Below are 57,671 nucleotides of genomic sequence, written 5' to 3' on the forward strand. Positions count from 1 at the left end.
ACCAGGATGGTAACGGTATTCATGCCCGGGGCGGTGGGGATCGGCCACCACGATGCGCAGATCTTCCTGATAAAACGAGAAGTCATTATTACCGCCATCCCACAAAATCACGTCCACTTCGGCTTCAGCCTGGTGCAGGATTTTTTCATAATCCACACCAGCGTAGACGATGACCCCATTGTCCAGGTGGGGCTCATACTCTTCGCGTTCCTCAATCGTGCATTCGTAGCGATCCAAATCCTCATAACTGGCAAAACGCTGAGCCTCTTGGCGCACCAGATCCCCATAAGGCATAGGGTGACGAATGGCCGCTACTCGGAAACCCATGCTGCGCAGGATTTTTGCCACCCGGCGGCTGGTTTGGCTCTTCCCGGAGCCGGTTCGAACTGCACACACTGCCACCACCGGCTTGGTGGATTTCAATTGGGTGCTTCTAGGGCCCATTAAGCGGAAATCCGCACCGGCAGCCATAACCAAAGAGGCCTTATGCATCACATATTCGTGAGACACATCGCTGTAAGCAAATACGACCTGATCTACCGTCAGGGTCTTGATCAGGTGCTCCAAATCGCTTTCGGGGTAAATTGGGATACCCTCAGGATACAAAGGACCGGCTAACTGGGGTGGGTAACGCCGCCCCTCGATGTTGGGTATCTGGGTTGCCGTAAACGCCACCACTTGATAGTCCGGGTTATTGCGGAAGAAAACATTGAAGTTGTGAAAATCGCGACCTGCGGCACCCATGATGATCGTTCGAATGGCCATAGGTTATTACATCCTCCTGGGTGTTGGAATTGGAAACCGGATTACATCGCCTCAGGGGCGCTAATCCCAAGCAAAGCCAGACCCACTTCCAGTGCCTGGCGTGCAGCCGCTACCAAACGGAGCCGGAATGAACGAACCTCCGGTTCGGCTTGTAAGACCGGACATTGGGTGTAAAAATCATTGAATACGCGCGCCAATTCATATATAAGATTAGAGATAAGCAACGGACGAAATTCTGCCGCCGCGCGTTGGATCTCACCCGGTAAACGCGAAATCAAATCCACTAACTCAATTTCTGGGGTGGTTAATTCATGAGACGGAAGGGTAGAGGGTGGTACCTCAAAGTTCACCTTGCGCAGGATGCTACCGGCTCGAACATAGGCATATTGAATGTAAGGCGCTGCCTGTCCATTGATATCCAGTGCGCTCTCCCAGTCAAACGTCACGATTTTGGTATTATCCCGTGAAAGCATAGAATACTTAATCGCGCCCAAGGCCACTGCATGGGCGATCGCCTGTTGTTTCTCGGCGGGTAACTCCGGATTCTTTACCTGCACGATTTCTAAGGCTCGCCGTGTTGCCTCACGAACGAGGTCTTCCAATAGCACCACCGTCCCCTCACGTGAAGACATCGTTACATTGCCGGGCAGGTTGACAATTTCATAGGCCAAATGGTAACACCTGCTTGCCCATTCATATCCCATCAACTCTAGCGTTTTAAAAATCTGTTGCAGGTAAAGGGTCTGGCGCACATCCACAACATAAATAGAGCGCACCAAATCATATTCCTGGAATTTTAAAATGGCCAAGGCCAGATCTTTGGTGGCGTAAAGCGATGTCCCATCCGAACGCAAAACAACCAGGGTGCGATATTTGTCTTGGGTGCCCAAGAGTTCATCCAGAGGAACAACCACCGGACCCTCAGGCCGTTCATCGCGCGCAATACCCCGCCGGATTAACTCTTCCACCAATTTAATACCGGGTTCTTCGACTTCGCTTTCAAAATAGACACGATCAAAATGAACTCCCAACAAGGCATAGATCTGGTCGAACCCCTCCAATGACCACTGACGTGTCTTTTGCCACAGGGCTAAGATTTCGGGATCACGTTGATGCCAGCGCGCAAAAAGGGCACGTACTTGCGGTTCTACTGAAGGATCTTCTTCATAGCGCCGATCCGCCTCAGCATAAAGATCTCCCATCCAACGCGTCTTATCTTCACCGGGTTCCTCACCAGCATGATAGGTCATATAATTCCATAACCACTTGATGACATGAAGGCCAATATCCCCGATGTAATTAGCCCGTATAACCTCATAGCCCGCGAATTCCAAGATATTTGAGATCGCCGTACCGAGAATAACATTCCTGAGGTGACCCACATGAAAAGCCTTGTGAGTGTTGGGCTGTGAAAATTCCACCATCACCTTTTCGCCTCGTGAAGCCGTCCGCCCGAACGTTCGCCCCTGCTCCAGAACAGTATCTACCACTCTTTGGGCATAGCGGTCGGGTGAAAAGTGAAGATTCAGGTAACCATTAACTGCCTCGATTTGAGAAAAACCTTCTATTTCACCCAGAAAAGCAGCGATTGCCGCAGCGAGTTCCTGTGCCCGTTGATTGACCTTGACCGCTTTTCCCTGACGGGCTTCCTGAGCCGCTAACTGAAAAAAAGAGGTCGAAATGCCCCAATGGCCGGCAAAGGGGATCCACTTCCATTGAATTTGGGGTTCAGGCAACCCATTTTGCGCGCAATACTGACGAATTTTTTCTTCAACTAAGTATTGTTCACGTTCAAACATGTGGCTGATGCCTCGGTATTCAGGATTATACAAATACACTTTTGTCTTGTCGAAAGGCAAGCCGATTATATCATAGGCCTTTATCGCCGATTCTTAGATAAGTCGGTAGGAACATAAATAAGCGGGAGACCAATGCTCCCGCTCACCTCGAGGCGAATAGAAGATAAAAAGAGAATGCTTTAATTAGACCGCTTTGTTAAGCAAAGCGGCAAAGCGTTTCATCAAGCGGCTTTTCCGGCGCGCAGCATTGTTTTTATGAATAATCCCTTTCTCAGCCGCTTTATCCAGCGCTTTTTGAGCGCGAAGCACAGCCGCACGGGCTTCATCGAGATTACCGCTTTCAATTGCTGCGTTAGCCTTTCGAATAAACGTGCGCGCTGATCCACGATAAACCCGGTTGCGCAGGCGTCGCTTTTCATTCTGCCGATTGCGTTTGATTTGAGACTTGATGTTAGCCAAAGCCCATCCTCCATCAGTTTAACTTTCGGAAGCCGATTTTACCAGAAGAACCTCAATTCGTCTAGGAAAATCTCGAACTCAAGTGTGGTAAACCGCGCCCTTATAAAAAATCAGCCCCGGAAACTTGTCCGGGGCTGATCGGTGTACATACTTATTTATCCAATAGTGCGGCAACGCCGGGCAGTACCAAACCCTCCAACATTTCCAGAGATGCACCACCGCCAGTTGAGATATGGGTGATCTTATCGGCCAAACCCGACTGGTTGATAGCCTGCACCGACTCGCCACCGCCGATGATGCTCACCGCGCCACTTTCTGCCACAGCGCGTGCGATACCGAATGTGCCCTGAGCAAACTTCGGAAACTCAAAAACACCCATCGGGCCGTTCCACACCACCGTGCCCGCTCCGGCAATCACTTTGCTATACGCCTCCACGGTTTGCGGCCCAATATCCAATACCCGCCAGCCTTCCGGCACCGGCCCAACTGGCATCACCTTCGACTCTGCTTCGGCGTCAAAGCGATCTGCGATCACTACATCTACCGGCAGATACAGGCGCTCACCGCCCTCTGCCAGCAAGGACTTGGCAGTTTCGAGTGCCTCATCCTCAACCAACGAATCACCCATCGGGATACCCTTGGCTTTGAAGAAAGTATTCGCCATCCCACCGCCGATCAAAATGGCATCCGCTTTCTTCAAGAGATTGCGGATAACACCGATTTTGTCGCTGATCTTGGCGCCACCCAGGATCGCCACAAAGGGGCGCTTGGGATTTTCAATCGCCTCACCCAGGTATTTGATTTCTTTCTCCATCAGGAAGCCCGCCACCGCCGGCAGGTAATGTGCAATTCCTTCGGTGGAAGCGTGAGCGCGATGAGCGGAGCCAAAGGCATCGTTCACATAAATGTCCGCCAACGCAGCCAGGGCTTTCGCCATCTCAGGATCATTCTTTTCTTCCTCGGGATGGAAACGGGTGTTCTCTAACAAGAGGACTTCCCCTGGTTTGAGTGCTTTAGCGGCTTCCTCAGCCACCGGCCCAATACAATCTTCTGCAAATTTCACCGGCTTCCCCAGCAGGTTGGCCAGATAATCCGCCACCGGTTTAAGGGAATATTTAGGATCCGGGCCTCCTTTTGGACGACCCAAATGGGAAGCAAGTATGACCGCCGCGCCTTGATCTAATAGATACTGAATGGTCGGCAACGCTGCACGAATGCGCGTATCATCCCCAACCACACCGTCTTTAATAGGAACGTTGAAATCTACACGCACGAACACGCGTTTGCCCTTAACATCAACATCTCGAATTGTCTTCTTGTTGAACATGATTCCCTCCCACATTTAGAAGATGGTCATGCGCAACCCCGAGGTGTTTCTAAGGTCGCGCATGACCTGAGTTTCAAGAGCGGCATTCGACTATAACGATTTTGCCATTAACGCGGCCAGGTCAGCGGTGCGGCAGGAGTAACCCCACTCGTTATCGTACCAGGCCACCACTTTGACCAGATTGCCACCCATGACCATGTTCGAGGGCAAGTCAATAATGGAAGAGCGGGAGTCGCCTTTGAAGTCCATCGAAACCAGCGGCTCATTATAGCCACCATTGGTGACACCCAGGATGCCCTTGAGCGGACCATTCGCCGCATCAATGAAGACCTGATTGAGTTCTTCCTTGGTGGTGGGTTTTTCCACCGTTGCAACAAAGTCCACGATTGAAACCGTGGGGGTGGGCACGCGCAGGGCATAACCGTCAAATTTGCCCTTCAAATCGGGGATGACCAACGCCACTGCCTTAGCCGCGCCGGTGGTCGTGGGGATAATGTTAAGGCCAGCCGAGCGGGAGCGGCGCATTTCTTTCTTGTGCCCCTGATCCAAGATCACCTGATCGTTCGTATATGAGTGAATGGTCACCATCACCGCATTAAGGATCTTGAAGTGATCATGGACCACCTTTGCCGCCGGCGCCAAGCAGTTGGTGGTGCAGGAGGCATTGGAGACCACATGATGTTTTGCGGGGTCATACATATTTTCGTTGACGCCGAGGACAATTGTAATATCCTCGTTCTTTGCCGGTGCGCTAATGATGACCTTCTTCGCACCGCCCTTATCAATGTGAACGCGAGCACCAGGCTTGCCCTTCGCCGGATCGCCCAAAGCATCGGTGAAGACACCCGTGGACTCGATCACAATGTCTACACCCAGATCCTTCCATGGCAGGTTGCCCGGATCTTTCTCGGCAAACACCTTGATGCGCCGCCCGTCAATGACAATATCCCCATCTACCACCTCCACGCTACCCGGGTAAATTCCGTAGGTGGAGTCAAACTTGAATAGATGCGCATTCTGCTTCGCATCGAACAGATCATTGACCGCTACGACTTCCAGGTCATTGGGGTAACGCTCAAGGATGGCCTTGAGAACCAAACGGCCAATACGGCCAAAACCATTGATACCAACTTTGACTGCCATTGTGCACCTCCACAAGATTTAGGATTGTTAGAATGGTTGGTTCAATTCCTCCCCTTTTCCGCATAGGTGCTGAGCACACCTTCACGGGGAAGGGTATCTTCACGTCCAGATAGCGGCCCGGTGCGCTCGTAGTAGAGATCCATCACCACTTGAGCCAACCGTGCCGCATCATGTCGCCAGGGTTGCTCATCATCCACCAAATCCGCACAGTAGATAGCATGACGTTCTTCCAACTCTGGCGAGGGCAAAACCGCCCGCACCCCCTCGGGCAGATTCTTGGGGGGGCGGTTATTACACACGATCAAATCAAAAATCGGTTCTCCGAGATGACGCTCGATGGCTCTTACGTGATCCGCACAGGTAAACGTATCCGTCTCTCCACGCTGGGTTGCTACGTTACAAATATAAAACTTCAACGCCCGACTGGATTTCAAGGCCGCAGCAATATCAGGTACCAGTAAGTTAGGCAATATGCTGGTAAAGAGAGAACCCGGCCCGATCAAAATCAGGTCGGCATTAAGAATGGCTTGCACCGCGGGGGGATAACCTAAGGGTGCGTTGGGTTCCAGCCACACCCGTTCGACCTGTCCACCCACTTTCGGGATATTACTCTCGCCCTTGACACGGAGGGTGCGCCCATTTTCCGGCGTTTTTACCTCCGCCACCAAACGGACGTCATGCAAGGTTGAGGGGAGAACCCGTCCCCGTACTGCTAAAACTCGTCCTGACTCGGCGATGGCTTCCTCAAACGAACCGGTGATATCGGCTAAGGCGGTGATCAAAAGGTTACCTAGGTTGTGTCCATTTAACCCCGCCCCAGCCGGAAAGCGGTAGCGGAACAACTGTGTAACTAGTTCCTCGTCATCCGATAGAGCCGCCAAACAGTTACGAATATCTCCGGGCGGCAGTACGCCCATATGACGCCGCAACTCACCCGATGAGCCGCCATCATCGGCCACCGTCACAATGGCGGTGATATTGTGGGTATAAGCTTTCAAACCACGTAACAACGTGGAGAGCCCCGTTCCTCCGCCAATGGCCACAATACGCGGCCCGCGTTCCCGGCGACGGTAATCCGTCACTGTTTCCACAATAGGTTTGCCGGGGCGTAAAAATGGCCGTAAAAGTGAACGGCTAAGCCCCCAGCCTCCCCAGAGGATAAGCCCTACCCCAATACTGGCGAAAATGGCAATGCGCAGAGGGCGGTCAATAAAACGGAGGGCAAGAATAGAAAGCCATGGTAGCCAGGGAGTATCGGGTGCCCCGCGGTAAATGTCGAGCAGAGAAAGCGTGACCCCCGTACCTAAAAACGTGGTTCCAATAAGTAGAACCAACAACCAACGCTTAACGCCAATCCCTGGCGTAAGCCATCGCAGTGCCAGCCTCATACGCCGTTGCCAGGAATGCCAGGGACGAGACGTTAACTTGCCCATACCATCTTATTTATAACCGTCTTTTGTTTGGGCGTCAACGAAAACTTTCTGGTATGAACAGCTGAATTTATTATACCACTATTTGTGATAATTATCACAATACCCCGATTCAAACCGCTAATTTTCCCATGCTATAATGAGGGAAGTAAATGCAATTAACATCCTTTAACTGCTACAGAGACCTGTTAACGTCTTCCCGCTGATTTACGTGTATTGCATGGAGGGAAAGGGCGATTCAATCAGCTGATAAAAAAGATTTCAATCGTCCTTTTACAAAACACCACCTTTATGCATGGTCATCTCTTCACATATTCCCAGGAGGAATTCTCTATGGCATCTACCTCTTTACCCGGCCCCAAAGCCCACCACTATATTGCTCGGGATCATGCTGTCATCTCCCCTTCCTACCCCCGCAGTCACCCCTTTGTTATGGATCATGGCCGTGGCGTAGAAGTTTGGGACGTAGATGGCAATCGCTTTCTTGATTTTGCCGCCGGAATTGCAGTGGTTTCCACCGGGCACAGCCACCCTCAAGTCGTTAAAGCCATCCAGGAACAAGCCGGGAAATTCATCCATATTTCTTCTGATTTTTACCACCCCAAATGGATAGAACTTGCCGAGTACATTAACCGCATCGTCCCCTTTGACGAAGATGCTGTTTGTTTTATGACCAATTCCGGCACGGGTGCCGTTGAAACCGCAATCAAACTGGCCCGTTACTACACCGGGCGCACTGAATTCATTGGTTTTCTCGGTGGATTTCATGGGCGCACTATGGGCTCATTGGCTTTCACGGCCAGTAAATCATCCTATCACCGTGGGTTTTTGCCCCTCATGCCCGGGGTTACCCACATCCCTTACCCCAATCCCTACCGTCCGGTATTACAATCCCCGCCTGGTGAACCCTACGGTCAAACCGTTGTGCGCTATCTCGAGCAAGAGGTATTCGCTAAACTCATCCCCCCGGACGCCGTCGCGGGCATCATCGTTGAACCGGTGCTCGGTGAAGGCGGTTACGTCGTCCCCGCACCCGGATTCTTCCCGGCTCTCAGAGATCTCTGTGATCGGTACGGTATCCTTCTAATTGTTGATGAAGTGCAAAGTGGTGTTGGGCGCACGGGTAAATGGTGGGGAATCCAGCATTTTGGCGTTGAGCCGGATATGATTTGCATCGCCAAAGGCATCGCCTCGGGTATGCCCTTGGGTGTATTGGCGGCACGCAAACATTTGGTAACGTGGCCAAAGGGCAGTCATGGTAACACCTATGGGGGCAATCCAATATCTTGTGCTGCGGCACTGGCGACTCTCCAGTTGATTGAAAACGGCTATATGCAAAATGCGGCTACCGTCGGTTCATATGCCCTTCAACGTTTGCGTGAGATCATGGAACGCCATCCTTCAATTGGCGATGTCCGTGGGCTAGGCCTCATGATCGGCGTCGAATTTGTGCAAGACCGAAGCACCAAGGAACCCGCGGAGAAGCTTCGCGATCGTATTGTAGAACTTTGCTTCGAAAAGGGCCTAATCGTTCTCGGATGTAGCACCAGTGTCATCCGCATCTCACCACCGCTGTGTATCACCTATGACGAAATAGACGAAGGATTAGAAATTTTTGAGGCCGCCATCGAACAGGCTGAAGATGAACTTTATCTTCACCCGGTTTCCCACCCCGGAGGCGCTCATCCATGAGCTTCATGCTCCCCGATTTTCGTATCCGTCAGCGAGATTACTTACTTGAGATCACACGCGCCCTCACCCAGGAATTGGACTTAGATGCGTTGTTAGGGCGCATCTTGCGCATCTCAATCGAGATGTTAGCCGGGCAGGCTGGCTTGATCGCCTTACGTGAGGAAGATGGCACTTGGAAAGTTGCGGTTGCCCAAGGTATCCCTCAGGCTTTCGTCAAATTTTTAGCCCCCTATCTAAACGAAATCACCGATTCGCCCGATCCTGACTACTTCGAACTGCTCGAAATTGATCGCCGCTTACGCGAACTCGCCCTTACAACCAGTCTAGGATTACTACATGGGGTTGTCTTGCCACTCATTGCTCGCAATCGCGTTTTGGGGGTCATTTTTATCTTTCGTTCTTACCCAGCCGCCTTTTCCAGCAACGATCGGGGCTTGCTGATGGCATTCGCCGATCAAGCCGCCATTGCCGTTTCAAATGCGCAACTTTATACCCAATTAGCCCGGAGCAAACAACGACTGGATGGCCTCCTCGATGCTGTAGCGGATGGTGTGCTGATCCTCAACCCCGATCTGAAGATCGAGCGCTGTAATCCGGCTTTTGCTCGCCTTGTAGGCCTACCCCGCGAGAAAATCCAAGGTAAAACCCATGAGGCGATCGTGCATTGGAGCACCCCCCCGAAAGAGATGACGCTAGAGCAGGCCGTGGCGGGCGGGTGGCCTTTGGCCCCCAATTCCTATCTCTACGTTGAGGGCGACCTCAAATGCCAGGGGCCGCGCAATACTGTACCGGTTGGGATTACCTATGCCCCGTTACTGAGTGAAGGCAAATTGCTCAACATCATTGCCATTGTGCGCGATATTACTCGCTTCCGGGAAGCTGATGAACTAAAAAGCACCTTCATTTCCATTATCAGTCACGAGCTCAAAACCCCCCTGGCTCTGATCAAGGGCTACGTCAGCACCCTCCGCCGCGAAGATGCGCAATGGGATCCCGAAATTGTTCAAGAGAGCCTGGCCGTTATCGAGGAAGAAGCCGATCGCCTGGGGGCACTGATTGAAAATCTTTTGGATGCCTCGCGCTTGCAGGCGGGTGGTCTTACCCTCAAGCGCGCCGATGTTTGGCTTCCCGAATTGGCCTCACGGGTGGCACAACGCATGTCCACGCAGACCAATCGCCATACCATTATCGTGGATTTTCCCCCTGACTTTCCGGTCATATTGGCCGATGAAGACCGTTTGCAGCAGGTTCTCACCAATCTCATTTCCAACGCAATAAAGTACGCCCCCCAGGGAGAAATTCGCATCTCGGGCCAGGTGCGCCCGGATACGGTGATCGTCTGCGTGAGTGACCAGGGGCCGGGCATCGCTCCCTCGGATCGTCCGCACATTTTTGATCGCTTCTATCGTTCGCCTGAAGTGATGCGCCACACCAAAGGCGCCGGGTTGGGTCTTTACCTGAGCCGTGCCATCATTGAAGCCCACGGGGGTAAAATTTGGGTGGATTCCGGTGCGGAACAAGGCGCCCGTTTTTGCTTCTCACTTCCCCGTCAGCCCCAATAAGAAGGAAAATAATTTAAATTTTTTCCCCTTCGCTCTTTCAAAATGGTATAATGCACTCGTTAATTCAGCCCAGAAAGTGTGACTTACTTATGCCCAAAGTACAAACCTCTTGCCCCCGTTGTAAATCCCCGGTTATCGCCGATTTAGAGCAACTACTGGATGTCTCGGTTGACCCCTCGGTCAAACAGCGCTTGCTCAACGGACAGATCAACGTCATTCACTGCCCCACCTGTGGGTTTGAGGGCATGGTTAGTGCCCCTCTGGTCTATCATGACCCCGATAAAGAACTCTTACTCACCTATTTCCCGCCAGACTTAGGACTCTCGGTTAATGATCAAGAACGACTTATCGGCCCTCTAATCAACCAGATCACGAATCGCCTGCCCCTTGAAAAGCGCAAAGCCTATCTGCTCCGTCCTCAAACAATGCTTACCTTTCAAACCTTGATTGAACGGATTCTTGAGGCCGATGGGTACACTCGAGAGGTGTTGGAAAACCAACAAAAACGCTTTGAATTAATCAGACGCTTGCTGGGTATTGTAGATCCTGAAGAACGTAAATCGGTCATGCAACAGGAAGAAGGCCTCATTGATGCCGACTTTTTCCTTATGCTGTCCCAAATCACTGAGGCCATGCTTGCCCAGGGTGACGAGCGAACCGCGCGTGTTCTGGCGGCCCTTCAGCAGGAAGCTCTCAATAACACAAAAGCAGGACAGGAGATTAAAAACCAGACTCAGGAGGTTCAGGATCTCTTGCAAAAACTGCAGCAGGCCAGCCGCCAAGGACTAACGCGTGAAAAACTTTTAGATCTGATGCTCGAAGCCAAGAGCGAAGCTGCACTCACGGCCCTGGTGGGGCTGGTGCGTAACGGTCTGGATTATGAATTCTTCCAGGTCCTTTCAGAGCGGATTGAGGCGTCTCAAGACAGCGCCGAGAAAGCCCGACTTGAAAACTTACGGGCTAAACTTCTGGAGTATGCACGCCAGGTGGATGAACAGATTCAACGCCATTATAAGCAAAGCCGTCAATTAGTGCAGCAAATTGCCACAGCCTCAAATATCGAACAAGCCGTTGAAGAGAATTTAGAAACGATTGACGAGTTTTTCTTCAAAGCCCTCGACGAAGAATTAGAACAGGCCCGCAAAAACGCAGACCTGGATCGCATTTCTCGCTTGCAACGTATTCGCGCTCACCTAGAAAAACTGAGCGCTCCCCCACCTGAAGTTGCCTTCCTCGAAGAACTACTTAGCCTCTCTTCTTATGAGGAACGCCAAAAGAAAATGCAAGAAAAATCGGACCTGGTCACAGCGGATTTTCTACAACTCGTGGGCGGCCTCATCGCCCAATCTGAGAAACAAAATCAGCCACCGGAATTCCTGAGCGCACTGCGGGAGATCAATCGCATTGCGCTGCGCATGACCATGATGGCTAACCTGAACCAGTAATTCGTCTCAGAAACAGAGCCCGATTAAGCGGCGAAACCATTCGCGTAACGGCGCGCCAAGTTCAGCATCCGCGTGTAGAACCCGCGACCCTGCTCCAACTCTTGGGGAGTGCCTTGTTCCACAATTTGTCCTTGGCGCAAGACCACAATCTCATCCAGCCAGTCTAACCCATACGGAAGATGGGTAATCCAGATCAGCGTTCGTCTTTCAGCCCAAGCTATGAGACGCCCAGTAATTCGCGTGGCTTGGGTCCAATCCAGATGGACGGTTGGCTCATCCAGAATAATCACTGGGGCCTCACTAAGGAACACCCGCGCCAACGCCAAACGCTGACGTTCTCCACCGCTCAATTGCAGACCCAGGTTTCCCACCCATGTATTCAATCTTTCGGGTAAACGACGCGCCCAATCCGCCAATTCCACCTGCTCCAGCGCCCACCATAACTGAGACTCATCCGCCTGCGGCGCCCCGAGCGACAAATTACCACGTAAAGTTTCACTGAAAATGTATGGCCGCTGTTCAAGCACCATGAACGTCTGGTGCAGGGTTTCTTCATCCCAGTTGGCCAGCGGCACCCCCCCAAGGTATATTTCGCCCTGCTCTACTGCCCAAAAACGAAGCAATAAATGGATTAAGGTGGATTTTCCTGCTCCGCTTGGCCCCAACAATCCGATATGATATCCAAATGGTATGGAGAGGTTTATCCGATCCAGGACAAGGGGCATATCCGGTGCATACCGGAAAGAAAGGTCACGCACCAGGATATCCGGCCGCCTCACAACAGATTTATCCTTAACTTCTCCCCCCACCGCGACTCGTGAAGCCATCCCCTCCAATTCCAATAACCGCCGAGCAGAATGCAAAGCCAACGGTAAATTCTGTGCTCCTTGCAAAATGGCGCTTACGGCTTCACTGCTTGCGAGGATAACTGCCACCAATACAACCAGCAATACCCCGCTAAACTCTCCTCGGGCTACGGGATCAATCCCAAACCAAAGGACTAACCACACGGTCATCCCTATCCACGCCAGGCTTAATCCATCGCCCAACCCACGGTAATGAGCACGACGTAGTTGAAGATGATGATACGTTGACTCAAGACGCTCAACTTGGGCAAGGATAAAATCTTCTTGTCCATAGAGCAGGTAATCCTCCATGCCCTGGATAAATTCCACTATCCGAGTATTGAGAGCAGCACCCGTTTCAACTTGTCGCAGCGTGGGCTTATTCTGAAAAGCATAAACCAGCAACGGCGTTAACCCTCCCGCCCCAACCAATCCTACTGCTACCCACGGCCAAAAAGCCGGTGATAATAAACCACTGAACCAGACCATCCCTATCGTAGTGACCATCATGACCAGGGAGGGAGAAATAAAACGAACGTAAAAATTCTCCAAATTTTCCAAATCCGTGATCGAACGATGAAGGACATCACCGCTAGGGAGAAGGGTTTGCCGCGCTGGTAGTAAAGGCACCAGGGTGCGATAAAGCCATCGTTGTAATTGCCCCAGCAGCCGCAAGTTGACCCCATGAGATACCCAGCGTTCCAGGTAGCGAATAATGCTGCGTGCCAGACCAAAGAATCGTACCCCCACAATGGCAATATGCAATTCCGCGATAGAAGGATGCAGAGCCGCCTGAGCAATCAGATACGCCGCTGTGCCCAGCAGGCCAATACTGGTCGCAATGGCTGCAACCCCAAGAACGATGGAGACCCCAGCCTGGACAACAAAGGGCTTCAAAAAACGCACTAACCTTCCTATGATTATCATGGTTCTCCCCCCATAGTCCAACGGGTCATATCTGGGGTAAGCCGACCAAGCAGATCCGACGGCTTACCCTGAACCCGAATACGTCCATGATCCAACACCAACACCCAATCAGCATTTTGAATCGTGCTCAAGCGGTGCGCAATAATGAGACAGGTGCGTCCCTCCCACAACGCACGAAGATGCCGCTCTAAATAAACCTCCAGATCCGGATCGAGATGAGCCGTAGGCTCATCCATAACCAAAATGGGGGCATCTTTTAGGAAGGCGCGAGCCAGGGCAACCCGCTGGGCCTCACCGCCACTGATTGCCCTTCCCCATTCACCAATCTCTCGTTCCCACTCTTGAGGATACCGTGCACCTATCTCTTCCAGGCCAGCCTGGCGAATAGCCTCCCGAAAAGCATTTTCTGAAGCCATTGGACGCGACATACGAACATTCCAGGCCAGGCTGGCATTGAAAAGATAGGGCATTTGAGGTACCCAGGCTATCCAGCGCCGCCATTCGACAAATGGAATCTGCGCCAGCGGCACGTCATCCACCCAGATTTGTCCTTGTGTTGGCTGTAGAAAGCCCAGCAGTAGATACGCCAGGGTGGTTTTACCCGCACCACTTGGACCGATCAGGGCTACCTTTTGACCATGGTGAATTTCAAACCCAACCTCTTGCAGAGTCAATTCTGGCCGCCCCGGATAAACAAAACTCACGCTTTCAAAACGAATACGTTGAGGTGGTGTCTTCAGCGTAACGGATGGCGTTTGAGACTTAACCTCTAAAACGAGGCGAGAGAAAGTTGATTTTTCTGCAGCCTCGTCCAGCAGAGAGAAAATGGATTGCGCCGCGTCTATTCCCGACATGGCAGCATGGAAACGCTGGCCCAGCATCCGCAGGGGCAAATAGAACTCAGGGGCGATTAAGAGGATAAAGAAAGCCTGGAGAAAATCCAAACGCCCGTAAAGAAGTCGCAGTCCAATTTCTACCGCCACCAAAGCCGTGCTAATCGTGCTGATCAATTCCATCGCCAAGGCAGAAAGAAACGTAACCCGCAAGACCGACAGGGTTGTGGCGTAATAAGCGTCACTCACCCGCCCTAAGCGCACTTCACGGTCCCGGGTGCGTCCCATGGCTTTCAGGCTGACCAGTCCCTGTATCGTGTCCAAAATATAGTCATTCAGACGTTGGAGCGCTCGCCATTGACGACGGGTTACCCGTTCCGCCATGCGGCCAATCAGGATCATAAACAAAGGAACTAAGGGCGCAGTAAATAAAAAGATGATTCCGGTTAACCAGTCCAACGGAAACACCACGGCTAATATCAACACAGGCACCCCAGCAGCCAACACAATCTGGGGGAGATAGTAGGCAAAGAAAGGCTCTAATGATTCAATCCCCTGCATCAGCGTCGCTGTCAAGTCACCTGCGGGTTGAGTCTTCAGATAAGCGGGTCCGGCATGTAGAATGGCGCGCAGTAACTCACCACGCAATTGGGCTTTTATGCGGACGGCTAACCGTTGGGCTGCCACTTCGTTTACCCATGTTGCTACAGCCCGGGTGGCAATCACCCCTAACAATATACCCAGCCAAGGATAAAGGTCTGCGCGAAAGTGGTGATGGATAAAAGCAGCATCCAAAATGTAAGCCAGCGTATAAGCCTGAAAAACAATTAAGCCCCCTAGGGTCATCCCCGTGGCAAGCACCAGGAAGAAATCCCCTCTTTGTGAATGAACCCAATCAAGCAAGCGCCGGACTTCATGCCTCATATTGGTATGATTATAAAACCATGTCTATTACGCACCCCTGAAACCCGTTGCGTGTTAATTCTCAAAAGATAACCATCCTGAACTTACACAAATGAGGTGAGAGGTATGAATCGTCCCCTAGCGCTAACGCTAACTGCTCGTATTGGGCTTCGTTCAAGTGGATTGCCTAATATCTTATTGGTGGCTGCCGGAAGCCTTCTCGTGGCAGGGCTTGCACAGATCCGCATCCCTTTACCTTTCACCCCAGTTCCTATCACCGGTCAAACTCTGGGGGTATTTTTAGTTGGCGCAACCATGGGTAGTTCACGAGCGGCGCTCAGCCTCGGACTTTATTTGCTTGCAGGGAGTCTAGGGTTACCCTTTTTTGCGGGTGGGGCCAGCGGCTGGAATCATGTGTTTGGCCCAACCGGTGGCTACCTTTTGGGCTTTATTCTCGCCGCCTATGTGGTTGGTCACTTAGCCGAAAGAGGTTGGGATCGTTCGATCCTACGGGTAGCCGCCATGTTTGCGATTGGGGAAGCGATCATTCTGGGGTTGGGAGCGTTGGTGTTATCCCGCTTTATCGGCCTCGAAAAGGCTTGGCTTGGGGGTATCCTTCCTTTCCTCCCCGGGGATGCGTTTAAGGCACTTATTGCCGCTTTGCTCTTACCCACTGCGCACAAGATAATTGATCCTCAAACCTGAATCAAAAGCACGGGAGGCCTAGTGACCTCCCGTGCTCTCGGTTTTTGCTTATTGTTTCATCGCTGTTTTTAGACCTTCGATGGCTTGTACCGGCGTAGGATCCACCCCATACGCCATCGCCAGGTAATAAGCCAGGTAATCGCCAAAATGCAACAGCGTCCATTGATGCGCCATGCGCCCCTCACCTTTGCCATGAACAAAATCCACATTGATGCCGGCAGTGAGAAAGGCCTGCAAGGTTAATTCACTGCGCAAGCGGTTACGGGGGTGATCGGAGGACGTGCGCAGAAAGAGCACCATCATTTTTTCGAGAAGCGCTTCGGGATTCTCAACCCCAGCCAGGGTGTTGTGATCTGCCTCCGGTAACACATCGAACTGCGCCCACGCTTTTGCCAGTTCATTGATTTGTCCTTTCCAACGCCGCGCCACCGGTGCTGCCACGTCCGATCCTATAACCACCACCCAGCGTCCCATCAGTTGGCCGGCCAGTCGCTTGGCGGGATTTTGAACGACCGGTATCTCTTTACCCAACCAGCGCTGTTGCTCCCGCATAGCCTGAAGCGCCCGTTCAATCTCATTTTGGGGATCTGGAATCAGTCCTACACGATAGAATAAAGCCAGCAGAAAACCAAACGAGAAGCCAACGGCAGCCCGGGGTTGCCCGGCATGCTCAAATTGCCACACATCCCAACCGGCCCCTTGTCCGAGCGTGGCCAGTTCTCCACCGGTGGTGATGACCACAACCTGACAACCGCGTTCGCCAGCCTGCTTCACCGCCGCCAGTGTTTCTTCGGTGTTGCCTGAGTGTGACGAGCCCACAACCAGCGTTTCGGGACCATTTGCCCAAGCCGGCAATTGATACTCACGGCAGGCTAATACAGGTACCCTCAGAAAAGGTTCACTAAACGCAATAAAGAGATCGGCGCCGATAGCGGAGCCCCCCATTCCAGCGATAACCGCTTGACGAATCGGGGACTTGATATTTAGTGGAAACTGCATTCCCTGCTTCCATGCATGCGCCAGTTGATCTGGAAGACGGTCAATTTCATCATACATATTAGAGCGGTCGAGTTGGTTGAATGTCGTTAGGTCGTCTAAGTTCATATCAGGACTCCGTGAAAAAAAGAGAATATGGTTAAGGAATCATTTAGGGTGTTCGCCAACGAATGTAATGAATATCTACCAGTCCCTGCTCCTCATCTACACGAACAACCTCAAAGAATGCCACCGCACCGTCCGTGGAACGCACACAGAGAGAGGGAAAGAACGATTCTCCTTGCAATGGTATTGGCGCCGTCTCTCGCGTTAACTCCAAACAACGGCCAATCGTTGGTGTCTCGGCAAAAGGCAAAACACCCCACTGAGCTTCATACTGAGGACTCAGAACCATTCCCCCCGCTGAGCGTTCCACCCAAAAATCTACCTCAGAAAGATCCTGATGAAGCGTGAGATCGGAAAGATGGATCCCTTGTGATACTGTAAGCGTTATCTGTCCTTCCTGCGCAATAGGGGTAGGTGAAAGCGTAGGCGCGGGTAGAAGGGTCGCAGTATCAAGCGCCGGCACCTGAATCCGCACCCAGAACGGAGCGCTGCCGGAAGGCCCTAAACCGAATAGTTTTCCGGAGGGAGATCGCAGCATCCAATAACTGGTGTATCGCCCTTGCCAGGGTGGTGCCATCATTTCGATACTGATATCCACCGTTTCTCCAGGTAAAACGCGCGTTGGAAGAGGATAGGCTGTAAAAGGTGCAAGGTTATCCCCCGAGATCCATATCACACTATACGTACCATCCCACACACATGCTCCGCGATTGACCAAACGCCAGGTCTTAATAAAACGCTGGCCGGGCTCAATCGGTGTATCGTCCGGGATCGTGACATCCAGGGGATTGCCCGCTGCCGCCAATTCGCAAGGCAAAGGGGATAAAGACGGTCGGACAGTTTCTTCCAAAGGAAGAAAAATTACCGTGGCTGAGGGTAATATAGCAAGCGGTTGAACACTTTCGCCAGGTGCAATCGGTGTAGCATTTGTTGGTGAGAAGAGGAGAAAAGGAGATGGAACTGCTTCTCCTCCCCATACGCTTGATACTTGACAACCGACGGAGAACAACGTTACGCTTGGTGCAACTAAAAGTGCTACGGCGAAAACTTTCATCCAGCGCATATGCTTTGATTTTACCCTACCCTGATTCTTAATTTAGCCCCTTTGGGTTGCTTCTTCTGGTAGCCATAGAGAAGTTCAAGGTTAAAATTATCAGTGATAAGGAAAGCAAATTCCAGATCATGGGGCACTTTATGTCATTTGCAAAAGTCGGTGTGTATGTAGATGTATCCAATATTTATCTCAACGGGGGTCAACGCATGCAGTATGATGTCCTGCGTGAATTCGCCTGCCGCGATGAAGCGGAATTAGTGCGTTTGAATGCCTATGTCAGTTATGATCACGAACGCGCCGAACGCGATGAATCGTATCGCAAAGGCACCCAAAACTTTCATTCAGCCTTGCGCGACTTAGGTTATAAAGTCATTGTCAAAGAAATCAGTTGGTTTGTGGATGAAAACGGCGTGCGTTATGGTAAAGCCAATGCAGATCTCGAGTTAGCAGTTGATGCTTTGCTCCAGTCGGTAAATCTTGACCGCGTGCTCCTGGTCTCCGGTGATGGAGATTTCGTGCAGGTCGTGCGCGCACTGCAGGATAAAGGCTGTCGGGTCGAAGTCGTGGCATTGGATAATGTCTCCAGTAAATTACGCCACGAGGCCGACTTCTTTATTTCGGGTTACCTTATACCCAACTTGATCCCAGTTACTTCACCTCGCAATGACTTGCCCCCTTGGGGGGAAATCGGCTCTCGTGTCCGTGGTTGGTGTTACTGGCACAGCGATCAGGGTTATGGATTCATGCGCTACCTCAAAACCATCGCACCCAACCTTTGGCTGACCGACACTCGCAATCCCAATTCACCTTATGGCTCGGTCTTTTTCCACGATTCGAATTTACCCGAAGGGGTGCGCCCCGGGCAACTCCCTACCCGCAATTACATTTTTGAATTTGAACTGGCTCGCTCGGAGCGCACCGATAGTTTACAAGCCCTGAATATAGAATTGATCAGCCGCCTTTAATGATCAGCCGACTCTTCAATCAGAATAGCCCGCGCCGGACCACCTTCTACGCCCTGAAACTTGATCGGAAGGCAGATCAGATGATAAAGGCCTGATCTCACCTGAGATAAATCCAATCCCTCAATAATTACGACGCCCGCTTGCAGTAATACTTCGTGGGTAGGGCGAGAACGTTTATAGGGTGCTACCGAAAGATAGTCAATCCCCACCAAACGCACCCCCTGCTCAACTAAATATTCTGCCCCATCCTGCGTAATACCCACAAAGTCCGGCCGAAACGTTTTCTCACCCTCGGCCCAATAGCGCGAATTGCGGGTCTTAAACAAAACACGCTGCACACCAGGTGCTAAGGGGAAGTGCTGGAACACATCGGCGGTGATCTCCGCGAAATGCTCGGGGACTTCAATCACCTGTGCCGGTCCTATAAGGACTTCCAGCGCAAGGCTTTCCAGGCGGGCACCATTCGGGAGAAAATGATAGGGTGCATCCAAGTGAGTGCCAGTATGCAACCCCATCTCGACCTTGGAAACGTTGGCATTGGCGCCCTCCTCGATTTTACTGACACGTTCAATACGGACACTGGGATCGCTGGGCCAGGTCGGTAGATCGGGCCCAATGGTTAATGAGATATCGTGAATCTTGCGCATGGTCTCCTCCGATCATGAAAATTACCAACCCGAAACAGAAAACATCTGACTCAAGAACGCTGCCCGTTCCTCTGGGGTCATCAAGCGAGGACGCGCGTAGTCCTCCAGCATGGTCGTGATCAATACCGTACTGATATGGTGACCATTATAAAACACGTGTTGATCAATAAACCCTTTGCGTGTGCCTTCAATTAAGCGATCATTGACATATACATGCATCTGGTCAAAGAAGAGGTTTCCTAACCCATAATGGATAAAACTTCCGTTGTAGAATTCCATCGCCATTGGGTGATGAGCTTGACTCCCACTGACGATCACGGCACCCGCGTCCGCCAATCTTCGGAAGTCTTGTTGTTCATAGGGCAATACATCTGGACGATAGGATTCGAAATACTGGAAAGTCGCAATGACCAAATAACCAGCTTCCTTCAAGCGGCGGATCTCCGCTTCCATCCAGGGATAGTCGCAGTTAGCAACGCCGGGCAAATCTGCCGTGGCCCAGATAAATGCCGGGCCGGCTGGATTACAACCGATGAAAGCGAAGCGATTGCTATTGTGTTCCACGGTGACCGCTGCTTTAGCCTGGGCCTCATTTTCACCCGCGGCAAAGAACGCCCAGCCCCGTTGACGGTAAAGATCAAGGGAATAGAGCAAGGCATCCCGCCCCCAATCAACGCCATGATTCCCGGTCAATTCGAGGATGTCCGTTCCTACATAGTCCAATAACTCGATGTATTTGGGATCACTGCAAAAGATAAGCGAGGTCTGATTGGGATTAGGTGGCGGACACTTAGGACTAAATGAGACTTCATTGCTGATATGCGTTAGATCGGCATCTCGGAGAAGATCCCCCACATCCCGAGCCGGATAAGTTACCCCTTTTTCTTCCATCTTGGCTGCCGTGGCCCGCACCAGTGCGGTAACACCGGTCATGACCAGAACTGTCAGTTTCTCTGCATCGCGATTAGAATGCAGGGTCACCCCAGCAGTTTTTAACCGATTTTCCATCTCCGCAATGCGTGATGCCTCCCCTTGCCACGTGAACCATGCCGTGAGAGGGTAAGCCTGAGGATCAAAGTGCTTATCTATGGGTGATTGTTCCTCAACCCGAATGACCTTCCAGCGCGGTTCCAACGTTTCAAAGGGAATGATCGCAAATGCCGGACGAGCCGCCCAAGTGCTTTCAAGTAACACGGCCTCGTCTTCAACCCGTACATTTTGACCAGCGGGTCCCAATATGTTCTGCATTATCTCAAGCGTAGATGGTGAAACGTAAATGGGGCCTTCCAACGGATTGGCTTCATCCCGCCAGGCACGCAGAAGGTCTTGCAAAGAGATGTCATCCCTTATGGTCGGAAATGGAGCCACCAGCGCATAAACCCAGGGTATGCCCTCCTCGGGTTTTCCCAAAGCCAAGGTAATATTAGCGTTGGTCTCTGAGTTGGCCATCTCTACCGGGATCTCAGCAATCTGGCGACGCAACCCCTCGGGTAGGTAAGCAGGTAGCCAGAGTCGCAATGGCACCAGCGTAGTCAGGATTGGCTCGGATGTTGTCGTACTCAAGGGCTGAAAGGGCGTAAGCGTCGCTTCAGAAGGGTAAAGAGTGCCCTGAGGTAGTAATGGTTGAGGTGTTCCGTTACATCCGGAGAGGATCACTACAGCCAACAAAAATAGATAAGTAAGGCGTCGCATGGTGTTTCACCTCGATGAGAATCTTCACCAATCACTCGCGGAAAAGGCCGCCTGTAACAGTTCTTCCCGCTCGGTTGAAGTCATCAAGCGCGGTTGGGCATAATCTTCCAGAATAATGGTAACCAAATCCACACCCAGATAACGCCCCTCGTAAAACAAATGCCGATCTAGAAAGGCACGCCGATTCCAGTAAAACATCTGGTCGAAAAACAGGTTACCCAAGCCATAATGGATAAATGCCTCATTCTCAAACGAAAACCCCTGTGGGAAGTGTGCCTGGCTACCGCTCACCACCACCGCTCCTGCCTGAGCCACAGCCTGGAAATCATAACGCGCCTGACTGGCAGGTTTGAAATCATCCACTTCCAAATGCTGAAAGGTCACAATTGGCAGATAGCCCTCGCTACGTAATGTTTTAACCCGTTTGATCAAGCCCTCCATATCACATGGCGCCGCACCGGCTTTGTCCTGCGTCGCCCAAGCTGCCTCAGGCCCAACCGCATTACATCCCAAAAAGGCTAAACGCGTGCCCTTCACGGCCATCTTCAGCACACCTTGGGCTTCCTCGCGATTAGCCCCACCCCCATAATAAGGCAGATTCGCCCGTTGATAGAGATTCAAAGTATAAAGAAAAGGCTCTTCACCCCAATCCAATAAGTGATTTCCGGTTAATTCAATCACATCAGCGCCAATAAACTCAAGCAGGCTCAAGTAACGGGGATCGCTACAAAAGCGCGCTTCCCGCCGCAAGGGTTTAGCGGGAGGGCAATTGGGATCGAACGAAACCTCATTGCTAATATGAAGAATATCTGCCGAACGCAAGAGCGGCGCGAGCACCAGACCAGGGTAATCCGTACCTTTCTCTTCCATCCGTAATGCGGTATAACGCACCAGTGCCGTTGTGCCGCTCAGGATCACCGAAACCAGGTGTTCGGGCCGATAGTTGGTCACTACTACCTGGGACATATTCACAGGAGTTTTTACGCCAAACGATATCCACAAAGGGAATGCTTTGGCATCAGATTCAAGGCCGGTCCATCCGTCAATTTTGAGCACCTTCCAGCGTGGATCGAGATCCTCAAAAGGGATAATAGCCCAAGCATGTTGTGCCCAGGCCGCTTCCTGTATTCTCTCTTCAGGTTCAACCCGAACGACCTCGGTAGCCGGTGTTCCCCACACCTTCCGCAGTATCTCCAATGTTGAAGGGCTCATCAACAAGGGTTGTCCACCCCAAACGGTGGTAGGGTCCATCCAGGGACGTTCGCCCCGCCAGGCCGCGTAGAAATCACTCCAAGCCACCCCATCTACGGTTGTGGGAAATGGCGCTACCAACAGGAGCAACCACCTGGCAACGATTTGATCGTCATCCTGGGCTTTGCTATCCCAAGGTGTTGGCTCAACAACAGTCCCTACTCCACCCTCTTCTACAAGATAACCCGCCTGACGCAATGCCCTTACCAGTAGCGCAGGCAGACCCTTGGCGCTAAGCGCTATCGCTTCATCTTTAGGTTCTTGAGTAGCGTGGGAATCCGGCATGTCGAACGTCTTCCCGAATGTTGTCGGGGTCACTGTGAGAGACGCCGATAGCGCAAGCGGAGGATCGGTCACCTGAGCAGAAAGGGGAACGCGACCGCTCTGACAACTCACCAGAATGAAACTCAGGACACCCGTGATAACAAGGATGTCATATACCCAGGATCTATTTGGCCGCCAGGACGAATCAAAATGCACGCTCCCAATTATACCTACCCCACAGGTTTATCCACCACCTGCAAGTTGATAGAAAATGACAGTCCTCCTGACTATAATCTCAATCAACACTACATTGTGAGGGTATTTCATGCGCGAAGTCGCTGTTTTGGGCATAGGGCAAACTTCCATCGAGGAGCATTGGGAAAAATCATTGCGTGAACTGGCTGGCGAAGCCGCCCTAGCCGCTTTGCAGGATGCGGGTATCACCCGTGTAGATGGGGTATTCGTCGGCAACATGATGGCTGGCTCGGCGAATCAACAACAACAACTAGGGGCTTATATTGCGGATTGGGCGGGTTTGCGTTATGCCGATGCCATGCACCTCGAAACGGCTTGTTCCTCCGGGTCAGCCGCCTTTCGGGCTGCCCTGATGGCAGTAGCATCTGGGGTTTTGGATGTTGCTTTGGTGGTGGGGGTGGAAAAAATGTCCGATTCGCCAGGGGACGAGATCACCGCCGAGTTAGCCACTGCGGCCGATGCGGATTGGGAATCGGCTTATGGGGTGTCTTTTGTCGCCCTTAATGCCTTAATCATGCGCCGTTACATGCACGAATATGGCTGGCGTCATGAGCATTTTGCGCCTTTCTCAATCAACTCGCATCAAAATGCGTTACATAATCCTTACGCACGTTTTCACTCCCCGCTAACTCAGCAAGACTACGAAAAAGCACCGATGATCACCCCACCCATTAACCTGATGGACGCTTCACCGATGGGAGATGGTGCCGCCGCCGTGGTTTTGGTGCCAGTTGAACATCTTCATCGCTATCCCCCCAAGCCCTGCGTTCGCGTGATTGCTTCGGCCGCCGCAACAGATACCATTTCCGTAGCCAGCCGAAAGGATGCGCTTTGGCTGCGTGCTGCCGAGCGTTCCGCCCGTCAGGCTTATGCTCAAGCGGGAGTAGGTCCAGAGGATATTGATATCTTTGAACTCCACGATGCCTTTACCATTATGTCCGCCCTTTCGTTAGAGGCTTGTGGCTTTGCCGAACGCGGTCAGGGCCCGCGGTTGGCTTTGGAAGGCGAGATCCAAATCGGTGGACGCATTCCCATCTGCACCCGGGGCGGGCTCAAGGCTCGCGGGCATCCGGTCGGTGCAACCGGCGTTTACCAGATCGTTGAGGTTGTGCAACAACTGCGGGGAGAAGCCGGTGCCACCCAGGTAGAAGGGGCTAAAATCGGCATGACTCAGAATATTGGTGGGAGCGGGTCCAATATTATCACCCACATCTTTCGCGCTGATTGAATTACGAAAAACTTCCTGCACGCCGTCAGTTGACAAAACCGAACTCTAAACCTAAACTAACCTCATGCTAGCCCGCGTCTTCTCATGTGCTGTGATCGGTTTAGACGGCGTGATTGTCGAGGTTGAGGTAGATGCCTCGCCCGGACTGCCGGGCATGGTGATCGTGGGATTACCCGATACTGCCGTCCAGGAAAGCCGTGAGCGGGTTCAAGCCGCGATCAAGAACAGCGGCCTCACTTATCCTCGCAAACGCGTGACCGTGAACCTGGCACCAGCCTCAGTGCGCAAAGAGGGTCCGGCTTATGATTTACCCATTGCGCTGGGTGTGCTTATGGCCAGCGAGCAGATACCTCTCGAAGCGCTCGACGGGGCCTTGGTGGTAGGTGAACTTTCCCTGGACGGTAATGTCCGGCATGTGCGCGGGGTATTACCCATGGCCGCCACAGCCCGCCAGCAGGGTTTTCAACGCCTCTTCGCACCGCACACCGATGCTGCAGAAGCCGCCTTAATGCCCGACCTTGAGGTTTATGCCGTGGCCACCTTGGGAGAACTGGTGAGGCACTTGTTGGGGAATCAGCCTTTACGTCCTCACCCACCCGTTCAACTGAACTGGGAGCCCAATACCATGGTGCAAACTGACTTTCAAGAGATCAAGGGTCAAGAGCATGCCAAGCGCGCCCTGGAAATTGCCGCCGCTGGAGGACATAATGTGCTCATGATTGGCCCGCCCGGCGCCGGTAAGACCTTGCTAGCGCGCGCTATGCCAGCCATCTTACCCACGTTGACCCTTGAGGAAGCCCTCGATATCACCCGCATCTACTCCGTGGCCGACCAACTCCCTGAAGATAGCCCGCTCGTTCGGTCTCGACCTTTCCGCGCCCCTCATCACACTATTTCTCATGCCGGCCTGGTAGGTGGCGGACACTGGCCTCATCCAGGTGAGATCTCACTAGCTCACCGTGGCGTCCTCTTTCTGGATGAACTTCCCGAATTCAGCCCTCGCGTGCTCGAAGTGCTGCGCCAGCCACTCGAGGACAAAATTGTCACAATCAGCCGTGCCAATGGATCCCTAACGTTTCCGGCCAACTTTCAGTTAGTCGCCGCGATGAACCCCTGTCCTTGCGGCAATTTTGGTGACCCTCAAAAAGCGTGCACCTGCTCGCCCAGCACGGTAACCAAGTACCAAAAACGCGTCTCGGGACCATTACTTGACCGCATTGATCTCTTTATCGAGGTGCCACGGGTGGACTATGAGAAAATGGCCGACCGCCGCTTGGGTGAGTCCTCAGTGGTTGTGCGTGAGCGAGTCGAGGTAGCCCGCGAGCGCCAGCGCCAACGCTTTGGCACCAACGGGGTCGCGTGTAATGCCGAAATGCGGCCGGCGGAAGTGCGGGAACATTGCAGACTCGAGGAAACTGCCGCCACCCTGCTGCGAACCGCAGTTTCTCGCTATCAACTATCGGCGCGCGCCTATCACCGCATTCTCAAGGTAGCCCGAACCATTGCCGACCTAGCAGGCTGTGACCAAATCCAGCCCCACCATGTCGCCGAGGCAGTGCAATACCGCCCTAGGGGATTGCTTTTATAATCTGGTCTGCTTTTTTGAGCCCGTCACAAGCAGAAGTGACCGGCCGATGGGCAATCCATGCTTACCGGTTGTAATTCCGAGTGGTTAAGGTAAAATTAGGCTATAAAGTTATTTAGTGGTAACTCCGAGTATAGGTAGAATCTATGGAAACAGGGACACACTTGTTATCCTACTGGCACTTTGAGAATCAGCACTGGGTCCACCTCCAGAGTGAGATCATTACCGAAACACCAGTAGACCTTAGCGTCAACGGCGAGAGGTGGATCACGCTTATGTGCACCCCCACACATCTAGAAGCCCTCGCGATCGGGTTTCTTTTCAATGAAGGTATCATCCAATCAGCGGAGGAGGTCGCCATAGTTCAAGTATGTGAGAATGGGTGCAATGTGGATGTGTGGCTCAACCGGTCTGTGCCAAAACCCTCGCACTGGCGGAAAACCTCCGGATGCAGTGGTGGCATCACCAGCCAGGAATCGGAATTCCATCCCTCTCCATTACAGGGTTATGATTCCGAAGTAACTTTTACGCCAGAAGAAATCCTCAGCGGGTTAAGTCAACTCTATCAAGCCCAGGATTTGTATCAAGCCGCACGCGGAATTCACAGCAGTGCTTTAGGCGACGGCGAACGCCTATTGATTCAAGTCGAAGATATTGGCCGCCATAATACATTGGATAAAATCGCCGGTTCGATGCTTTTACAAAAAGTTTTCCCACCGCGCCGCATCCTCTTTACTACTGGGCGTATCTCATCCGAAATGTTGCAAAAGGCGGCTCGCCTGGGTGCGCACGCTTTGGTCTCTCGCACCTCTCCAACTGCACTCTCGGTTCGCCTGGCCGAACAATATGGAATGACATTAATCGGCTACGCCCGGCGCAATCAGTTTAATGTTTACGCTCACCCTGAACGCTTACAAGGCTGGCCGCGACACGATCTACTCATAACATCTGCCCTGAACGTACCTCATTCCAAGTAAACAGTCCGTGCTAGGTCTTCGGCATTTGCTAGTTCCTCGGGTGTGTTCACATTCATGAAAGCCACGCCTTGAGGGTCAATGACCTTAACCTCTTCCCAGGAGATAGCCTGCCAGCGCACTTCTGGCAACCAGGAAATCATGCGCCGTTCCCCTCTTTTCAAAGCTCGCTCTACGGCCGGTAGACAGGTATCGCGGCGGTAAACCGCGTGAAAGGGTTCCAAGCCCTCACCAGACTGAGGAAGAACAGCATCCCACCCTCCCTGAACCAGACGATTTTGGGCTTCCAACAATAAACTCGAATTGACAAACGGCATGTCACATGCAATCACGATGACATAAGGGTGGCGCGCATAGCTCAAAGCGGTATAAAGCCCCCCTAATGCCCCTAGCCCGGGAATGCGATCGGCGACAATCGGATAACCTAATTCCAGGTAAGGCTGTGGGTCATTGGTAACAATAACGATTTCACGAGCCAAAGGACGGACACGACGAATCACCCGCTGGATAAGGGGTTCACCCAGAAAGGGCACCAATGCCTTATTGGTACCCATGCGTTGGGATTGTCCTCCCGCTTGAACGAAAACACTTGCCATAAGATTGTGTATAATTATAAGTGAATTAGTATGATTTCCGTGTTTTTTAGCCCCACGAGCCACTTTGGAGAATAAACCTATGTCTGCGCCCGATCTTGCTCTACTACAACCTGTGCTTTCTGAACTCGCCCCTCAGGGACGCACGGCGCTTTTACCCGCACTTCATGCTGCACAAGACCTTTATGGTTATATCCCTGAGCCGGTGGCAGAGGAAATCGCCCGCACGTTAAGGATACCATTGGCAGATGTGTTCGGGGTTCTCGAATTTTACGCCTTGTTCCACACCGAGCCTGTGGGCAAGGTTATCATACATGTATGCAACGATCCTGCTTGCGCCCTGGCAGGTGCGGATACTGTGCTCAAGCAACTCAGCCGTCATGCTGAATATGCGCTGGAAACCGGTGAATTGGTAAGCGTCACCATTGAGCAAGCACCTTGCCTCGGATTGTGCGATCATGCCCCTGCGTTGTTGATTCAAAATACACCGGCCACAGCCTCTCCTGAAAGCACTTGGCAGGAACTCGTTGCAAAGACAGGTCGCCGCCCGCAAACCCACGTAGACGGCGACCTGCGTTTATTAACCAAGCGCTGCGGTTCGGGTCAGACCACCTCTTTGGAGGCCTATCTAGCCGATGGAGGTTACACTGCACTGAAGAAAGCCTTGGCAATGTCCTCCACAAGCGTGATCGAGGAAATAAAGGCGTCTGGATTAGTGGGGCGAGGTGGAGCAGCCTTCCCTACTGGGCTAAAATGGGAAAGCGCTGCCCAAGCCCAAGGAAGTCCCAAATACGTCGTTTGTAACGCGGATGAGGCCGAACCAGGCACGTTCAAAGACCGCGTGCTGATGGAAGATGATCCCCATCAGATCCTAGAGGGCATGATTATTTCGGCGTATGCCATTGGAGCGGAGAAAGGATATTTTTACATCCGTGGCGAATACCTCAACGCCTATCATACCATTCAGCGCGCAGTTGAAGAAGCGCGTACTGCCAATCTGCTTGGAGCGCACATTTTAGGGAGCGACTTTTCATTTGATATTGAAATCCGCCGTGGTGCAGGGGCATACATTTGCGGAGAGGAAACAGCACTCTTCGAATCCATAGAAGGCAAGCGCGGCTTTCCACGGGTAAAGCCCCCATTCCCCACCACACACGGCTTATTTGGGAAGCCCACGGTTATCAACAATGTTGAGACACTGGCGAATGTGCCGCTGATTTTAAACCTGGGAGCCAAAGAGTACCGCAAAATTGGTACTGAGAAGTCGCCCGGACCAAAACTCTTCTGCCTTTCTGGTGATGTACACCAGCCAGGCCTATATGAAGTTCCCTTCGGGGTCACCCTACGGCATCTTATTTTCGATTTGGGGGGCGGCTTGCGCAGTGATGTTCCTTTTCAAGCAGCCTTGATCGGAGGAGCTGCGGGCACCTTTGCCACCTCTGATCACCTGGATACCCCACTCAGTTTTGAAGGGTTACGCTCTGCCGGATTGACACTGGGTTCAGGGGTGATTACCGTTTTTGACGCCCAGCGCGACTTGCGAGATGTGTTGTACCGATTGGCCCGCTTTTTTGCTGAGGAATCGTGCGGAAAATGCTACCCATGTCAAATTGGCACCCAACGCCAATATGAAATCCTGGCACGACTGCGCAATGGCCAGTTCTTACCCGGCGATATCGAACGACTACAAGACGTGGGCTGGACTATGACTGATGCCTCCTTGTGTGGCCTGGGGCAAACTGCCGCTTCGGCCATCCTGAGCGCACTCAAATACTGGCCCCATCTGTTTCAACCCGCCCAACCCGCCTGACTCAACCCCAACCCGAGGTTTGCCATGGAATCATCCCCTGTCACCCTCACCATAGATGGACAAACGATCCAAGCCAACCCCAACACGACCATTTTGGAAGCCGCACAGCAGGTTGGTATTGAGATTCCGACCATCTGTTATCACGAGCACTGCACTGCCAACGCGTTATGCCGCATCTGCGTAGTCGAGGTTAGTAACGCCCGTGCTTTGGTCCCTGCTTGTATTGCAAACGTACAAGAGGGGGTGGTGGTTCAAACCCATAGCGCGCGGGTACAACGCGCCCGGCGCACGATTTTGGAAATGCTTCACTCAAGCGTTGATCTCTCTGAAGCGCCCGAGATTTTAGCCATGGCTAAAAACTACAACGCCGATCCTCAACGCTTCCCTGATGCACAGCGCCGTGAGCCACCAGTGATTGACGATAACCCAATGTACATTCGGGATTATGCCAAATGCATTCTATGTTGGCGCTGTGTTCAGGTCTGTGCCGAGGACGCTCAGTATACTTACGCCATCAACTTCAGCGGGCGAGGCTATGAGACCCAAATAAGCACCTTTTTCCATCATGCCATGCCTGAAACAACCTGTGTCTTTTGCGGTCAATGCGTGGGCGTATGCCCCACTGGGGCTCTTAAGCCCAAACGCGAGTGGCTCTTAGAACAAGGTCACAACCCCGAGACCATCATGCAATTAACCCGCAGCGAACGGCGGGGGAAAAAACGCCGCGCCAATTTAACAGTATGAAGGGAGTATAAGCCATGCTAACTCCAGAATGCATTGTTTCCACAGTTTGTCCCTTTTGTGGTGTGGGTTGTAACCTGGAACTCCATGTCCGGGATGGTTTTATCTACAAGGTAACGTCACCTTTTGATGCGGTGGTCAACCATGGCAACCTTTGTGTCAAGGGGCGCTTCGGTTACGACTTCATCTACAATCCCCAACGCATCACGGTTCCGCTGATCCGAAAAACCCCGCAACGTCCCGGGGAACGCACCCAGGCTTTTGATCTCTCCGAATGGCGGGAGGCATCGTGGGATGAAGCCCTCGATTATGTGGCTGACCGCTTGGTCGAGATTTATCGAAAGGATGGCTCGCATGCCATGGCGGTTTATTGTTGCGCTAAGGCAACCAATGAGGATAATTACCTCCTTCAGAAGATGTATCGCGCTTTGTTCCGCACCAACAACGTGGATCATTGCACCCGCCTGTGCCATGCCGCCAGTGTGGTTGCGCTCCAAATGGCTATCGGCTCAGCGGCGATGAGTAACACTGCTGCCGAGGTGATCGAAAACGATGTGTTTATCCTGACCGGGAGCAACCCCACTGAGAATCATCCCATCATCGCTTTGCAAATGAAGGCAGCCGTGCGGAAATATGGCGCCAAACTGATCGTGGTAGATCCACGGCGCATTGAGATGGTTGATTACGCCACCCTCTATTTGCCGATTAAGCCTGGCACAGACGTACCCGTCTTTTCCGCTATGGCGCATGTCATCCTCAAAGAAGGGTTATACAATCGGCAGTTTATTGCCGAGCGCACAGAGAATTTTGAGGCCTTTGCCGCCTCCATGGAAAAGTTCACCCCAGAATATGCCGAAAACATCTCCGGAGTAGATCGGGACCTCATCATAGAAGCTGCACGGCTCTACGCCACAGCCAAAAATGCCGCGATTTACTGGGCACTCGGCATTCCCGAATCCAGCCACGGGGTAGCGAATGCCCTCAGCTTGATTAACCTAGCCTTGCTCACCGGGCATATTGGCCGGCGCGGCACCGGCTTAAATCCATTGCGGGGGCAGAACAATGTTCAAGGCGCTTCCGACTCTGGCGCTATGCCCTGGCATTATCCTGGCTATCAACGCGTGGATGTAGAGGACAACGCACGCCGTTGGGAACAAGCCTGGAACATTGAACCGGGGGGTTTAAGCCGCGAATTGGGCTTAACCACCACCGAAATCCTCAGTAGTGTTGGCCCGGGTGGGGTGCGTGCGCTTTACATCATGGGCGAAAATCCCATGATGTCAGAACCCAATTTGAACCATACTCGCAAGAAAATGCAGGAATTAGAATTCTTAGTAGCCCAGGACCTTTTCATTAACGAATCCGGTGCTTTCGCGGACGTTTTCCTGCCTGCCGCATCATGGGCCGAGAAGGAAGGCACCTTCACCAATACCGACCGCCGTGTTCAGCGCGTGCGCCAGGTCATTCCCCCGCGCGGCCAATCTCGACCAGATTGGGAAATCATCTGCGATCTAGCCAAACGCATTGAAAAGCGCCTCGGCCGCCCTCAGACCGCTTACTGGGACTACCGCCACCCCTCCGAGGTTTTAGAGGAAATGGGACGTTACGTTCCCGAGTATGCCGGGGTGACCTATGAGCGTTTAGAACGTGAGGGCGGGTTACAAACGCCGGTGTGGGATCGTCAGCACCCGGGCACACCTTTCTTGTTTGCGGACACATTCCCCCGCGGGCGAGGCAAATTCTATCCCCTTGATTACACGCCAAACGCCGAAATGCCCGATGAGGACTATCCCTTTGTGTTGAGTACCGGGCGAGTGCTTGAACACTGGCATGGGGGTACGCTGACCCGGCATTCCTGGTTGGACGACCTTTTCCCAGAACCACTGGTGGACATTCATCCCGGGGACGCGGCCCATTTAGGAATCCAAGACGGCGACGCTGTGCGCGTTACGTCACGGCGCGGCTCGATCGTCCTGCGCGCCCATGTTACGCCTAAAACGAACCCCGGGGTGGTGTTCATCCCCTTCCATTTTCGCGAAGCTGCCGCCAACCTGCTCACTCACGATATCCTCGACCCGCAGGCAAAAATCCCCGAATATAAAGCCGCGGTGGTGCGGGTAACCAAGGCTCGCCCGGAAGAACTTGGTGCCCGCGCCGAGCCCCAGGTAAGGGGAAGATATTGACAACCGACACGGAATGGATCCTTTTTTCGCGTGTTTCAAGATGAAACAGGCAAATTATTGACACATGGAAGTTTAATTCTATATACTAACCATTGAACAACCGGGAAAACAAGTAAGGGAGGTGATCCAACCCGATAAGATGTCCAATTATCCATCCTATCCCATGCCTGTAACAAACACGGGCATCTTTTTAGGCCACTCTAAACATTAAAGAAACAAAACCGAAAATAGTTACCCTAAAGGAGGAAAGCGATGATTAAGCCCCGTCTTAATCGGCCGTTTATGTTGGTCATTGCTGTCATTTTGGCATTGCTGATGCCGTTTGCTGCTGGTGTGGCGCAAGCGAGTTTCAATGCCCCACCCGCTCCTGGTGCGCCGGGAGGAGAAGTGCCTGTAAACGAGGTTGCCGATCTGCTCAAAAACCCATCTGATTACGTCTATCTTGTTGTCGAACTTACCGATGAACCTGCTACCCAAGTCTATGCCCGCGAGCGAACCGTACGCACGGAAAACGAAGCTGTATCTGCGGCTCAGGCACAAATTCAACGCATCAAGCGAGCCCAAGATCGTTTTATCAACGCGCTTCTCAGCCAGGGAATATTGAAAAATGTCAAGCCCGCTGTTGGTGACACTGAATTTGTGGTTTATCAAACTCAGCGGGTATATAACGGAGTGGCTTTGCGTGTTAAGGCCGAAAAGATTCCCCAAATCGCTCAACTTTCAGGGGTAAAGGCTATTCATCGGCTCAACCTCAAGACATTTGATAATAGTTACAGTGTCCCTCTGATCAATGCTCCACAAGTCTGGAATCTCAACCTTGGGAACACCGGTAATGGCATTAGAGTGGGCATTATTGACACCGGGATTGATTACTTACACACCAACTTTGGCGGTCCTGGTATGGGATATGATGAGAATGATACGACAGTTGTGGGCGATGTTCCCAACTATCCAGGTGTCAAGGTCATTGGGGGCTACGATTTCGTTGGAGATGACTATGATGCTAGCGGGGAATCGGGCAACCCCATTCCTCAACCCGACCCCGACCCTATGGATTGTAACGGCCATGGATCTCATGTAGCCGGCACCGTAGCGGGTTATGGTGTGTTGCAAGATGGAAGCACCTACAGTGGACCTTACGGACCTGGCGCTTATTCCGCCACGAATTTCTATATTGGTCCGGGTGTAGCACCTCAGGCTCAACTGGTAGCACTACGCGTATTCGGCTGTGAAGGTTCTACCGCAGTAACTGATCTTGCGATCGAGTGGGCGGTGGATCCTAACGGTGATGGGGACTTCTCAGATCACCTGGATGTCATCAACATGTCCCTGGGCTCAGGATACGGGTCTGAATATGACACGTCTGCGATTGCCAGTAACAACGCGGCGCTCGCAGGAGTAATCGTCGTGGCCTCGGCGGGCAATAGCTACGACACCTATTACATCACCGGTTCTCCTGCTGTTGCTACCCGTGCGATTTCGGTTGCCTCATCCATTGATGCCCAAGACATCATGGACGCCTTTGAGGTCACAGCAGCATCTCAGGGGCACGAGGATCTTGTGGGATGGCACGGTTCATATCACTCTGCCAATTACAATTGGGCAGCAATGACTTCACCAGTGACTGGTGTTCTGAAGCTCCCACCATCCGACAATACTGGAGGATGCACTTCATTCCCCAGCGGTTATTTTACTGACACTATTGCGCTACTCGATTGGACCTTCCTCTCCGATGGTGAAACCAATGCGTGTGGTTCGGCTACTCGAGTGGGCAATGCCTACGCCGCGGGTGCAAAGGGAGTCATTCTTGTTTACACGAAACCCTATCTAGATATCCTTATTGCGGGAACAAATACTATTCCTGCCACCATTACCACCCAAAGCGTTGGCAGCGCGCTTAAGGACGCCATGGAGGATGGGGATGTTACCGTCTCCCTCAGCAATGAGAAGATGGGAAGTTTTATCACCAGCGATCCAGGGCTGAACGACCTGGTTTCCCGCTTCTCTTCACGTGGACCACGTCGAGCGGATTCTTTCCTAAAACCTGATATTACTGCTCCTGGACAAACAATATTCTCCACAGCCGCGTTAACCGGGAATCAAGGGGTCTCCTTTAATGGGACCTCTATGGCTGCCCCACACATCAGTGGAGTGATGGCACTCTTACGCCAGTTGCGTCCTTCGTGGAGTGTTGAAGAACTCAAAGCCCTGGTGATGAATACAGCCAACCATGACCTGTTCACTGGGAGTGGACAAACTGGTGATAAGTATGGTGCAGGACGGGTCGGGGCTGGTCGCGTGGATGTGGAACAAGCAGCGCGGTCTTTTGTGGTACTCTATAACGCCAATGACGAGGGAGCGGTGAGTGTCTCTTTTGGAAACATCGAGGTTGTAGGCACCTACACCGCTGAGAAAGTGGTCAAGGTTGTCAATAAGCACGCCAGCCAGACCTTTAATTACAATGTATCACTCGATCAACGCGTAAGCATCCCCGGAGTTACCTTTGAACTCCTCAACCCGGATAATACGCCGCTTACAACCCTCAGCCTTGGCCCAGGCCAACAAAAGACCTTCAAAGTTAGACTGACTGCTGATGCCTCTCAAATGACCCATACCCGGGATGTAACAGTAAACGCCACTCAGGCCGGATACCCTCGCCACTGGATAAGTGAAGCCGCCGCGCTGATCACTCTGACCCCAAGCGGAGGTGGTGCTCAACCTGCGCTTCGCCTGCCTGTCCATGCGGTGGCACGTCCGGCTTCGGCCATGGCCGCTGTACCTTCTCAGATCACCCTCAACAAAGCCAATCCAACCGGCACAATCAATGTTACCTTACAAGGCACTGGACTGGCAGACTATCCCTCCCTCGTCTCTGCCTTCGAACTCCTTGGCACGGATACGGATGAGACGCCTGTGCCCCAATCTCTTAAACACGCTGACTTGAAGTACATTGGCGTGATGAGCGACTATCCGCTATCGGAAGTGGACAATGCTACATCGCTTTACTTTGCCATTGCCACCCAGGCAGATTGGAACACACCCAATGAGGTAGAGTTTGACATCTACATTGACACTGATCAGGATGGCACAGCAGACTTCGCCGTTTATAATACTAGTGTTGCCTATAATTCAAATCCCTCTGATGTGTTCCTATCGCGATTGCTAAATCTAAACACTTTTTCAGGGTATGCTTATCTCTTGAATGCCTTCTTTGCCAATGAAGTAGATACAGCGCCCTTCAACAATAACGTAATCATCTTGCCCATTGCTGCGTACCGGCTAAACGACACAGATGGCAAGTTCGATTTCTACATCGAGACCTACAGTCGTGACCAGGAAGACGAGAATCCAGTGGACGTCAGTGAGGTCTACACCTACGATTGGCGCCATCCGGCCCTCCTCACTATCAACACGATAGCAGATGATGACTTTGAGGGACTGCCCTTCTATAAGGATGTGCCTCAAACACTGACCTTTAGTTATGATCTTGATCGCGCTGAGACCACTGGCATTAAGGGAATATTGCTCATGCACCACCACAATGCAACCCAAACCGCACAGGTCATCTCACTGGAGAGCAAGTGGCTTAACTACCTGCCGTTGATTAGCAAATAGCCTTTTCAAAATAAATCCCATCCGACTGAGCAGGTGGCTCTACTTAAGCCACCTGCTTTTTTCCATCTTGGGGTTGCCAATTCTGATAACAGTTGTAAAATAAGTCAAAGAGAGTTTTCTCTCAATCCCTTTATCTGGAGGCTGCGATGAGCACCCAATCCTCAATTCCCCCTGAAGAAATCACCAGCGATGATCGTCTGTGGGGTCTGCTGGCTTACCTCTTAACCCCTCTTGTCCCCATTATTATCCTTCTTCTTGAGGACAAGAAAAACCGCCCCTTCCTCAAAGCCCACACCATGCAAGCCCTTATCCTTGGTGTTGTCCTGATCGTTTTTAACATTTTGGTGGGCTTTATCCCGGTGGTAGGATGGTGCATCGGCCCAATTGCCACCATTGTCCTGGTCATTTATTACGGCATCAAGGCCAATCGGGGTGAGGTCTTCGAAATTCCCGTGATTACCGACTTCGTCCGCAACCAGGGCTGGGCATGACAAAGAGATATACTGAGACCTCTATGTGCTAATTGACATAGAGGTCTCAGTACATTACGTTAACTAAATCAGTTTTTATGCCCCTTTAGAAGCTGAAAGAGGTTGGGGTGTGGTCTGTTCACGCCCATCTTTGCCCATCCCAAGGGCTAAATTGCGCCGGAATTGGCTCATATACAAGTGATAGTAAAAGCCTTTTTGTGCCAGCAATTCTTCGTGGCGCCCGCGTTCAATAATTTCCCCTTCATGCACCACCAACACCATATCGGCATTACGAATCGTGCTGAGACGATGCGCAATGACAAACGCAGTACGTCCCTCCAGCAAGCGCTCTAAGGCACTTTGAATCAGACGCTCAGTCCGTGTATCTACACTGGAGGTCGCCTCGTCTAAAATCAAAATGCGCGGATTTGCCAAAATGGCACGGGCTATCGCCAGTAGTTGGCGCTGGCCCTGGCTTAGCCCTGCCCCTCGTTCTCCCAAAACCGTTTGATACTTCTCAGGCAAACGCTCAATAAACGTATCTGCATGAGCTAACCGCGCCGCTTCAATCACCTCTTCATCACTTGCATCGGGCTTACCAACGCGAATGTTTTCCATTACTGTGGTGCTGAACAAAAATGTATCCTGCAGAACAATCCCAATCTGTCGCCGCAAAGATTCGGCTTTCACCCGCCGCACATCAATCCCATCAATAAGTACCGCCCCTTCGGTTACATCATAGAAACGCGGGATCAGGTTTATCATGGTGGTCTTTCCTGCGCCGGTTGGGCCCACAATAGCAATCGTCTGGCCGGGTTTAGCCACAAACGAGACATTCTTGAGCACCGGTTGGCCCTTTATATACTCCGCCGAAACGTTGCGAAACTCCACCTCGCCTCGTATCGGGGGCATTTCAGTGGCATCTGGTGCATCTTGAATGGTCGGCTCAATATCAAGAAGGTTGAAAATGCGTTCAGCGCCGGCAATACCATTCTGAATATTTGTCCACAGCACTGCAATCTGCTGAATAGGCTGGTTGAAACGCTGTACATATCCTAAGAAGGTAATCACCAGACCCAATGAAACCGCCTCACCGCCTAGTTGGGCACCCCGCAACAACGCCGTGCCCCCTACCACTGTTACGATGGCTAAAGCCAGATAGCCTAACGCTTCTAACGTGGGCGAGAGCGCCGCCGTAAAGGAGACTGCCCGCACATTAGCGTCCCGATTGGCGGCGTTAATCTGACGAAATTGCTCGATGTTAGCCTCCACTCGGTTGAATGCCTGCACCTCTCGCACTGCCGAGATTGTCTCCTGGAGTTCGGCATTGATGGAACCCAATTCCTGGCGCGCACGTCGAAATGCCTTGCGCGCCTGCGAAGAGAACCATAGCGTAGCGAACAACATCAACGGGGCAACGGCAACACTCAGTAGCGCAAATATCGTATTCTTGGTAAACATGTTGTAAATGATCCAACCCAGTAACAGCACCCCGCTCGCCACATTCACCAACGCGAAAGAAAGGGCTTGCTGCAATGCCTCCGTGTCGTTGGTAATACGACTCATCAGGTCACCAGCCTCATTTTCGGCATAAAACGAGAGCGGCAAACGGTGCAAATGCTCAAAGACACTCACTCGCAACGAACGTAGCACATGTTGCCCGGTCCAAGATACTGCATAAAACGTCAAGCCTGTGAGCAATGCCCCCAAGACAAAAAGCACAACGATCACCAGGACAAAGCGTCCCAAGCCCGCCAAGCGATCTGCCGTACTCAATCGTGAAGGATCCGCCGGAGGGAGTGGAAAACCACCCAGTTGAAAGACGCTGCGAACAAGCGTTTGAGTGAACCCATGCGGCACATGATCAACGCTTAACCAGCAGTTCGATTGTGCTGCCTCCCCCGAAGCAGCCAAACCCGGAAAGGATGAGCCAAAGGCACCTGAAGCCGCTGGTGCCAAATAACAATCCACCAGTTGTCCTGTTAGGTCTGGGGTGGTCACCTGGGTCCAGGTTGAAACAATGACCATCACTACGGCACCCACCAGTACCGGCCAGTAAGTTCCAAAATATCTGGCTAACCGCCCTAAGGTTCGGAAGGTGTTCTGAGGCTTAAGGGTTTCGCGGTTCAAAGCGTTACGTGGACCACCATGAAACATAGCGTCTGTTCTCCGTTCTAAGGAACTCAATCTCCAGGTAGAATTACAGCATCAGCGGTAAATTGGGCTTCATCGTCCAGTAACTGTGAGGAATAGATCTCAGCATAAATCTCACTCTCTTCAAGCAAGTCCTCATGTCGCCCCTGGGCGACGATCTGTCCTCTATCCAACACCAGGATCAAATCAGCGTTCATTACTGTACTGATACGTTGTGCGATGACAAACGATGTGCGACCTTTCATCAGTTGTTGCAATGCGGTTTGAATCTGAACCTCAGTTGCCACATCCACATTCGAGGTGGCCTCATCCAAGATCAAGATGCGCGGATTGAGAAGCAAGGCACGGGCAAGGGCAATGCGTTGCTTTTGCCCCCCTGATAGCGTCGTCCCTCGCTCGCCCACCAAGGTATCATAGCCTTGGGGAAACGACATAATGAAATCATGTGCCGCAGCGGCTTTCGCCGCAGCGATAATTTCATCCATGGTGGCATCCGGTTTGCCGAAAGCAATGTTATCGCGGATGGTGCCTGAAAATAGAGTGGTTTCTTGCAACACAATCCCAATTTGTGAGCGCAGGGATTGAAGCGTGACATCACGAATATCGTAGCCATCAATGAGAATCCGCCCCTCGGTTGGATCATAGAAACGAGGGATCAAGTTGATAATCGTGGTCTTGCCCGAACCCGTTGCACCCAAAAGGGCCACTGTTTGCCCCGGCTGAACCTCAAAGGAAACATTTTTTAAGACTGGTTCACCACTACCAAAGTAACGGAATGAAACGTTTTCGAACTTCACATGCCCTTGAATTGGCGGAAGCACGATAGCGTTGGGCTTCTCCACAACATCAGACTGAGCATCGAGTATTTCGAAAATGCGCACTGCCGAGGCCGATGCTTGACTGAACTGGTTGATGATGAAACCAAATTGGGCAATAGGGAGGAAAAGGAACACCAGATACAGACTGAACTCCTGCCATTCCCCCAACGTGAGCAGCCCCTGGATGATGCGCTGTCCGCCAGCATACAAGATGGTGGCTTGCCCCAAATTCGCGATCAGAAAAGCAAAGGGGAAGAGAAATGTAAACAGTCGGGCGATGGCAATTTGCTGATTCATGAGCCGATCCGCCGCCGAACGAAACTTGGCTTGTTCCTCGCGCTCACGTACAAAGGCCTTGATCACCTTGATCCCGGCCAGATTCTCTTGCAAAATCGTGTTTAATTCTGAAAGGCGTTGTTGCACCCGGGTAAACATCGGACGACTGATGCGACTGAAAACGGCAAACAGAACTAGCGCCACCGGTAAGATCCACAGCGTCGTTAGGGCCAGGCCGGGATTGGTTGAGAACAGTAAAATCAGCGTGCCTGTTAACAGGATAATTGCACCCACCAATTGTAATAGCCCTTGCCCAAGGAACAGGCGTAGTTTTTCGACATCATCAGTGGCACGCACCATCAACTGACCGGTTTGCTGTCGGTCGTGGTAGGAGAAAGAGAGGCGCTGGATTTTGGCATAGAGTTCGTTGCGTAAATCAAAGGCCACCGCCTGGGAATTCCGTTCCGCCCAGTAAGATTGCAGAAAAGCAAACAAACCGCGCACCACCGCAAAAGCCAAAATCGCAATCGCGGCACGCATCAAGTCACCCGGTGCATGGCTCACATCCTGACTTAAGCGGTCACGTAATTGTTGCAAATCCCAGGTCGTGGGGTAATTCAACACGTCCAGGATACGCGGCAGCGCTTGGTTGATAAACGTTGCCGGAATGCGTTCAAGCGCCTTAAGCACCTGATCGGCAATAGCCCCACGAGTTACCGCATCAATCATATTTCGTACCATGCGCGGTACCGCCAATTGTGCCAGTGTGGCAATGGTCAAGAACACATAGGGTAACAACGCTTGGGTGCGGTAACGACTCAGATAACGTAATGCACGGCGCATTACCCCGCCAGTAGGTTTAAGTTCACCCGTTGCACTTGATAATTTTTCAGGGCGACGATGACCAATCTCATTGTTGACCATGGTTGTTCACCTTGCTGATTGTAGAAGTAGTTTCTGGAACTCTTAATTCACGAGCAATTTGAGATAAACGCATAACCGCTTGGCAAATCGGTTTAACTTCATCGGATTGCAAGCGTTTAGTCACCTCATCCATCCAACGCAAGCGGTGGGCATTCCCGGCTTCGACCAGACTGCGTCCCTTGGGCGTAAGGCTTAGGCGTTTAGATCGCCGATCCCGGGGGTCTTCAACCCTGGCCAGTAGACCACTTTGAACCAACTTGTCCACCAGTTGGCTGGCGGCCGCCAGCGTGATATCCATTCGTTCGCTCAACTCCGAAACAGCGCAACTTTCCTTGTAATAGAGAGCCATTAAAACATTGAACTGAGGTATTGAAAGCCCTGTCCCCCGCACATAACGAAACAGTTCGTGCATGCTGTTCACCATAAATGTATCCATCCATTCTCTTAAACGCCATGTCAATTCCTCACGCTCGTCCATTGCTTTAGCATCCTTATTTGTTTAGTGGGCTTAACAATATTCCAAGCCCATTCTTTTGTCAATACCCGAAGGGTAAGAATTGGGTTAAAATTTCTCCATGAGTTTTGGGCCTGAAGTTAAAGCCGCAATTGTTCGAGAACTTGAGCAGGGTGAAAGAGCCCGAAATGCCGGAAACGAAGCCCAGGCTCGCGTGTGTGCCCGTCGTGCGGTGGGTATCGCATTACGTGCTTTTTGGGATGAAGACGCATCTTACACCCCTTCGGTCATTCCCTTGCTTCAACGATTACAAGAGACCAAGTCTCTACCCCAATCGCTCCGTAACGTTGCCGAGCATTTTCTGATGCGGGTAACCCCCGAGTTTCGCCTGCCTGTAGATGTTGACCTTCTAGCAGAAGCACGTTGGCTTGTTGAAGAACTTGAACGCCTTAAGTCCGCGGAGGCCGCCAATGAAAATCAAACAGATTGAGCATCCCCCTTCAACCGTCGTGCTTTATGGTACATCTTGGTGTTATGGATCACGCCAAGCCCGCCAGGCTTTGGATGAAAGTGGGCTTGTTTATCAATGGATAGATATTGATCGGGATATAGAAGCGCGCCAATTTGTGGAAACCCTAAATGAGGGCTATCGCAGTGTTCCTACCATCATTTTTCCTGATGGAAGCGTGCTAGTAGAACCCGATTGGGACACGTTGATCGCCCATTTAAGGCGTTTTAAGACTCGCTCCTAACCCGAGAGCAAAAAAGAATTGCTATTCCACAGGCCGGGGCGAGCGCCGCAGCAACCAGAGCACTAAAGCCCCTAAAAAGACACCAACGCCAAGGCTAATAAGCGCCCACATAAGCCCTATAGAATGCTCCAGCGTCACCCGCGGTGCCTGGCTTAACCGTCGCTGAAGCCGAACCGCAAACTGGGGGTCAGGCTCAACCGGTTGCAAGTGGGATCGTAAGCGTTCCTCGATGCGACGTAGGACCTCATCATTCATAGATTCAGAGATCAAAGGACTACCCCTCCTCGTCCGTGACAGGATACGCCACAATGCCAATGGTGCCGGGTCCCAGGTGAGCAGCCACTGGAACCGAGAGATCTGTCACGATCACATCCTGGCAATTCAAAAGCGCCTTAATTTTCGTCACGAGTTCTTGCGCTACCTCCGGCGCCGCCGCGTGGACAACCGCGAGATTGATTTTCCGCTCTTGCATCTGCTGTTTGAGGTCCTCTACAATTCGTTCTAATGCTCGCTGCCTTCCACGCACCTTATCCGCGGCGTATAGCAGTCCTTCGCGCAATTTGATGATGGGATTGATCTTGAGCAATGACGAAATTGCCCCCTGTAATGCGTTAATCCGCCCGCTCATTTGAGCAAATTCAAGGTTCTCCAGGGTGAACAGGATCATTAACTGGTCACGAATCTGGGTTAGGCGCTGTAAAATGCGCTCGATATCCCATCCCCGCCAGGAAAGTATACGCGCTTCGCGACACATGAAACCCAAAGCTGCCGAACCCGCCCCTGAATCGAAAGGATAAATATTGAGTTCACCCGCCAACTCCCGGGCTGCCATCTGGACCGCCGCAAATGTCCCTGAGAGCTTACTGGAAAGATGAATAGAAAGCACCGAATCTCCCTTGTTGGCAATGCGGCGGTAAAACTCCACAACTTGTTGGGGTGAAGGTAGCGACGTTTTAGGCAAAAGGTGTTTTTGACGTACCAGGGCATAGAAATCCTTGAACGTCAAGTCGTGCTGCGAATAGGATTCCTCGCCAAAGCGTACGCTCAGCGGGATCACATGAATTTGATAGTCTCGTTGCCAGTCCTCAGGAATATCAGCAGATCCATCGGTCACGATTTGTAGAGTCATTTGTCTTTCTCCTCTTCTAGGTTCAAACCCAATTCATTTCTCAGGGTGAGCAAGGTGCGATGATATAAACTCTTAATCGCCCCTTCACTTCGTCCCATAATTTTTCCAATCTCTTCATTCGAAAGTTGTTCCACAAATTTCAAAACAATCAAATTCTGACGCTCGGGTGATAGTTTCTGAATCGCCTGGATCAGACGCTCGATCTCCTGATTGCGCTCTAGATGACTTTCAGGATGTTCGCTATGCATGGCCAGATGCAACTGACCTTCAATCGGAACTTCCTGACGCCGCTGGTTATCACGATGCCAATTGGCCACAAGGTTATGGGCGATTCGATACAACCACGCCGAAAAAGGCAACCCCTGGTAACGGAAATTGCGGATATGGTGTAAGGCGCGATGAAAAACTCGTTCGGTCAAATCCTCAGCATCATGAACATTACCCGTGCGGTAGTAAATATAACTGTAGATCCGCCGGACATACCGCTCATAGAGCACACTAAAAGCCTCCTGATCACCTTGAGCGGCGCGTAGAATGATGTCCTTCTCGTCAGCCTCGTTGAGTCCGCTCAATGCTGCCTCCTCCGCTCTGAGGAGGATAACTCGAAATAGTTAACCCCAGATAATCTGAAGGGTTGCATGGTCATTCTAAAGTAATTTTACCATTGCAACTCTGTGTTACTCTGCTGATCCGAAAATTCCAAGGAGCAACCGACTTGCCTTTTCATCTCATCTCGGCTAAAACGTAAAATGAAAATTCACCATGGAGGCTCGGTCTGATGTTGCTTCAAGAACTCAATCTCACCTCCCCACAAGGTTACCAAGTTTTTGCGCGCGAGTGGCAGCCCGAATCTCCTCCGCGGGCTGTCGTCCTACTCATTCACGGTTTGGGAGAGCACAGTGGGCGCTATCAACACGTTGCCGATGCCTTCAATCAACGTGGTTTTCTCGTCTTCGCCCCCGATTTACCCGGGCATGGGCGTTCTGCCGGGCCACGGGGACACATTCGTGCTTATGACGATTTTCTAGATCTCTTCGATTGGTTCAATCGGGATTTGCGCCAACGTTATCCCAAAGTACCCTGGTTTCTCTACGGGCATAGCATGGGGGGCAACTTGGTACTTTATTACGCGCTAAAACGTAATCCGTCTGCCACGGGTGTCATTGCTTGTAGCCCTGGGTTGCGACCAGCCCAACCCTCCCCTATCCCACTTGGATTAGGAAAAGCGCTACAGCAAATCCTACCAACGCTTCGGATCAACAACGGATTGGATCTTAATGGACTCTCACGAGACCCAAAGGTCGTTGAAGCCTACCGTCGCGATCCTCTGGTTCACCCCTATATTTCTTTGCGATTAGGGATTGGCTTAATTTCAGCCGGGGAGTGGCTACTCAATTTTAAAGGCAAATTCCCCTTACCCTTGTTGCTCATGCAGGGTACCGCTGACCGATTGGTTGATCCCCATGCCACTGATCAATTTGCCCACCAAATCAGCGGTAATATCACCTATAAGACCTGGGAAGGGTTTTACCATGAACTACACAATGAACCAGAAAAAGATGAGGTCATTACCTTTATCCTAAATTGGATCGAGCCTTTGATTGTAACTTTGTAAAAGTTTCAAACATAATGGTTACAACTTACATCACCCGTCTAGGGAAGGATGACACTTGACCCACCCTTTTGGCAGGGCTACAATTGGATTGGGCTATTACCAACCCGGCATCCATCCCCAACTCTCGTCCTAAGGAGCCGACAATGAATGATTATCTGATTCGCGGTTCACTGGCAGACATTGATCCCGATCTGCATGAATTGATTCAAATCGAGGCTGAACGCCAGTACCGTAAACTAATCCTCATCCCCAGCGAAAGTACTGCCCCTCTTGCCGTTCGTGAAGCCCTGGGCTCCGTCTTTCAGAACCTTTATGCCGAAGGTTACCCCGATGAAGAAACTCGCTGGATGAGTGAAGCGGAGATCCTGGACTATAATGCTCGCCTAACTTATTACCGGCGCTATTCCGATCCTCGTTACTACAAGGGGGTCGAATACGCCGATATTTTAGAAGCTCTGGCCCGTCGCCGCTTGGCCGAACTTTTTGCCACTAACGGTATCTCACCCGACCAGATTTATGCTAACGTGCAACCGCTTTCCGGTGCGCCAGCTAATAATGCCGTTTATACTGCGCTACTCAACCCCGGCGATACCATTTTGGCCATGAACCTGCTCCATGGTGGGCACTTGTCACATGGCTCACCTGTCAACCGCTCGGGAAAGTGGTTCAACGTCATCGCCTATGGGGTTAACCCCCAGACCGAACAAATTGATTATGACGAAGTTGAGGCTTTAGCCCTTGAGCACAAGCCCAAGATCATCATCGCCGGTTATTCCTCTTACCCTTGGGTGCCCGATTGGGCGCGCTTCCGCGCCATCGCTGACCGTGTGGGGGCCGTGCTTCTAGCCGATATCGCTCATATCGCCGGAATGGTAGCCGCGGGTGTATTACCTTCACCCGTGGGACATGCTCATGTGATTACCTTCACCACGCATAAGAGTCTAATGGGACCACGTGGTGCTTGCATCCTGACTACAGATGCCAATTTAGCCAAGAAACTCGACCGCGCTGTCTTCCCCGGCGAGCAAGGCGGACCTCACTTACACGCTATCGCCGGCATGGCCGTGGCTTTCAAACTGGCACGTACAGAGACCTTCAAGCAATTGCAAGCACAAATTGTCAAGAATTGCGCCGCCCTGACCGATCGTTTAGCACAGCGTGGTCTGCGCATCGCCTATGGTGGTAGCAATACCCACTTGGGGAATGTAGATTGCAAGACCATCGCTGGGCCCGATGGTACACCTCTCTCCGGTGATATGGCGGCGCGCATCCTTGATATCGCCGGCATTGTCCTCAACCGCAACACCATTCCTGGTGACAAAGCCGCCCTCAATGCCTCAGGAATCCGCTACGGCACCCCGTGGGTGACTCAGCGCGGTATGAAGGAAGCCGAAATGCACAAAATCGCCGACATCATCGCGGATGTCCTTTTCGCGATCACCCCATACAGCGTTGAGACCCGCAAAGGACTCGCTCAACGCGCAAAAGTCAACTTCGAAGTCCTAGAAGACGCTAAACTCCGCGCACGTACCCTGGCCGAACAAGCCGGAATTGATTACGAACCCACACGGCATGGTTATCCTCATTTCTACTACCTGGATGACAAACCCAAAGCCCAAAAGGGATGGGTTACCTACGACTTGCAGGGTGAGCGTTTACGCACGTTTGCCAACTTTGTCTTTGCTAGCGATGTGGAACTGCTTCAACCGGGTGAAAGCCAAGCCACACGTCTGCATACCCCCAAGGGCGATGTTGAAGGCGTGGTCACCTGTGTAACACCCTGGCACTTCCGCATTTCGGTGCCCGAGGATAAAGCCGCATTAGCGGCCACCTGGTTGCGGGATCTTTCTGATGGGTATGTCGCCTTCGATCCCGATCCACTGCGCCGCCTACCGGGACCGATTGTCGTTAGTGACAGCGAGGCACAACCGGTCACTCAGGCCACCGGTGTTCCCGAGTCCCATCTTAAGCCCTACTACATCGGGATTGGCTCGACCACCGGCCTTGAACCTCTCCCCGCTTTTACCTGGGAAGAGCGTGAACCCGAACAATTACGCCGCACGCCGCTCTTTGAGACCCACCGCCAAATGGGTGCCAAGATGATCCCCTTCGCCGGATGGGAGATGCCGGTCTGGTACACCTCGGTCACTGAGGAACACCTCGCCACACGCCAGGCAGCTGGGCTTTTCGATGTGGCGCACATGGGCGTTTATCAGGCCGAGGGACCTGATGCAGGGGTCTTCCTGGATAGTGTCTGTGGCAATGATATTAGCGCTTTGGCTGTCGGCGAATCTTGCTACACCCATTTCCTTGACCCTGACGCTAATGTTATTGATGACACCATCGTCTATCGGCGCGATCAGGATAAATACCTTATCGTCGTCAATGCCGCCAACGATGATAAGGACTGGGCTTGGCTCAATGCCGTGCGTGATGGGAAGGTGCGCATTGACTCTCAACGTCCCTGGGCACGCGCCTTTGGCCGCCGGGTGATCCTGCGCAATCTGCGTGATCCTAAAGAAGGGCCAGACATGCGCGTGGACATAGCGCTACAAGGCCCGAAGTCCCGCGATATTTTGTTGGCTTTAGGTTGCGACGCGGAAACCCGCAAGCGCGTTCTCGCCCTCAAACGCACTGAACTGTGCGAAGCCACAATAGGCGGCTTTGATCTGGTGGTCTCGCGCACGGGCTATACTGGCGAAAAAATGGCCTTTGAACTCTTCGTCCATCCGGAACGGGCGGTTGATCTGTGGAACGCCCTGCTCAAAGTAGGCGAACCCATGGGCTTGAAGCCGTGTGGGTTGGGAGCGCGCGATTCGCTCCGCACCGAAGCCGGTTTGCCCCTTTATGGGCATGAACTAGCCGGGCCCTTCAACCTAGGCGTAGGTGAAGCTGGATTTGGCTCGTTTGTCAAAACCTACAAACCCTGGTTCATCGGGCGCGAAGCATTCCTCGCTCGCGAAAAACAGCGCCAGACAGTGGTGGTGCGTTTCCGCTTCACCGAGAAAGGTGTGCGCATGGCCCATCTGGGCGATCCGGTCCTGGACCGCAAAGGACGCACGATTGGCTTTGTGACCAGTTGTGCCATTGACTCCGAAGGTTTCTTGACCGGGCAAGCCTGGGTGGATCTCAAATATGCTGAGGAAGGTACCCCGCTCTACATCTTCCAGGGCAAACCACAGAGCCTGGGTAAAAGCCCGGCCGAACTAAAGACCGGGGATCGCTTGTTGCTACCCACGCCGGCGGTGGTCCTTAGCCGCTTCCCTAGGTAGGTAAGAGCACCAGGTGTGCGGGCATAACTCCAACGCACACCTGGTGTTTTTCAGAAGGACGTACAGATGCTGGCTTGTCTTGTCTCTTCCACTTCAAAACCATATCGTTTATGTGACCAGGAGGTTTTCCTATGCCGTTCGACCCGTTCATGGTCAAACCCGAAGAGTTCGCCTCCGCCGCTAACATTCCCGAATTTCCCTTGGAGAACCCAACCAGGAGAACGAGCATGCAAACACTTTGGGATCACCGCTATGCGCAGCGCACACAGCGGATGAAGGGCTCGGCCATTCGTGAATTACTCAAACTGACTGAGCAACCCGATGTCATTTCGTTTGCCGGGGGATTGCCTGCTCCCGAAGTATTTCCGATCGAAGAGTTCACAGCAGCATGTTTGCGCGTCTTACGCGAAAACGGCGGTATGGCGCTCCAGTATGGCTCGACCGAGGGTTATCTTCCCCTACGTGAGATGATCGCCCGTCATACCTCGCGCTACGGCATTCGCGTCTCTGCCGATAACATCCTCATCACGGCTGGTTCACAGCAGGCACTTGACCTGATCGGAAAGGTGTTTATCAATCGGGGTGACCGCATCCTGGTTGAATCCCCCACCTACCTGGGGGCTCTGCAAGCCTGGAACGCATATGGCGCTGAGTACATCACCGTGCGCACGGATGACGAGGGAATGGTCACCGAAGAACTTGAAGATGCCCTGCGCGCCGGTCCTAAATTCATTTATGTCCTGCCCAATTTTCAGAATCCTATGGGCGTCACCATGTCCACCCAGCGCCGACGTCAACTGGTGGAACTCGCCTCACGTTACGGTGTGCCCATCATCGAGGATGACCCATATGGTCAATTGCGTTATGAAGGTGAGCACCTGCCCTCGGTCGTGGTCATGGATGCCAAGATTCACGGTCAAAACGACCGGAATGGATACTACAGCGGGAACGTGATCTACCTAAGCACGTTCTCCAAAATCCTCGCCCCGGGTTTGCGCCTGGGCTGGGTTATTGGCCCGACCGAAGTAATTCGCAAACTGGTGTTGGCTAAGCAGGGCGCAGATTTACACACTGCAACGTTCAATCAGGTGGTGGCTTATGAAGTTGGGCATGGCGGATTTTTAGATCGCCATGTGCTCAAGATCCGCGAAGTTTATCGCGAGCGCCGTGATGCCATGCTGGCAGCGCTCGAAAAATATATGCCGGAAGGCGTCCGTTGGACTCGGCCACAGGGCGGGCTCTTCCTCTGGGTGACCTTACCGGAAGGGATGAATACCACCGAACTCTTTACCGAGGCGGTCGAAAACAAGGTTGCATATGTACCCGGTGAACCTTTCCACCCTTGTGGCGGGGGCGAGAACACCATGCGCCTAAACTTCTCGTATTCCAAGCCTGAGGTTATCGAAGAAGGCATTCGCCGCCTGAGCCAGGTCATTAAAGCCCACTTGAAATAACCTTGATCTCCTTCCCACCCACAACACCTTACCCGCCTGAAAGGGCGGGTAAGGTGTTGTATATCCCGCTTAAATTGGTGTTTATCGCATGGAAAAAAGGGGTGAAAGACCGTTGGGTGAACCCTCAAGCCCATGCTCCCATAACTTAAAATCGCTGAGAATCGAACCACCAATAAATTCCCTCAAGATCGAGTTATCCGGAATAAGATCGCTCTCGATCGGGAGAAACCACTCCATAAAACTCAACAATCGTTTCGCCTCAATGTGCTCGAGACTCCCATAAGGTACTTGGCGTAAAAGCGGCTCGACCAACGGTTTCAGCGCTGAGAGTTCGTAAACTAGGGCTGAGTTGAACATTTCATCGGCATTTTCCTGATAGGGAAAGATGTAGCGCTTTTCCCCACGGCGCACAGACTCCCAACGAGCGATTGTCTCGGTTGCTGAATATCCACGCTCACGGGCATCGCGCACAATGCGCCGGATCAAGCGCGTGTCGGTGGTGGAGATACGATTATACCGATCCAGGTTAAGTTGGGTAAGGCACGAAACATAAATTCGGTATGCCCGTTCTTGGGGAAAATCGGGCAGAAGGCGAGGATTCAGCCCGTGAATGCCCTCTAAAATGATCAATTGATCGGGACGCAGTTGCACCACATCCCCGGGTTCAGGGCGTCCCAACTTGAAATTAAACCGCGGTAATTGCACTACCTTTCCCGCGATCAGTCCCTCCAAACACTCCTCAAGACGCGCAATATCCAGCGCTTCTAGGGCTTCAAAATCGTAATTACCGTTTTCATCACGCGGTGAGCGTTCCCGTTCGACAAAAAAGTTATCTAACTCCAGCGGAAACGGCGAAAGCCCATAGGCCAACAATTGCACCGCCAGGCGTTTGGCAAAGGTGGTCTTTCCCGAAGAAGAAGGGCCAGCGATCAAAATAATGCGCGCTTGTTCAGCCCGTTGGCCAATTTGTCGCGCAATCTCGGCAATACGCTGCTCGTGAAGCGCTTCAGAGACCAGAATCACCTCTCGAATGCGCCCAGCATGAATGGCATCATTAAGAGCACCCACGCTTTCTATACCCAGGCGGGCTAGCCAGTCCCCGTATTGGCGAAAGGCGTGTAGAAGTTTGGGATAGGCTGGCATGGGGGAAAGGGTCGTTGGGGCATGGCGACGTGGAAATCGCAGAACGAATCCTTCCTCTTGAGGCGTAAGCGCAAACCAGCGCAAGTAACCAGTCGAGGGCACCATATAGCCGTGGTGATAATCACGATGTTCTCCTAAACAATAGAGCACCAGGGTGTCTTTCTGGCGGTACTTTAGTAACCGTAGTTTATCCGGATAGCCTTTTTGCTCAAAGTAAGTCATGGCTTCAGATAAGGGAACTACTTGTCGCTCAAAAGGTAAATCCTGCTCCACCAAGTGGCGCATGTGAGATTCAAGCGCCTGAACCTCATCTGCGTTCAGGGGTGGTCTGCCGCTCACCTGACAGTAATAACCACCAAAGGCCACCGAGTGGTCCACGGTCAAGATCGCCTGCGGAAAGAGTTCCTCGAAGGCCGCCTCGAGCAAAAAAGTGATCGAACGGCGGTAAATACGCGCTCCGTCCGCATCTGCCATGGTAACCGGGCGCACGCGCGCATCCATGCTGATGGGATAAGTCAGTTCACGCAATTCGCCATTAACCACAGCCCCTACAATAGGAGGATTATCCCACTCCGGCAATGCTTTAAGGAACTCTCCCACAGGTGTGTGGCGTGGACCACTAAACACCCGCCCATCCGGCAAGTGGATTTCAACTGTTTCGCGAGGTTGCAAAACCTGACTGATATGAAGTGTTTCTGTCATCATGTACCTCGGCTGTCAGGTCAAGATAACGGGTAAATCAAGTATACACCCCTCTAAGCAGGATAAACTGGCCTGCACCTAACACTTCTGCAAGTGCCGGGCAGGCCAGGACTGAGGGGTGGTCAAATTAATCTCAAGGGGTACGCAAGAGTTCCAATTGGGCGAAATCATCCGGAGTAAGTTGATCCACTGGCTTAGTTGACGAAGGATAGGTGCCCAGCATGTCTTCTTGAGTTGGGGTGCGATTAACTGGCCAGGCCAGGTCTATAATCCGCGTGTGGTTGGTATCTGCCGGACCACCCCCAAAGCGCCACTGTGCTGCCTGGGGTTCAACATCCCGCACCCGCCAAACTCCCGTTGCCGGGAAGCCCTCCTGACCCAACACCACGGCCACATACCCCCAGGTGCGAGGATCGCCCTCTCCAAACACCTGCCGCGGCACGCGCAATGTGACCGTCCGAGCCGCAGGATCCACCAGGATTTTGAAATCCACCCCAGTGACCTGTTTCGGAGTCAAGGACGCAGGATCAGGAGCCAGAATTTGCGGTGTCCACCCTTCAGCCCAGATGGCAATCTCCCATCCATTGCCGGACTTCAAAGCCGCATTTCGCCCCGGCAAGAGCAACCGCGCTCCTGTTCCCGCCCCCGGATCCTTATCCACATAAACATCCAGCGTCTGGATCGCCAAATTATTCGGCGACCCCCACGGATTAGGGATTGGGCCATAGAAAGTGAAGCGGAAAATGATATTGTTCTCGTCATATGAAACGCGAAAGGCTTTTAGATCAAAGGCCTTCTCCTGGAAGACGCTATCGGTGGGGTAGGTGTAAGTTCCTGGACCGTGATCATCGCCTTCCGGATCTTCGAGATCCAAAATCACCGTGGAAAGGCCCAAATCAGGGAGCACAACTTGCGCCGGTCCACCCACGGGTAAGACCTGACCCTCTGGTTGAGCCACCACGACTAAGCGCAGGTCGTCACCCGCTTCTACTGCGCCTAAAGCAGTCAAAGGAATGGCAGCCTCAAGGACCCCCTCCTTGGCGGCTGCGGTTCCCCCTTGCCCAGCGGACTGCCACCCTTTAGCCGAGGCGGTGTAGAAAGCCAAATCTCGGCCACCTTCCCAAACAAAGGCGTGGGTTGCCGCAATGCCCAACAAGACTGGAGATTCGCCCTCCACCGTCTGAGTAAAGGGATAGGGGTTGGCAACGCGAGGCACCGTGAGGTAGATCCCCAGGCGTGCGGGCAATTTTTCACCTGCCGCAGCAACGACCTTCAGGTAAAGAGTTTTGCCATCCAGGGCGATTTCGAAACCGGTTAATGGTTTGCCCTCTTCTACTGTATACACGGCTGCATTTGCCCACTCCTCGGCGCCAGCCACTCCATCAATGGTGGGGGTCGCCGTTCCGCTCATCGGACGGCTTGCGGCTACAGGCTTCGCCTGGATGATAGGTACACTAACAAATGCCGGAACAGGTTCATCCAGCGCTTCATAGACCCCACGCAATAGCGCCCGGAAGCCTTCGTCAAAATACTCATCCTGCCCGGAGTCCTGATCACTCCCATACCACCAGAACCAATCCGAACCCTCCGCCAGGTACATATAATCCTGAGCCTTTGCAATGGCTTCTGGGGAAGCCTTGCGAGTGCGGGTCAGATCGTATTTGGCAAGCAGTTCACGCGTCTGTCGCAGGTATTCCCACGCCTGGGTTTCTTCCGGTTCACCAATCCAGGTATCGTAATTGGGGCTAAACCAGGCTCCGGGGAAAAGATGATCCAAGGTGCGCTGTTCGGGGAAGCGCTTGAGGTATTCGCTGGGAGTGATCGTCTTGATCGTAGTACTCTCGGAGAGCAGGCGATAAAACGCATTCAAGAACTCTTTGCCATCGTTCTTGTAATATTCCCAGGCGTTCTCGCCATCCAGGATAATACTTACAATGTGAGGACCCTGGGCACCTTCCTCTTTCAGGCGCTGGCGAATGTTCTCCAAGCGTTGCATCAAATCTTTTGCCGCGGCTTCACCCGGCATTCCAGAATAGGTGAAACCAATTTTGTCGGAAAGGGTCCAATCGCGGAAGAAAACGGCAACTTTATGGCCATCTTTATCCTGAACGTAATAGGGCCGATAAAGAAGGTCGGCTTCTTGGACTGTTTCCTTTGCATCGCGGGTGAACGAGCCAATGCCCAGAGATTGGGCCAGGACCGGCTCGCCGGTTGCCATCCACTGATAACCGGCCTTTGCCACCAGCGGCACGATCTCCTGCGCCACCGCCCCCTCACCCGGCCAAAGTCCCTTGGGTGCAACTCCAAAGTGGTCCTGGTAAATCTGAACGCTACGTTGTAACTGCGCAATGGCATCGTTGGGGTAGGAAAAACGAGTCGGCAGTTCGGCTCCCGGGTTACCCACCGCTGCCAAGTTGGTATCATACAACAAGGGCAGAATCGGGTGGGCGTAGGGGGTGGTGATGACTTCGATTTGCCCTTTCTCCTGGAGATCTTTATGGATCGGTACTACCTGCGCCATGATGCGGCGAATCTCGTTAAAGAGGACCTCTTTGTCTGCCTCAGAGAAACCGCGATCTTTCGCGACCAGCGACTTCAGGGGTTCTTTGGCCAATTCATCAGGATCAATCCAGGCCAGATTGAACCAAATCTGCAAATCGCGAAAATCCTGTTCGTTAAAAGTCTCCAGGGCGTTTGCAATTGCCTTGTCATCCGTACCACCGCGTTTATCCAGTAAAGCCTTATAACCCGGATAGCGACTGATGATGTTATCCCAATTGACATCAAAAAAGCGGCGTAGGATAAACTCTTTCTCATCCGTTGTAAGGTCGCTAGCCGGTTTTTCTGCCAGTACCCAATATTTGTCTTTGGCCCCGTTTTGGACGAAGTCGTCCAACTGACGCAGCAACACCGGCGTCAGGTTAAAGGTAACGTGGACATTTGGATACTGAGCAACGGTTGCAGCCATGTCGTAATAGTCTTTAGTGGCATGCACCCTCACCCAGGGACGGGTATAAACCCCATTCGCGTCTTTGTAATAGAGCGGCTGATGCTGATGCCAAATAAGGTTAAGATAAAGCACCTCTTCCTGAGGGGGTTGTGTCTCTGTGGCTACCGGGGTTGCCGTAGGTACGGAAAGGGTTGGCGTCGGTGTTATCGTCGTGCACGCTGTAATGAGTAGAACAAGGATTAGTAGTGCGTTCATCAATGGCAGGAATCGCAGTAGTTGACGCATGGTTCTATCCCTTGACACTCCCTAGAGTTAGACCTGAAATCAGCCATTTTGAAGAATACAAGAACAGCGCCATCACCGGGATAGCAATTAATACCGAAGCCGCTGCAAATTTACCCCAGGCGACGGTAAACTGCTGGGCATAAGTAAAGATACCCAATGGCCAGGTATACATTTCATTCTTTTGCAATACCACCCGCGCTACCAGGTACTCACTCCAGCCACCCATAAAACTGAAGAGGAACGCTATTGCCAAGGCCGGACTGGAAAGTGGCAAAATAATTTGGGTAAAGGTGCGCAAGCGTGAGGCACCATCAATCAACGCCGCCTCTTCAAGGTCCACCGGGATGGTATCGTAATAACCCTTCAAAGTCCAAATGGTCAGCGGCACAGAACTAACGGAATAGGCAATGATCAAGCCCAGTGAGGTATTGATCATTTGCAATTTGGCCAACATAATGAAGAGCGGCAAGAGCAACATCCCCGCCGGGATCATTTGGGTTGTAAACAGGAAAATCAACCCTGCATTGCGGCCCGGAAAGCGAAAGCGGGAAAACGCATAGGCACTGGTGGCGGCTAAAACCACACTGGCTATCGAAGTTACCATGACAATCGAAAGGGAATTCCATAACCAGAGGAAGAAGTCGGATTTGCGATTTTTCTCCGGGGCGCCAAACAGCACCTCTTTGTAATTATCCAGGGTCGCATTTTCGGGAATGATCCGCAGGCTCGTGGTCAGCAACGTATCGTTCGGACGGAGAGAAATGGTGACCACCCGCAAGACGGGATAGACGGCAATAATACAGGCCACAATCAACCCCAGGTGAATGAGCAAGCGTTTGAAGGGGCTATCCCCACGGGCACGGAAGAAGAACCAGCGGTAAAAACGTCTTAATGCCAGGCTCACATTTTTCATGGCTCATTTCTCCTTTACTCGGTTGCTGACTTTAGCCCCCCACTAACTTTGAGGAACACCAGGGTGAAGACAAACAAGATCAGGAAGATCACCAAGGCAAACATGGCGGTGAAACCATAACGGTAGAACTGAAAAGCCGCCTTATACATAGACGAAACCAGAATGTCGGTTTTCTCTTGTGGTCCCCCTTGCGTCACCAGATAGATGACATCAAATTTGTTGAACGTCCACACCACCCCTAAAATAATCGCCGGGGTGAGCACCGGGCGGAGCAAGGGGATGGTAATATTCCAAAACGATTGCCAGGGACTGGCGCCATCAATCTCAGCGGCTTCGTAGTATTCATGTGAGATGCTCTGCAAGCCACCGAGAATGATAACCATCATGAACGGAATACCCAACCAGATGTTGACAATGAGCACAGACACAAACGCCCAGAACGGATCCTGTTTCCAGGAAACCGGGCCGATGTTTTGTGCCAGCCAATTAAAAGCATCACCGATCACCGACCACGAGCCGGTTTGACTTGCAACATTGGCAAACCAACTTTGCAGGTTGCGAAGGATAATATTGAAGAACCCATAGCGGGAGTCAAACTCATTGCGAAAAGCCATCGCCGCAATGGTGGTTGGAATCGCCCAAGGGAAGACCAGCAAGGTGCGGTATAAACCACGCAACTTCATTGGGCGATTAAGCATTAAAGCCAGAATCATACCCCCGGTGACGTGGAACGTGACATTGATCACCGTCCAGAGCACAGTGCGACCTAAGACCTCAAAAAACTTTGCTTCTTTGGCAACGTTGCCCGTAAACAAAGTGACCAGGTTTTGCCAACCATAGATCAAGCCATAAGATGCATTTTTGGTTGCTTGCGTGCCCAATGACGCGTTAGAGAAAGCCAGTTTGACCTCAAAGGCAAATGGGTAAAGGATAAGGAAGAAGATACCGATGAAAGCCGGAGTGACCAGAAGATACGCCAGGCCAAGTTTGGTTGGGCGGGGGCGAGTAAGGGCTTGCACTGCCCCCAGTAGAATCGCCACCCCACCTACGATTATCAGCATACTCCACAAGCCTGCCGACGATTTTGACGCAATTGAGGCATTAATCAGCGCCTTTTGTAGGTTGGCCGGCAGATTTATTGGAGACCGGATCAAATTGGCAAGCGTACTATCCCCTAGACGAATCAAATCGGTGAGATCAAAAAAGGCCACGACCGCCAGCAATAGGGTTAACCCAAAAATGCCCTGCAATGCACGCACAAAAACCGCGGTCACGATATCCCGTGGACCGCGGAAGAAAATCTGATAGACAAAGACTTCGATAGCAGCCAGACCAATCAAAAGAGCGATTAGAAAACCGCTCACCTCGGTCAGTCGCGCCACAATAATCTTTTGCGTTAGCGTGATCCCAGCCGAATAGGGAGCGATTAGGCGGACCAAGCCCCAGATAACAGCCACCCCTGCAGCGAGCCAGAGAAAGGTGGGTAAAAAGCGGCGCAATCCGTTTTTTTCCTCCATGGCACCTATCCCCTTCTAGTAAAAAAGGGGAGCATGAGTTCTCATGCTCCCCTCAATTCAAGCGCTACTTATTGTAGCGTGGCCACACACTCATCGGCTGATTTCTGAGCCGCGGCAGCAGCGTCTTCGGGTGTCGTGGTGCCTGCCATCACACCTTCGAGCGCCGGACGCCAGGCATCCCACGCACAGCGCATCTCTGGAGCTGCCGGCATACCACGACCATTCTGAAGCGCCGCCATAGAACCGGCCAGGATCGGATCGCTGGTGATCAACGGATCCTGCGCAACCTCTTTGTTTGAAGGCAGACGCTTGAATTCCTCAAGCCACCGCTTCTGAACTTCTTTCGAAGTCATGAAGGTGATGAATTTCACCACGGCATCCTTCTTAACCGGATCATCCAAAACGCCCTTGTAGACCATGAAGTACTTACCGCTGGTCATCTCGGTGTAGGGCTTGCCGTTGATCGGCGGCACCGGGGCAACACCCAGTTTATCACCCAAGGCCTTGACGTAGTCGCCCAACGACCAGTCACCATTGATAATCATGGCCGCCTTGCCCTCTTTAAAGAGCGTATCGGCGCAGTTGTAATCGCATTCCTGTGGAACAACGCCCTGATCCTTAAGGCTCTTGACGAACTTCAGGTAGTTGATAAAGGCCTCATTGTTGAATTGGGGCTTGTCGTTCTCATCCAAGGGCCAGCCGCCGAAAGCACCGTAGAAACCAGCACCCCAGAAGGGTTCATTGAGGTTGTAAGCGAAGCCCTGAATGTCACCCTTGGTCAGCTCTTTAGCTTTTTGAATCAGATCCTCAAAGGTTGCAGGAGGTTCTGCAATGAGGTCCTTATTATAGAGCAACATCAGATGGTTGCCATAGTTATCCGGAACGCCCCACAGGGTTCCACCAACCATAGCAGGTTCAAGCGCACCAGGGAAGAACTGATCCAGGAACGCCTGATCAAAGAGCTGATCCACTGGGGCTACAATTTCCAGCTTGCTGAAGGGGCCGGCAAAGTCGTTCGGAACGCGCACGACTTCGGGAGCCGCATTAGCC

The 57,671-nt window shown here is 52.2% G+C and carries 43 protein-coding genes and 1 pseudogene (2 of these 44 running past the window's edge); 19 read left to right on the plus strand and 25 right to left on the minus strand.

Annotated elements, in window-relative coordinates; translation table 11 throughout:
• The 6 genes from QYE77_RS03925 to QYE77_RS03950 form a co-directional block, all read right to left on the minus strand.
• On the minus strand, positions 1-765 hold the 5' portion of the coding sequence (locus QYE77_RS03925; protein WP_315624056.1) for a cyclic 2,3-diphosphoglycerate synthase. The gene continues 552 nt to the left of window position 1, outside the view; 765 of the gene's 1,317 nt are visible here — the first part of the coding sequence; the start codon lies at positions 763-765; its stop codon lies beyond the left edge, outside the window.
• Between the two features lie 41 nt (positions 766-806).
• On the minus strand, positions 807-2,564 hold the full coding sequence (gene argS / locus QYE77_RS03930; protein ID WP_315624057.1) for an arginine--tRNA ligase: 1,758 nt from the start codon (positions 2,562-2,564) through the stop codon (positions 807-809).
• Between the two features lie 183 nt (positions 2,565-2,747).
• Positions 2,748-3,023: a 30S ribosomal protein S20 gene (rpsT, locus tag QYE77_RS03935; RefSeq protein ID WP_315624058.1), complete on the minus strand. Its 276-nt coding sequence runs from the start codon at positions 3,021-3,023 to the stop codon at positions 2,748-2,750.
• Between the two features lie 151 nt (positions 3,024-3,174).
• Positions 3,175-4,350 carry a phosphoglycerate kinase gene (locus QYE77_RS03940; protein WP_315624059.1) on the minus strand — a complete coding sequence of 392 codons (1,176 nt, stop codon included), beginning with the start codon at positions 4,348-4,350 and terminating at the stop codon, positions 3,175-3,177.
• Positions 4,351-4,440: 90 nt separating this feature from the next.
• Positions 4,441-5,493, minus strand: a complete 1,053-nt coding sequence (gene gap, locus QYE77_RS03945; protein ID WP_315624060.1) for a type I glyceraldehyde-3-phosphate dehydrogenase — start codon at positions 5,491-5,493, stop codon at positions 4,441-4,443.
• 41 nt (positions 5,494-5,534) lie between these two features.
• Positions 5,535-6,926 (minus strand): gluconeogenesis factor YvcK family protein, encoded by a 1,392-nt coding sequence (locus tag QYE77_RS03950; protein ID WP_315624061.1) that lies wholly within the window; start codon positions 6,924-6,926, stop codon positions 5,535-5,537.
• Positions 6,927-7,256: 330 nt separating this feature from the next.
• Here QYE77_RS03950 and QYE77_RS03955 point away from each other — a divergent pair, with 330 nt between their 5' ends.
• The 3 genes from QYE77_RS03955 to QYE77_RS03965 all read left to right on the plus strand — a co-directional run bounded on the left by QYE77_RS03955 (position 7,257) and on the right by QYE77_RS03965 (position 11,622).
• Entirely contained in the window at positions 7,257-8,615 is a 1,359-nt protein-coding gene (locus QYE77_RS03955; RefSeq protein WP_315624062.1) for an acetyl ornithine aminotransferase family protein, read from the plus strand.
• On the plus strand, positions 8,612-10,177 hold the full coding sequence (locus QYE77_RS03960; RefSeq protein ID WP_315624063.1) for a sensor histidine kinase: 1,566 nt from the start codon (positions 8,612-8,614) through the stop codon (positions 10,175-10,177). Before QYE77_RS03955 ends, QYE77_RS03960 begins: the two co-directional genes overlap by 4 nt.
• An 89-nt stretch (positions 10,178-10,266) precedes the next feature.
• Positions 10,267-11,622 (plus strand): CpXC domain-containing protein, encoded by a 1,356-nt coding sequence (locus tag QYE77_RS03965; protein WP_315624064.1) that lies wholly within the window; start codon positions 10,267-10,269, stop codon positions 11,620-11,622.
• Positions 11,623-11,645: 23 nt separating this feature from the next.
• Here the strand turns inward: QYE77_RS03965 and cydC are convergent, their stop codons facing one another.
• Positions 11,646-13,394, minus strand: coding sequence for a thiol reductant ABC exporter subunit CydC (gene cydC, locus QYE77_RS03970; protein WP_315624065.1), 1,749 nt, complete (start codon positions 13,392-13,394; stop codon positions 11,646-11,648).
• On the minus strand, positions 13,391-15,151 hold the full coding sequence (cydD, locus tag QYE77_RS03975) for a thiol reductant ABC exporter subunit CydD (RefSeq protein WP_315624066.1): 1,761 nt from the start codon (positions 15,149-15,151) through the stop codon (positions 13,391-13,393). The genes cydC and cydD overlap by 4 nt, the downstream gene beginning before the upstream one ends.
• 105 nt (positions 15,152-15,256) lie before the next feature.
• Here cydD and QYE77_RS03980 point away from each other — a divergent pair, with 105 nt between their 5' ends.
• Positions 15,257-15,835 carry a biotin transporter BioY gene (locus QYE77_RS03980; RefSeq protein ID WP_315624067.1) on the plus strand — a complete coding sequence of 193 codons (579 nt, stop codon included), beginning with the start codon at positions 15,257-15,259 and terminating at the stop codon, positions 15,833-15,835.
• Positions 15,836-15,883: 48 nt separating this feature from the next.
• On the opposite strand, the gene QYE77_RS03985 is transcribed toward QYE77_RS03980, so the two are convergent.
• Both QYE77_RS03985 and QYE77_RS03990 read right to left on the minus strand, forming a co-directional pair.
• The gene (locus QYE77_RS03985) at positions 15,884-16,939 is read right to left on the minus strand and encodes a bifunctional phosphoglucose/phosphomannose isomerase (RefSeq protein WP_315624068.1); all 1,056 of its coding nucleotides are present in this window, start codon (positions 16,937-16,939) and stop codon (positions 15,884-15,886) included.
• Positions 16,940-16,982: 43 nt separating this feature from the next.
• Positions 16,983-17,990 carry an NBR1-Ig-like domain-containing protein gene (locus QYE77_RS03990; protein WP_315624069.1) on the minus strand — a complete coding sequence of 336 codons (1,008 nt, stop codon included), beginning with the start codon at positions 17,988-17,990 and terminating at the stop codon, positions 16,983-16,985.
• A gap of 140 nt (positions 17,991-18,130) precedes the next feature.
• Between QYE77_RS03990 and QYE77_RS03995 the strand changes: the two genes are divergently transcribed.
• A complete protein-coding gene (locus tag QYE77_RS03995; protein WP_315624070.1) occupies positions 18,131-18,955 on the plus strand; it encodes a LabA-like NYN domain-containing protein in 825 nt (274 codons plus the stop codon).
• Here the strand turns inward: QYE77_RS03995 and QYE77_RS04000 are convergent.
• From QYE77_RS04000 to QYE77_RS04010, 3 genes are read right to left on the minus strand one after another with little or no spacing between them, the layout of a single operon-like run.
• Positions 18,952-19,602, minus strand: a complete 651-nt coding sequence (locus QYE77_RS04000; protein ID WP_315624071.1) for a cyclase family protein — start codon at positions 19,600-19,602, stop codon at positions 18,952-18,954. The two genes, QYE77_RS03995 and QYE77_RS04000, sit on opposite strands and share 4 nt — an antisense overlap.
• Before the next feature lie 21 nt (positions 19,603-19,623).
• A complete protein-coding gene (locus tag QYE77_RS04005; protein ID WP_315624072.1) occupies positions 19,624-21,294 on the minus strand; it encodes a CapA family protein in 1,671 nt (556 codons plus the stop codon).
• Between the two features lie 24 nt (positions 21,295-21,318).
• Positions 21,319-22,830 carry a CapA family protein gene (locus tag QYE77_RS04010; RefSeq protein ID WP_315624073.1) on the minus strand — a complete coding sequence of 504 codons (1,512 nt, stop codon included), beginning with the start codon at positions 22,828-22,830 and terminating at the stop codon, positions 21,319-21,321.
• A 304-nt stretch (positions 22,831-23,134) separates the two neighbouring features.
• Between QYE77_RS04010 and QYE77_RS04015 the strand changes: the two genes are divergently transcribed.
• The 3 genes from QYE77_RS04015 (at position 23,135) to fdhD (ending at position 26,854) form a co-directional block, all read left to right on the plus strand.
• Positions 23,135-24,292: a thiolase domain-containing protein gene (locus QYE77_RS04015; RefSeq protein ID WP_315624074.1), complete on the plus strand. Its 1,158-nt coding sequence runs from the start codon at positions 23,135-23,137 to the stop codon at positions 24,290-24,292.
• A gap of 64 nt (positions 24,293-24,356) precedes the next feature.
• Positions 24,357-25,880 carry a YifB family Mg chelatase-like AAA ATPase gene (locus QYE77_RS04020; protein WP_315624075.1) on the plus strand — a complete coding sequence of 508 codons (1,524 nt, stop codon included), beginning with the start codon at positions 24,357-24,359 and terminating at the stop codon, positions 25,878-25,880.
• A gap of 143 nt (positions 25,881-26,023) precedes the next feature.
• Positions 26,024-26,854, plus strand: a complete 831-nt coding sequence (fdhD, locus tag QYE77_RS04025; RefSeq protein ID WP_315624076.1) for a formate dehydrogenase accessory sulfurtransferase FdhD — start codon at positions 26,024-26,026, stop codon at positions 26,852-26,854.
• Here the strand turns inward: fdhD and mobA are convergent.
• Positions 26,842-27,405 carry a molybdenum cofactor guanylyltransferase gene (gene mobA / locus QYE77_RS04030; RefSeq protein ID WP_399389446.1) on the minus strand — a complete coding sequence of 188 codons (564 nt, stop codon included), beginning with the start codon at positions 27,403-27,405 and terminating at the stop codon, positions 26,842-26,844. The two genes, fdhD and mobA, sit on opposite strands and share 13 nt — an antisense overlap.
• A 121-nt stretch (positions 27,406-27,526) precedes the next feature.
• Between mobA and QYE77_RS04035 the strand changes: the two genes are divergently transcribed.
• From QYE77_RS04035 to QYE77_RS04055, 5 genes are all read left to right on the plus strand, one after another.
• A complete protein-coding gene (locus QYE77_RS04035) occupies positions 27,527-29,254 on the plus strand; it encodes an NAD(P)H-dependent oxidoreductase subunit E (protein ID WP_315624078.1) in 1,728 nt (575 codons plus the stop codon).
• A gap of 24 nt (positions 29,255-29,278) precedes the next feature.
• Positions 29,279-29,998, plus strand: coding sequence for a 2Fe-2S iron-sulfur cluster-binding protein (locus QYE77_RS04040; RefSeq protein ID WP_315624079.1), 720 nt, complete (start codon positions 29,279-29,281; stop codon positions 29,996-29,998).
• A gap of 14 nt (positions 29,999-30,012) precedes the next feature.
• The gene (fdhF, locus tag QYE77_RS04045) at positions 30,013-32,178 is read left to right on the plus strand and encodes a formate dehydrogenase subunit alpha (RefSeq protein WP_315624080.1); all 2,166 of its coding nucleotides are present in this window, start codon (positions 30,013-30,015) and stop codon (positions 32,176-32,178) included.
• Positions 32,179-32,430: 252 nt separating this feature from the next.
• Positions 32,431-35,793 (plus strand): S8 family peptidase, encoded by a 3,363-nt coding sequence (locus tag QYE77_RS04050; protein ID WP_315624081.1) that lies wholly within the window; start codon positions 32,431-32,433, stop codon positions 35,791-35,793.
• A 146-nt stretch (positions 35,794-35,939) separates the two neighbouring features.
• A complete protein-coding gene (locus tag QYE77_RS04055; RefSeq protein WP_315624082.1) occupies positions 35,940-36,284 on the plus strand; it encodes a DUF4870 domain-containing protein in 345 nt (114 codons plus the stop codon).
• A 75-nt stretch (positions 36,285-36,359) separates the two neighbouring features.
• Here QYE77_RS04055 and QYE77_RS04060 read toward each other — a convergent pair whose 3' ends face one another.
• The 3 genes from QYE77_RS04060 to QYE77_RS04070 form a co-directional block, all read right to left on the minus strand.
• Entirely contained in the window at positions 36,360-38,420 is a 2,061-nt protein-coding gene (locus QYE77_RS04060; protein WP_315624083.1) for an ABC transporter ATP-binding protein, read from the minus strand.
• Between the two features lie 26 nt (positions 38,421-38,446).
• Positions 38,447-40,354 carry an ABC transporter ATP-binding protein gene (locus tag QYE77_RS04065; RefSeq protein WP_399389888.1) on the minus strand — a complete coding sequence of 636 codons (1,908 nt, stop codon included), beginning with the start codon at positions 40,352-40,354 and terminating at the stop codon, positions 38,447-38,449.
• Between the two features lie 67 nt (positions 40,355-40,421).
• On the minus strand, positions 40,422-40,913 hold the full coding sequence (locus QYE77_RS04070; RefSeq protein WP_315624085.1) for a MarR family winged helix-turn-helix transcriptional regulator: 492 nt from the start codon (positions 40,911-40,913) through the stop codon (positions 40,422-40,424).
• A 97-nt stretch (positions 40,914-41,010) separates the two neighbouring features.
• On the opposite strand from QYE77_RS04070, the gene QYE77_RS04075 reads away from it, so the two are divergent.
• Complete coding sequence (locus QYE77_RS04075) at positions 41,011-41,379, plus strand: hypothetical protein (RefSeq protein ID WP_315624086.1); 369 nt, start codon at positions 41,011-41,013, stop codon at positions 41,377-41,379.
• Entirely contained in the window at positions 41,360-41,641 is a 282-nt protein-coding gene (locus QYE77_RS04080; protein WP_315624087.1) for a glutaredoxin domain-containing protein, read from the plus strand. The genes QYE77_RS04075 and QYE77_RS04080 overlap by 20 nt, the downstream gene beginning before the upstream one ends.
• Positions 41,642-41,662: 21 nt before the next feature.
• Here QYE77_RS04080 and QYE77_RS04085 read toward each other — a convergent pair whose 3' ends face one another.
• The 3 genes from QYE77_RS04085 to QYE77_RS04095 are packed head-to-tail and all read right to left on the minus strand — an operon-like array spanning position 41,663 to position 43,342.
• A complete protein-coding gene (locus tag QYE77_RS04085) occupies positions 41,663-41,911 on the minus strand; it encodes a hypothetical protein (RefSeq protein WP_315624088.1) in 249 nt (82 codons plus the stop codon).
• A 4-nt stretch (positions 41,912-41,915) separates the two neighbouring features.
• The gene (locus tag QYE77_RS04090; protein WP_315624089.1) at positions 41,916-42,770 is read right to left on the minus strand and encodes a DegV family protein; all 855 of its coding nucleotides are present in this window, start codon (positions 42,768-42,770) and stop codon (positions 41,916-41,918) included.
• Positions 42,767-43,342, minus strand: coding sequence for an RNA polymerase sigma factor (locus QYE77_RS04095; protein ID WP_315624090.1), 576 nt, complete (start codon positions 43,340-43,342; stop codon positions 42,767-42,769). Before QYE77_RS04095 ends, QYE77_RS04090 begins: the two co-directional genes overlap by 4 nt.
• 206 nt (positions 43,343-43,548) lie before the next feature.
• Between QYE77_RS04095 and QYE77_RS04100 the strand changes: the two genes are divergently transcribed.
• The 4 genes and pseudogenes from QYE77_RS04100 (at position 43,549) to QYE77_RS04110 (ending at position 49,111) form a co-directional block, all read left to right on the plus strand.
• Positions 43,549-44,385, plus strand: coding sequence for an alpha/beta hydrolase (locus tag QYE77_RS04100; protein ID WP_315624091.1), 837 nt, complete (start codon positions 43,549-43,551; stop codon positions 44,383-44,385).
• 143 nt (positions 44,386-44,528) lie between these two features.
• Positions 44,529-45,929, plus strand: a pseudogene (locus tag QYE77_RS15325) (serine hydroxymethyltransferase); the annotation flags it as partial.
• A 255-nt stretch (positions 45,930-46,184) separates the two neighbouring features.
• On the plus strand, positions 46,185-47,657 hold the full coding sequence (gene gcvT, locus QYE77_RS15330) for a glycine cleavage system aminomethyltransferase GcvT (protein ID WP_399389891.1): 1,473 nt from the start codon (positions 46,185-46,187) through the stop codon (positions 47,655-47,657).
• A 131-nt stretch (positions 47,658-47,788) separates the two neighbouring features.
• Positions 47,789-49,111: an aminotransferase-like domain-containing protein gene (locus tag QYE77_RS04110; protein WP_315624093.1), complete on the plus strand. Its 1,323-nt coding sequence runs from the start codon at positions 47,789-47,791 to the stop codon at positions 49,109-49,111.
• Positions 49,112-49,192: 81 nt separating this feature from the next.
• Here the strand turns inward: QYE77_RS04110 and QYE77_RS04115 are convergent, their stop codons facing one another.
• The 5 genes from QYE77_RS04115 to QYE77_RS04135 all read right to left on the minus strand — a co-directional run.
• Positions 49,193-50,959 carry a nucleoside kinase gene (locus QYE77_RS04115; protein ID WP_315624094.1) on the minus strand — a complete coding sequence of 589 codons (1,767 nt, stop codon included), beginning with the start codon at positions 50,957-50,959 and terminating at the stop codon, positions 49,193-49,195.
• Between the two features lie 130 nt (positions 50,960-51,089).
• Positions 51,090-54,191 (minus strand): glucodextranase DOMON-like domain-containing protein, encoded by a 3,102-nt coding sequence (locus tag QYE77_RS04120; RefSeq protein ID WP_315624095.1) that lies wholly within the window; start codon positions 54,189-54,191, stop codon positions 51,090-51,092.
• Positions 54,192-54,195: 4 nt separating this feature from the next.
• A complete protein-coding gene (locus QYE77_RS04125; RefSeq protein ID WP_315624096.1) occupies positions 54,196-55,104 on the minus strand; it encodes a sugar ABC transporter permease in 909 nt (302 codons plus the stop codon).
• Between the two features lie 14 nt (positions 55,105-55,118).
• Positions 55,119-56,621 (minus strand): carbohydrate ABC transporter permease, encoded by a 1,503-nt coding sequence (locus QYE77_RS04130; protein ID WP_315624097.1) that lies wholly within the window; start codon positions 56,619-56,621, stop codon positions 55,119-55,121.
• 68 nt (positions 56,622-56,689) lie between these two features.
• Positions 56,690-57,671, minus strand: the 3' portion of a protein-coding gene (locus QYE77_RS04135) for a sugar ABC transporter substrate-binding protein (protein ID WP_315624098.1). The gene runs 326 nt beyond the window's last position; only the last 982 of its 1,308 coding nucleotides appear in the window; its start codon lies beyond the right edge, outside the window — the gene reads right to left on this strand; it ends in the stop codon at positions 56,690-56,692.

Origin of the sequence: Thermanaerothrix solaris, from assembly GCF_032334255.1 — a bacterium.
GTDB lineage: Bacteria > Chloroflexota > Anaerolineae > Anaerolineales > Anaerolineaceae > Thermanaerothrix > Thermanaerothrix solaris.

Bases quoted from the DNA above. Each gene is read 5' to 3' on its own strand.
- QYE77_RS04115 (WP_315624094.1), bottom strand. From the start codon at position 50,959: ATGATGACAGAAACACTTCATATCAGTCAGGTTTTGCAACCTCGCGAA.
- QYE77_RS04015 (WP_315624074.1), top strand. From the start codon at position 23,135: ATGCGCGAAGTCGCTGTTTTGGGCATAGGGCAAACTTCCATCGAGGAG.
- cydD (WP_315624066.1), bottom strand. From the start codon at position 15,151: ATGAGGCATGAAGTCCGGCGCTTGCTTGATTGGGTTCATTCACAAAGA.
- QYE77_RS04070 (WP_315624085.1), bottom strand. From the start codon at position 40,913: ATGGACGAGCGTGAGGAATTGACATGGCGTTTAAGAGAATGGATGGAT.
- QYE77_RS04125 (WP_315624096.1), bottom strand. From the start codon at position 55,104: ATGAAAAATGTGAGCCTGGCATTAAGACGTTTTTACCGCTGGTTCTTC.
- gap (WP_315624060.1), bottom strand. From the start codon at position 5,493: ATGGCAGTCAAAGTTGGTATCAATGGTTTTGGCCGTATTGGCCGTTTG.
- QYE77_RS04000 (WP_315624071.1), bottom strand. From the start codon at position 19,602: ATGCGCAAGATTCACGATATCTCATTAACCATTGGGCCCGATCTACCG.
- QYE77_RS04120 (WP_315624095.1), bottom strand. From the start codon at position 54,191: ATGCGTCAACTACTGCGATTCCTGCCATTGATGAACGCACTACTAATC.
- QYE77_RS04090 (WP_315624089.1), bottom strand. From the start codon at position 42,770: ATGACTCTACAAATCGTGACCGATGGATCTGCTGATATTCCTGAGGAC.
- QYE77_RS04065 (WP_399389888.1), bottom strand. From the start codon at position 40,354: ATGCGCCGTGCATTACGTTATCTGAGTCGTTACCGCACCCAAGCGTTG.
- QYE77_RS04040 (WP_315624079.1), top strand. From the start codon at position 29,279: ATGGAATCATCCCCTGTCACCCTCACCATAGATGGACAAACGATCCAA.
- QYE77_RS04005 (WP_315624072.1), bottom strand. From the start codon at position 21,294: ATGCGACGCCTTACTTATCTATTTTTGTTGGCTGTAGTGATCCTCTCC.
- argS (WP_315624057.1), bottom strand. From the start codon at position 2,564: ATGTTTGAACGTGAACAATACTTAGTTGAAGAAAAAATTCGTCAGTAT.
- QYE77_RS04055 (WP_315624082.1), top strand. From the start codon at position 35,940: ATGAGCACCCAATCCTCAATTCCCCCTGAAGAAATCACCAGCGATGAT.
- QYE77_RS04110 (WP_315624093.1), top strand. From the start codon at position 47,789: ATGCCGTTCGACCCGTTCATGGTCAAACCCGAAGAGTTCGCCTCCGCC.
- QYE77_RS03960 (WP_315624063.1), top strand. From the start codon at position 8,612: ATGAGCTTCATGCTCCCCGATTTTCGTATCCGTCAGCGAGATTACTTA.
- QYE77_RS04075 (WP_315624086.1), top strand. From the start codon at position 41,011: ATGAGTTTTGGGCCTGAAGTTAAAGCCGCAATTGTTCGAGAACTTGAG.
- QYE77_RS03990 (WP_315624069.1), bottom strand. From the start codon at position 17,990: ATGAAAGTTTTCGCCGTAGCACTTTTAGTTGCACCAAGCGTAACGTTG.
- QYE77_RS03940 (WP_315624059.1), bottom strand. From the start codon at position 4,350: ATGTTCAACAAGAAGACAATTCGAGATGTTGATGTTAAGGGCAAACGC.
- fdhD (WP_315624076.1), top strand. From the start codon at position 26,024: ATGGAAACAGGGACACACTTGTTATCCTACTGGCACTTTGAGAATCAG.
- QYE77_RS04010 (WP_315624073.1), bottom strand. From the start codon at position 22,830: ATGCCGGATTCCCACGCTACTCAAGAACCTAAAGATGAAGCGATAGCG.
- QYE77_RS04130 (WP_315624097.1), bottom strand. From the start codon at position 56,621: ATGGAGGAAAAAAACGGATTGCGCCGCTTTTTACCCACCTTTCTCTGG.
- fdhF (WP_315624080.1), top strand. From the start codon at position 30,013: ATGCTAACTCCAGAATGCATTGTTTCCACAGTTTGTCCCTTTTGTGGT.
- QYE77_RS04060 (WP_315624083.1), bottom strand. From the start codon at position 38,420: ATGTTTCATGGTGGTCCACGTAACGCTTTGAACCGCGAAACCCTTAAG.
- QYE77_RS04100 (WP_315624091.1), top strand. From the start codon at position 43,549: ATGTTGCTTCAAGAACTCAATCTCACCTCCCCACAAGGTTACCAAGTT.
- QYE77_RS03985 (WP_315624068.1), bottom strand. From the start codon at position 16,939: ATGAACTTAGACGACCTAACGACATTCAACCAACTCGACCGCTCTAAT.
- QYE77_RS03955 (WP_315624062.1), top strand. From the start codon at position 7,257: ATGGCATCTACCTCTTTACCCGGCCCCAAAGCCCACCACTATATTGCT.
- QYE77_RS03950 (WP_315624061.1), bottom strand. From the start codon at position 6,926: ATGGGCAAGTTAACGTCTCGTCCCTGGCATTCCTGGCAACGGCGTATG.
- QYE77_RS04035 (WP_315624078.1), top strand. From the start codon at position 27,527: ATGTCTGCGCCCGATCTTGCTCTACTACAACCTGTGCTTTCTGAACTC.
- QYE77_RS04080 (WP_315624087.1), top strand. From the start codon at position 41,360: ATGAAAATCAAACAGATTGAGCATCCCCCTTCAACCGTCGTGCTTTAT.
- QYE77_RS03965 (WP_315624064.1), top strand. From the start codon at position 10,267: ATGCCCAAAGTACAAACCTCTTGCCCCCGTTGTAAATCCCCGGTTATC.
- QYE77_RS04020 (WP_315624075.1), top strand. From the start codon at position 24,357: ATGCTAGCCCGCGTCTTCTCATGTGCTGTGATCGGTTTAGACGGCGTG.
- mobA (WP_399389446.1), bottom strand. From the start codon at position 27,405: ATGGGTACCAATAAGGCATTGGTGCCCTTTCTGGGTGAACCCCTTATC.
- QYE77_RS03995 (WP_315624070.1), top strand. From the start codon at position 18,131: ATGTCATTTGCAAAAGTCGGTGTGTATGTAGATGTATCCAATATTTAT.
- cydC (WP_315624065.1), bottom strand. From the start codon at position 13,394: ATGATAATCATAGGAAGGTTAGTGCGTTTTTTGAAGCCCTTTGTTGTC.
- QYE77_RS04050 (WP_315624081.1), top strand. From the start codon at position 32,431: ATGATTAAGCCCCGTCTTAATCGGCCGTTTATGTTGGTCATTGCTGTC.
- QYE77_RS03980 (WP_315624067.1), top strand. From the start codon at position 15,257: ATGAATCGTCCCCTAGCGCTAACGCTAACTGCTCGTATTGGGCTTCGT.